At 59.6% G+C, this 53,077-nt stretch carries 63 protein-coding genes (1 of these 63 running past the window's edge); 37 read left to right on the forward strand and 26 right to left on the reverse strand.

Features of this window, described 5'->3' with window-relative positions:
* Positions 1 to 19: 19 nt before the first annotated feature.
* On the reverse strand, positions 20 to 2,128 hold the full coding sequence (locus MRBLMR1_RS17720; RefSeq protein WP_500065423.1) for a S9 family peptidase: 2,109 nt from the start codon (positions 2,126 to 2,128) through the stop codon (positions 20 to 22).
* Positions 2,129 to 2,367: 239 nt separating this feature from the next.
* Between MRBLMR1_RS17720 and MRBLMR1_RS17725 the strand changes: the two genes are divergently transcribed.
* Positions 2,368 to 2,754, forward strand: a complete 387-nt coding sequence (locus MRBLMR1_RS17725; RefSeq protein ID WP_148143945.1) for a DUF930 domain-containing protein — start codon at positions 2,368 to 2,370, stop codon at positions 2,752 to 2,754.
* 46 nt (positions 2,755 to 2,800) lie between these two features.
* Here MRBLMR1_RS17725 and MRBLMR1_RS17730 read toward each other — a convergent pair whose 3' ends face one another.
* Together MRBLMR1_RS17730 and MRBLMR1_RS17735 are read right to left on the reverse strand one after the other, a co-directional pair.
* Positions 2,801 to 3,967, reverse strand: coding sequence for an AI-2E family transporter (locus tag MRBLMR1_RS17730; protein ID WP_148143944.1), 1,167 nt, complete (start codon positions 3,965 to 3,967; stop codon positions 2,801 to 2,803).
* A 117-nt stretch (positions 3,968 to 4,084) separates the two neighbouring features.
* Positions 4,085 to 4,951 (reverse strand): VOC family protein, encoded by an 867-nt coding sequence (locus tag MRBLMR1_RS17735; RefSeq protein ID WP_148143943.1) that lies wholly within the window; start codon positions 4,949 to 4,951, stop codon positions 4,085 to 4,087.
* 205 nt (positions 4,952 to 5,156) lie between these two features.
* On the opposite strand from MRBLMR1_RS17735, the gene MRBLMR1_RS17740 reads away from it, so the two are divergent.
* The 4 genes from MRBLMR1_RS17740 to MRBLMR1_RS17755 all read left to right on the forward strand — a co-directional run bounded on the left by MRBLMR1_RS17740 (position 5,157) and on the right by MRBLMR1_RS17755 (position 7,453).
* The gene (locus tag MRBLMR1_RS17740) at positions 5,157 to 5,567 is read left to right on the forward strand and encodes a universal stress protein (protein ID WP_148143942.1); all 411 of its coding nucleotides are present in this window, start codon (positions 5,157 to 5,159) and stop codon (positions 5,565 to 5,567) included.
* A gap of 137 nt (positions 5,568 to 5,704) precedes the next feature.
* Entirely contained in the window at positions 5,705 to 6,373 is a 669-nt protein-coding gene (gene trhA, locus MRBLMR1_RS17745) for a PAQR family membrane homeostasis protein TrhA (RefSeq protein WP_148143941.1), read from the forward strand.
* Between the two features lie 84 nt (positions 6,374 to 6,457).
* Positions 6,458 to 6,967, forward strand: coding sequence for a GNAT family N-acetyltransferase (locus MRBLMR1_RS17750; RefSeq protein ID WP_148143940.1), 510 nt, complete (start codon positions 6,458 to 6,460; stop codon positions 6,965 to 6,967).
* 75 nt (positions 6,968 to 7,042) lie between these two features.
* Positions 7,043 to 7,453: a (R)-mandelonitrile lyase gene (locus tag MRBLMR1_RS17755; protein WP_148143939.1), complete on the forward strand. Its 411-nt coding sequence runs from the start codon at positions 7,043 to 7,045 to the stop codon at positions 7,451 to 7,453.
* Here the strand turns inward: MRBLMR1_RS17755 and MRBLMR1_RS17760 are convergent.
* On the reverse strand, positions 7,413 to 8,351 hold the full coding sequence (locus tag MRBLMR1_RS17760; RefSeq protein WP_148143938.1) for a LysR family transcriptional regulator: 939 nt from the start codon (positions 8,349 to 8,351) through the stop codon (positions 7,413 to 7,415). The genes MRBLMR1_RS17755 and MRBLMR1_RS17760 overlap by 41 nt on opposite strands.
* A 124-nt stretch (positions 8,352 to 8,475) precedes the next feature.
* Here MRBLMR1_RS17760 and MRBLMR1_RS17765 point away from each other — a divergent pair, with 124 nt between their 5' ends.
* Positions 8,476 to 9,306 carry an SDR family oxidoreductase gene (locus MRBLMR1_RS17765; protein WP_148143937.1) on the forward strand — a complete coding sequence of 277 codons (831 nt, stop codon included), beginning with the start codon at positions 8,476 to 8,478 and terminating at the stop codon, positions 9,304 to 9,306.
* 247 nt (positions 9,307 to 9,553) lie between these two features.
* Here the strand turns inward: MRBLMR1_RS17765 and MRBLMR1_RS17770 are convergent, their stop codons facing one another.
* Entirely contained in the window at positions 9,554 to 10,063 is a 510-nt protein-coding gene (locus MRBLMR1_RS17770) for a hypothetical protein (protein WP_148143936.1), read from the reverse strand.
* Positions 10,064 to 10,230: 167 nt separating this feature from the next.
* The gene (locus MRBLMR1_RS17775) at positions 10,231 to 10,497 is read right to left on the reverse strand and encodes a hypothetical protein (RefSeq protein WP_148143935.1); all 267 of its coding nucleotides are present in this window, start codon (positions 10,495 to 10,497) and stop codon (positions 10,231 to 10,233) included.
* Positions 10,498 to 10,499: 2 nt separating this feature from the next.
* Here MRBLMR1_RS17775 and MRBLMR1_RS17780 point away from each other — a divergent pair, with 2 nt between their 5' ends.
* From MRBLMR1_RS17780 to MRBLMR1_RS17790, 3 genes are all read left to right on the forward strand, one after another.
* Complete coding sequence (locus tag MRBLMR1_RS17780) at positions 10,500 to 10,634, forward strand: pyocin activator PrtN family protein (protein WP_148143934.1); 135 nt, start codon at positions 10,500 to 10,502, stop codon at positions 10,632 to 10,634.
* Between the two features lie 284 nt (positions 10,635 to 10,918).
* Positions 10,919 to 11,788 carry an aldose 1-epimerase family protein gene (locus MRBLMR1_RS17785; RefSeq protein ID WP_148143933.1) on the forward strand — a complete coding sequence of 290 codons (870 nt, stop codon included), beginning with the start codon at positions 10,919 to 10,921 and terminating at the stop codon, positions 11,786 to 11,788.
* A 91-nt stretch (positions 11,789 to 11,879) separates the two neighbouring features.
* Positions 11,880 to 12,563 (forward strand): hypothetical protein, encoded by a 684-nt coding sequence (locus MRBLMR1_RS17790; RefSeq protein WP_148143932.1) that lies wholly within the window; start codon positions 11,880 to 11,882, stop codon positions 12,561 to 12,563.
* Here the strand turns inward: MRBLMR1_RS17790 and MRBLMR1_RS17795 are convergent.
* Both MRBLMR1_RS17795 and msrB read right to left on the reverse strand, forming a co-directional pair.
* Positions 12,560 to 13,582 carry a queuosine salvage family protein gene (locus MRBLMR1_RS17795; RefSeq protein ID WP_183684990.1) on the reverse strand — a complete coding sequence of 341 codons (1,023 nt, stop codon included), beginning with the start codon at positions 13,580 to 13,582 and terminating at the stop codon, positions 12,560 to 12,562. The two genes, MRBLMR1_RS17790 and MRBLMR1_RS17795, sit on opposite strands and share 4 nt — an antisense overlap.
* A gap of 219 nt (positions 13,583 to 13,801) precedes the next feature.
* The gene (gene msrB, locus MRBLMR1_RS17800) at positions 13,802 to 14,212 is read right to left on the reverse strand and encodes a peptide-methionine (R)-S-oxide reductase MsrB (RefSeq protein ID WP_148143930.1); all 411 of its coding nucleotides are present in this window, start codon (positions 14,210 to 14,212) and stop codon (positions 13,802 to 13,804) included.
* 159 nt (positions 14,213 to 14,371) lie between these two features.
* Here msrB and MRBLMR1_RS17805 point away from each other — a divergent pair, with 159 nt between their 5' ends.
* The 10 genes from MRBLMR1_RS17805 to MRBLMR1_RS17850 all read left to right on the forward strand — a co-directional run bounded on the left by MRBLMR1_RS17805 (position 14,372) and on the right by MRBLMR1_RS17850 (position 23,105).
* Positions 14,372 to 16,702, forward strand: a complete 2,331-nt coding sequence (locus MRBLMR1_RS17805; RefSeq protein ID WP_148143929.1) for a putative monovalent cation/H+ antiporter subunit A — start codon at positions 14,372 to 14,374, stop codon at positions 16,700 to 16,702.
* Complete coding sequence (locus tag MRBLMR1_RS17810) at positions 16,699 to 17,145, forward strand: Na+/H+ antiporter subunit B (protein WP_148143928.1); 447 nt, start codon at positions 16,699 to 16,701, stop codon at positions 17,143 to 17,145. Before MRBLMR1_RS17805 ends, MRBLMR1_RS17810 begins: the two co-directional genes overlap by 4 nt.
* Positions 17,145 to 17,522, forward strand: a complete 378-nt coding sequence (locus tag MRBLMR1_RS17815) for a Na+/H+ antiporter subunit C (protein ID WP_148143927.1) — start codon at positions 17,145 to 17,147, stop codon at positions 17,520 to 17,522. The genes MRBLMR1_RS17810 and MRBLMR1_RS17815 overlap by 1 nt, the downstream gene beginning before the upstream one ends.
* A 63-nt stretch (positions 17,523 to 17,585) precedes the next feature.
* On the forward strand, positions 17,586 to 19,157 hold the full coding sequence (locus MRBLMR1_RS17820; RefSeq protein WP_148143926.1) for a Na+/H+ antiporter subunit D: 1,572 nt from the start codon (positions 17,586 to 17,588) through the stop codon (positions 19,155 to 19,157).
* A complete protein-coding gene (locus MRBLMR1_RS17825) occupies positions 19,154 to 19,627 on the forward strand; it encodes a Na+/H+ antiporter subunit E (RefSeq protein ID WP_148143925.1) in 474 nt (157 codons plus the stop codon). The genes MRBLMR1_RS17820 and MRBLMR1_RS17825 overlap by 4 nt, the downstream gene beginning before the upstream one ends.
* Before the next feature lie 11 nt (positions 19,628 to 19,638).
* Complete coding sequence (locus MRBLMR1_RS17830) at positions 19,639 to 20,121, forward strand: cation:proton antiporter (protein WP_148144095.1); 483 nt, start codon at positions 19,639 to 19,641, stop codon at positions 20,119 to 20,121.
* The gene (gene mnhG / locus MRBLMR1_RS17835; RefSeq protein WP_148143924.1) at positions 20,118 to 20,459 is read left to right on the forward strand and encodes a monovalent cation/H(+) antiporter subunit G; all 342 of its coding nucleotides are present in this window, start codon (positions 20,118 to 20,120) and stop codon (positions 20,457 to 20,459) included. Before MRBLMR1_RS17830 ends, mnhG begins: the two co-directional genes overlap by 4 nt.
* A 437-nt stretch (positions 20,460 to 20,896) precedes the next feature.
* Positions 20,897 to 21,328, forward strand: coding sequence for a Ros/MucR family transcriptional regulator (locus tag MRBLMR1_RS17840; RefSeq protein ID WP_148143923.1), 432 nt, complete (start codon positions 20,897 to 20,899; stop codon positions 21,326 to 21,328).
* 429 nt (positions 21,329 to 21,757) lie between these two features.
* A complete protein-coding gene (locus MRBLMR1_RS17845) occupies positions 21,758 to 22,219 on the forward strand; it encodes a helix-turn-helix domain-containing protein (protein WP_500065432.1) in 462 nt (153 codons plus the stop codon).
* A complete protein-coding gene (locus tag MRBLMR1_RS17850) occupies positions 22,212 to 23,105 on the forward strand; it encodes a DUF6456 domain-containing protein (protein ID WP_500065434.1) in 894 nt (297 codons plus the stop codon). Before MRBLMR1_RS17845 ends, MRBLMR1_RS17850 begins: the two co-directional genes overlap by 8 nt.
* A 5-nt stretch (positions 23,106 to 23,110) precedes the next feature.
* Here the strand turns inward: MRBLMR1_RS17850 and MRBLMR1_RS17855 are convergent, their stop codons facing one another.
* From MRBLMR1_RS17855 to MRBLMR1_RS17865, 3 genes are all read right to left on the reverse strand, one after another.
* Entirely contained in the window at positions 23,111 to 23,533 is a 423-nt protein-coding gene (locus tag MRBLMR1_RS17855; RefSeq protein ID WP_148143922.1) for a SufE family protein, read from the reverse strand.
* A 163-nt stretch (positions 23,534 to 23,696) separates the two neighbouring features.
* Positions 23,697 to 24,131, reverse strand: a complete 435-nt coding sequence (locus tag MRBLMR1_RS17860) for an Imm50 family immunity protein (protein ID WP_148143921.1) — start codon at positions 24,129 to 24,131, stop codon at positions 23,697 to 23,699.
* Between the two features lie 259 nt (positions 24,132 to 24,390).
* On the reverse strand, positions 24,391 to 24,822 hold the full coding sequence (locus MRBLMR1_RS17865) for a DUF5330 domain-containing protein (RefSeq protein ID WP_148143920.1): 432 nt from the start codon (positions 24,820 to 24,822) through the stop codon (positions 24,391 to 24,393).
* 506 nt (positions 24,823 to 25,328) lie between these two features.
* Here MRBLMR1_RS17865 and MRBLMR1_RS17870 point away from each other — a divergent pair.
* The 4 genes from MRBLMR1_RS17870 (at position 25,329) to MRBLMR1_RS17885 (ending at position 29,826) form a co-directional block, all read left to right on the forward strand.
* The gene (locus MRBLMR1_RS17870; RefSeq protein ID WP_148143919.1) at positions 25,329 to 26,894 is read left to right on the forward strand and encodes a sensor histidine kinase; all 1,566 of its coding nucleotides are present in this window, start codon (positions 25,329 to 25,331) and stop codon (positions 26,892 to 26,894) included.
* Positions 26,866 to 28,077 carry a peptidoglycan-binding domain-containing protein gene (locus tag MRBLMR1_RS17875; protein WP_148143918.1) on the forward strand — a complete coding sequence of 404 codons (1,212 nt, stop codon included), beginning with the start codon at positions 26,866 to 26,868 and terminating at the stop codon, positions 28,075 to 28,077. Before MRBLMR1_RS17870 ends, MRBLMR1_RS17875 begins: the two co-directional genes overlap by 29 nt.
* Before the next feature lie 147 nt (positions 28,078 to 28,224).
* Positions 28,225 to 29,415, forward strand: a complete 1,191-nt coding sequence (locus tag MRBLMR1_RS17880; RefSeq protein ID WP_500065437.1) for a hypothetical protein — start codon at positions 28,225 to 28,227, stop codon at positions 29,413 to 29,415.
* 63 nt (positions 29,416 to 29,478) lie between these two features.
* Entirely contained in the window at positions 29,479 to 29,826 is a 348-nt protein-coding gene (locus MRBLMR1_RS17885; protein ID WP_500065439.1) for a DUF1491 family protein, read from the forward strand.
* Between the two features lie 3 nt (positions 29,827 to 29,829).
* Here the strand turns inward: MRBLMR1_RS17885 and MRBLMR1_RS17890 are convergent, their stop codons facing one another.
* Together MRBLMR1_RS17890 and MRBLMR1_RS17895 are read right to left on the reverse strand one after the other, a co-directional pair.
* Positions 29,830 to 30,900, reverse strand: a complete 1,071-nt coding sequence (locus tag MRBLMR1_RS17890; protein WP_148143915.1) for a DUF2336 domain-containing protein — start codon at positions 30,898 to 30,900, stop codon at positions 29,830 to 29,832.
* 420 nt (positions 30,901 to 31,320) lie between these two features.
* Entirely contained in the window at positions 31,321 to 31,539 is a 219-nt protein-coding gene (locus MRBLMR1_RS17895; RefSeq protein ID WP_148143914.1) for a hypothetical protein, read from the reverse strand.
* A gap of 29 nt (positions 31,540 to 31,568) precedes the next feature.
* On the opposite strand from MRBLMR1_RS17895, the gene MRBLMR1_RS17900 reads away from it, so the two are divergent.
* On the forward strand, positions 31,569 to 31,757 hold the full coding sequence (locus MRBLMR1_RS17900; protein WP_148143913.1) for a hypothetical protein: 189 nt from the start codon (positions 31,569 to 31,571) through the stop codon (positions 31,755 to 31,757).
* 130 nt (positions 31,758 to 31,887) lie between these two features.
* Here MRBLMR1_RS17900 and MRBLMR1_RS17905 read toward each other — a convergent pair whose 3' ends face one another.
* The 3 genes from MRBLMR1_RS17905 to MRBLMR1_RS17915 all read right to left on the reverse strand — a co-directional run bounded on the left by MRBLMR1_RS17905 (position 31,888) and on the right by MRBLMR1_RS17915 (position 35,435).
* Positions 31,888 to 32,499, reverse strand: coding sequence for a DUF1254 domain-containing protein (locus MRBLMR1_RS17905; protein WP_148143912.1), 612 nt, complete (start codon positions 32,497 to 32,499; stop codon positions 31,888 to 31,890).
* Positions 32,492 to 33,079: a DUF1214 domain-containing protein gene (locus tag MRBLMR1_RS17910; protein ID WP_148143911.1), complete on the reverse strand. Its 588-nt coding sequence runs from the start codon at positions 33,077 to 33,079 to the stop codon at positions 32,492 to 32,494. The genes MRBLMR1_RS17905 and MRBLMR1_RS17910 overlap by 8 nt, the downstream gene beginning before the upstream one ends.
* Before the next feature lie 103 nt (positions 33,080 to 33,182).
* Positions 33,183 to 35,435, reverse strand: a complete 2,253-nt coding sequence (locus MRBLMR1_RS17915) for a transglycosylase domain-containing protein (RefSeq protein WP_148143910.1) — start codon at positions 35,433 to 35,435, stop codon at positions 33,183 to 33,185.
* Positions 35,436 to 35,628: 193 nt separating this feature from the next.
* Between MRBLMR1_RS17915 and MRBLMR1_RS17920 the strand changes: the two genes are divergently transcribed.
* From MRBLMR1_RS17920 to MRBLMR1_RS17960, 9 genes are all read left to right on the forward strand, one after another.
* Positions 35,629 to 36,093, forward strand: a complete 465-nt coding sequence (locus MRBLMR1_RS17920; RefSeq protein ID WP_148143909.1) for a YcgN family cysteine cluster protein — start codon at positions 35,629 to 35,631, stop codon at positions 36,091 to 36,093.
* 168 nt (positions 36,094 to 36,261) lie between these two features.
* Complete coding sequence (locus MRBLMR1_RS17925; RefSeq protein ID WP_112456859.1) at positions 36,262 to 37,368, forward strand: helix-turn-helix domain-containing protein; 1,107 nt, start codon at positions 36,262 to 36,264, stop codon at positions 37,366 to 37,368.
* Between the two features lie 107 nt (positions 37,369 to 37,475).
* A complete protein-coding gene (locus tag MRBLMR1_RS17930; protein WP_148143908.1) occupies positions 37,476 to 39,992 on the forward strand; it encodes a heavy metal translocating P-type ATPase in 2,517 nt (838 codons plus the stop codon).
* Positions 39,989 to 40,405, forward strand: a complete 417-nt coding sequence (gene cueR, locus MRBLMR1_RS17935) for a Cu(I)-responsive transcriptional regulator (RefSeq protein WP_148143907.1) — start codon at positions 39,989 to 39,991, stop codon at positions 40,403 to 40,405. The genes MRBLMR1_RS17930 and cueR overlap by 4 nt, the downstream gene beginning before the upstream one ends.
* Before the next feature lie 54 nt (positions 40,406 to 40,459).
* Positions 40,460 to 40,660, forward strand: coding sequence for a heavy-metal-associated domain-containing protein (locus tag MRBLMR1_RS17940; protein WP_183684993.1), 201 nt, complete (start codon positions 40,460 to 40,462; stop codon positions 40,658 to 40,660).
* Positions 40,661 to 40,685: 25 nt separating this feature from the next.
* On the forward strand, positions 40,686 to 41,117 hold the full coding sequence (gene nudI / locus MRBLMR1_RS17945) for a nucleoside triphosphatase NudI (protein WP_148143905.1): 432 nt from the start codon (positions 40,686 to 40,688) through the stop codon (positions 41,115 to 41,117).
* A gap of 50 nt (positions 41,118 to 41,167) precedes the next feature.
* Positions 41,168 to 41,749, forward strand: a complete 582-nt coding sequence (locus tag MRBLMR1_RS17950; RefSeq protein ID WP_148143904.1) for a DUF3885 domain-containing protein — start codon at positions 41,168 to 41,170, stop codon at positions 41,747 to 41,749.
* 50 nt (positions 41,750 to 41,799) lie between these two features.
* Positions 41,800 to 42,339, forward strand: a complete 540-nt coding sequence (locus MRBLMR1_RS17955; protein ID WP_148143903.1) for a GNAT family N-acetyltransferase — start codon at positions 41,800 to 41,802, stop codon at positions 42,337 to 42,339.
* Between the two features lie 79 nt (positions 42,340 to 42,418).
* Complete coding sequence (locus tag MRBLMR1_RS17960; RefSeq protein WP_148143902.1) at positions 42,419 to 42,772, forward strand: hypothetical protein; 354 nt, start codon at positions 42,419 to 42,421, stop codon at positions 42,770 to 42,772.
* 21 nt (positions 42,773 to 42,793) lie between these two features.
* Here the strand turns inward: MRBLMR1_RS17960 and MRBLMR1_RS17965 are convergent, their stop codons facing one another.
* A complete protein-coding gene (locus tag MRBLMR1_RS17965; RefSeq protein ID WP_500065445.1) occupies positions 42,794 to 43,111 on the reverse strand; it encodes a hypothetical protein in 318 nt (105 codons plus the stop codon).
* Between the two features lie 210 nt (positions 43,112 to 43,321).
* Here MRBLMR1_RS17965 and MRBLMR1_RS17970 point away from each other — a divergent pair, with 210 nt between their 5' ends.
* Together MRBLMR1_RS17970 and MRBLMR1_RS17975 are read left to right on the forward strand one after the other, a co-directional pair.
* Positions 43,322 to 43,795, forward strand: coding sequence for a VOC family protein (locus tag MRBLMR1_RS17970; RefSeq protein ID WP_148143900.1), 474 nt, complete (start codon positions 43,322 to 43,324; stop codon positions 43,793 to 43,795).
* A gap of 203 nt (positions 43,796 to 43,998) precedes the next feature.
* The gene (locus MRBLMR1_RS17975; protein WP_148144092.1) at positions 43,999 to 44,916 is read left to right on the forward strand and encodes a DMT family transporter; all 918 of its coding nucleotides are present in this window, start codon (positions 43,999 to 44,001) and stop codon (positions 44,914 to 44,916) included.
* Between the two features lie 43 nt (positions 44,917 to 44,959).
* Here the strand turns inward: MRBLMR1_RS17975 and MRBLMR1_RS17980 are convergent, their stop codons facing one another.
* From MRBLMR1_RS17980 to soxR, 5 genes are all read right to left on the reverse strand, one after another.
* Entirely contained in the window at positions 44,960 to 45,121 is a 162-nt protein-coding gene (locus tag MRBLMR1_RS17980; protein ID WP_148143899.1) for a YjiS-like domain-containing protein, read from the reverse strand.
* A gap of 80 nt (positions 45,122 to 45,201) precedes the next feature.
* Positions 45,202 to 45,816, reverse strand: a complete 615-nt coding sequence (locus MRBLMR1_RS17985) for a hypothetical protein (protein ID WP_148143898.1) — start codon at positions 45,814 to 45,816, stop codon at positions 45,202 to 45,204.
* Positions 45,817 to 45,846: 30 nt separating this feature from the next.
* Entirely contained in the window at positions 45,847 to 46,416 is a 570-nt protein-coding gene (locus tag MRBLMR1_RS17990) for a GNAT family N-acetyltransferase (RefSeq protein WP_148143897.1), read from the reverse strand.
* 274 nt (positions 46,417 to 46,690) lie between these two features.
* The gene (locus MRBLMR1_RS17995; RefSeq protein ID WP_148143896.1) at positions 46,691 to 47,326 is read right to left on the reverse strand and encodes an outer membrane protein; all 636 of its coding nucleotides are present in this window, start codon (positions 47,324 to 47,326) and stop codon (positions 46,691 to 46,693) included.
* A gap of 170 nt (positions 47,327 to 47,496) precedes the next feature.
* Positions 47,497 to 47,967 carry a redox-sensitive transcriptional activator SoxR gene (soxR, locus tag MRBLMR1_RS18000; protein ID WP_148143895.1) on the reverse strand — a complete coding sequence of 157 codons (471 nt, stop codon included), beginning with the start codon at positions 47,965 to 47,967 and terminating at the stop codon, positions 47,497 to 47,499.
* Positions 47,968 to 48,065: 98 nt separating this feature from the next.
* On the opposite strand from soxR, the gene MRBLMR1_RS18005 reads away from it, so the two are divergent.
* A complete protein-coding gene (locus MRBLMR1_RS18005; protein WP_148143894.1) occupies positions 48,066 to 49,502 on the forward strand; it encodes an MFS transporter in 1,437 nt (478 codons plus the stop codon).
* 3 nt (positions 49,503 to 49,505) lie between these two features.
* Here the strand turns inward: MRBLMR1_RS18005 and MRBLMR1_RS18010 are convergent, their stop codons facing one another.
* Entirely contained in the window at positions 49,506 to 50,894 is a 1,389-nt protein-coding gene (locus MRBLMR1_RS18010) for an aminotransferase-like domain-containing protein (RefSeq protein ID WP_500065450.1), read from the reverse strand.
* 162 nt (positions 50,895 to 51,056) lie between these two features.
* On the opposite strand from MRBLMR1_RS18010, the gene MRBLMR1_RS18015 reads away from it, so the two are divergent.
* Positions 51,057 to 51,932 carry a DMT family transporter gene (locus MRBLMR1_RS18015; protein WP_148143892.1) on the forward strand — a complete coding sequence of 292 codons (876 nt, stop codon included), beginning with the start codon at positions 51,057 to 51,059 and terminating at the stop codon, positions 51,930 to 51,932.
* Between the two features lie 2 nt (positions 51,933 to 51,934).
* Here the strand turns inward: MRBLMR1_RS18015 and MRBLMR1_RS18020 are convergent, their stop codons facing one another.
* The 3 genes from MRBLMR1_RS18020 to MRBLMR1_RS18030 all read right to left on the reverse strand — a co-directional run.
* Positions 51,935 to 52,246 carry a type II toxin-antitoxin system RelE/ParE family toxin gene (locus MRBLMR1_RS18020; RefSeq protein ID WP_148143891.1) on the reverse strand — a complete coding sequence of 104 codons (312 nt, stop codon included), beginning with the start codon at positions 52,244 to 52,246 and terminating at the stop codon, positions 51,935 to 51,937.
* Between the two features lie 3 nt (positions 52,247 to 52,249).
* Complete coding sequence (locus tag MRBLMR1_RS18025) at positions 52,250 to 52,513, reverse strand: type II toxin-antitoxin system ParD family antitoxin (protein ID WP_148143890.1); 264 nt, start codon at positions 52,511 to 52,513, stop codon at positions 52,250 to 52,252.
* Positions 52,514 to 52,635: 122 nt separating this feature from the next.
* Positions 52,636 to 53,077, reverse strand: partial view of a TRAP transporter substrate-binding protein gene (locus MRBLMR1_RS18030; RefSeq protein WP_148143889.1) — the 3' end only. Its footprint extends 566 nt past the window's final position; the window shows 442 of its 1,008 coding nt (coding positions 567–1,008); its start codon lies beyond the right edge, outside the window; its stop codon occupies positions 52,636 to 52,638.

The following is a 53,077-nucleotide window of genomic DNA, read 5'->3' on the forward strand; positions in this document are numbered from 1 at the left end:
GGTGGGTACCCGTATTCGCTTACATCTTGCCCGCCACCTTGATCGCGAATGCATATTCGAACGCGATTTCTTCAAGCCTCTGGAAACGGCCCGACTTGCCGCCATGGCCGGCCGCCATATTCGTTTTGAGCAGGATCGGCGCCGTCCCGGACGTATGTTCGCGCAGCTTGGCCACCCACTTGGTCGGCTCCCAATAGGTTACGCGCGGGTCGGTAAGGCCTGAGATTGCCAGGATCGGCGGATAGGCTCGGGCCGTGACGTTGTCGTAAGGCGAATAGGTCGCGATCCAGCGATATTCCTCCTCGGACTCGATCGGGTTGCCCCATTCCGGCCATTCCGGTGGAGTGAGCGGCAGCGTGTCGTCGAGCATGGTGTTCAACACATCGACGAAGGGCACTGCGGCGATGATGCCGGCGAATTTTTCCGGCGCCATGTTGGCAACCGCGCCCATCAGCATGCCACCGGCGGAGCCGCCCTCGGCAATGATCCGGTCATACGAGGTAAAGCCGGTCGCAACCAGATGGTCGGCCGCCGCGATGAAGTCTTTAAAGGTGTTCTGCTTGTTCTCCATCTTGCCGTTTTCGTACCAGGCGAAGCCCTTGTCCTTGCCGCCGCGGATATGGGCGATGGCATAGACGATGCCGCGGTCTGCAAGCGAAAGCGCATTGGTCGAGAACGACGCCGGGATGGTTATGCCATAGGCGCCATAACCGTAGAGCAGGCAGGGCGACGAACCGTCGAGTGGCGTCCCCTTTTTGTAGAGCAGCGAGACCGGCACCAGTTCGCCGTCATGCGCCCGTGCCATCACCCGGCGGGTGACGTAATCATCCGGGTTATGCCCCGATGGCACTTCCTGGGTCTTCAGCAGCACCCGTTCGCGCGTCACCATGTCGTAGTCATAGAGCTGGGTCGGCGTGGTCATCGACGAATAGGAGAACCGGATCATATCGGAATCGTATTCGGCTGCGCCCGAAAGACCGAGCGAATAGGCTTCCTCATCGAAGGCGATCGCATGTTCTTCGCCCGTCCGCCGGTCACGGATGACGATCTGCGGCAGACCGTCCTTGCGCTGCAGCCAGATCAGATGGCGTGCATAGGCCATGTGCGAGATGATCAGCCGGCCCGGTTCATGCGGCACGACGGGCTTCCAGTTCTCCTTGCCGGGAGCGGAAATCGGCGCCTCGACGATTTTGAAATCCTTGGCGTCGCCATCATTGGTCATGATGTAGAAAACGTCGCCGCCCTCGGTCATCGAATATTCGATGCCCTCTTCGCGCTCCGCCACCAGCTTCGGCTCGGCAGTCAGATCGGAAGTCGGGATCAGCCGGTATTCGGACGTCTCGTGGTCGTGGATGTCGATATAGATGAAGTCGTCGAGCAGCGAGCCTCCGACACCCATGAAGAAGCCTGGATCAGTCTCCTCGAACACCAGCCGATCGGCAGACTGCGGCTCACCGACGATATGGTGGAAGACTTTCGACGGGCGATGGTTCTCGTCCTGCAGCGTGTAGAAGAAGCTCTTGCCATCGGGCGCCCACACGCCGTCGCCAGCAGTGTTCTCGATCACGTCATCGAGGTCCACGCCGGTTTCAAGATTGCGGATGCGCAGGGTGAAATATTCCGACCCCTTGTCGTCATAACCCCAGATGCCGTGGCTATGATCGGTCGAGTGGTCCATGCCGGCCAGCCGGAAATAATCCTTGCCCGCCGCTTCCTTGTCACCGTCGAAAAGCGTCTGCTTGTCGCCGCCGTCACGCGGCGTGCGGAAATAATGCGGCTGCTCGCCGCCGGTCACGAACAGGGAGCCATAGGCGTAAGGTCCGTCCTTCGTCGGCACCGAACTGTCGTCTTCCTTGATGCGGCCGCGCATTTCGGAAAACAGGGTTTTCTGCAGCTCTTCCGTATCGCCGAGTGCTGCTTCCATATAACTGTTTTCGGCTTCCAGATGCTTGCGGATTTCATGGTCGAGGATCGACGGATCCTTGAACATCGCCTGCCAGTTGTCGGCCCGCAGCCAGGCATAATCGTCCGAGCGGGTAATTCCGTGACGCGTGTCGCTGACCGGCTTCTTGGGCGCTACAGGGGCTGCAGGGAGATTGGCGAAAGGCGATTTAGGGGAGGGGGCCAAGGGAGCACTCCGGTATGAAAGGAAGGAGTGCCAGAGATAGGTTGTGGGCGCCTGAGAGGCAAGCAGTGATGACGACGCGCGTTACTTCTTCTTTGCATCCGAAAGCACCTGTTCAGCCATTTTTCTCCGCTCACCGCCTCGTCTGTTCACATCATGGTATTTCGCGCCTTGGTTGGTGGTCAATTGACTGCACGTCTCCTAGTTTCCGCGCCATCCAAGTCGATATGAGTAGGGATCACATGAAGAAACAGCTGTCGGTGATGGCTCTTGTCCTGTTTTCCGCGTCTGCGGCACATGCGCTGGATGCGCGCGTTACCAGGCAATTGAACGCCCTGGACCCTGATGAACGCCGAGAGCAGCGTTGCGACATGGAAGCGATGGACCAGATTCGCAAAACCGGCGAATTCCGCCCCGACAAGGTCATCGCCTACACCTTTTCCGATACGATCGAGGACGGAAACAAACTGAAGGCACCAGGCGCCGTCTTCCGCAGCGCGGGGGATTGGTACCGCCTCAAGTTCAAATGCGAAACCGGTGAGGCCGGCCTGAAGATCATGTCCTTCGACTATACGATCGGCTCCAAGGTCACCCGTGACCTTTGGGACAAATATTACCTCTACGACTGATCCTGTGTCGCCGCAGCATCGATAATGCTGCGGTGCTTCTCCAGCCTCAACCCGGCAGGTTTGGCGTTGCCTTACGCTCGGGAAACAGTTCCGCCAGCACCGTCATGAGGATCAGCGAAAGTGGCAGTGCCAGCATCGCGCCGACAGCTCCCCACATCCAGGTCCAGAACAGGATGGCGAGGAAGACGACGAAGGGATTGATCTCCCACTGACGCCCCATCACCGCCGGAAAGATCAGGTTTTCCATCGCGAGATGCACGGTGAAAAACAGGAAGGCCGGCAGCAGCGCCAGGAGAATGGCGTCATGGGTGAGAATGCCGGCAATCGCCACCGAGATCGTCATCAGCGTGATCCCGAGGAACGGGATGAAGCTTGAGAGAAACGCGAACATGCCCCACAGCACCGGCATGCTCAGTCCGCACAGCCACGCGATTACCGTCATTACGATGCCGAGGCAGAAATACATGACGCTGGCTGTCGCGAAATAATAGCCCAGGACCTCATCGATCGAGTTCAGTATCCTGATTGTGATCAGACGCTGGCGGCGGTTCGGAAACGCCATGATCACGGTTCTGCGAAGCCTCAGACGTCCATAAAGGAACAGCAGCAGCGCAGCAAAGAAGATCATCCCCTGAATGATCGCAGGTGTCAGGCTGGCCGTTACCACGCCCAGAATGTTGGTGGAGTTCTCCAACAGCTTGTCCATCGACATCGTACCGGTCTGGAACGTGGCCGGGGAGATGTTCAGCCAGTGCTGACGTTCCAAAAAAGGCATGAGGCGATCGTAGGAGCGTTCGACGAATGTCGGCCCCTCCCGCATGAGCGTTGCAACCGGTTCCGCCAGCGCATTGGCGATCACGAACAGTACGAGAAACACAAGGGTCGACAGGATTACGGCAATGCCGAAACGCGGCACGCCCGCCCGGCCGAGCTTGTCTGCCACAAGCCCGAGGATCAGTCCCACCACGACTGCAAGTGTGATGGGGATGAGGATCAGCGCCATATAATGAAGGATGGCGAAGAAGATGATCGCAAATATGCCGATCACGGCCCAGGCCATGGCCACATTGAGTGCGTCACGTCCCAGCGGGACATCCTCGGCCGAGCTCAGATCTTCTTCCTCGACGACAGCGAATGCCTCGCGCCGACGCGACGAAAAATCTACGAAATGCTTCTTCGGCTTGCCGCTGCCGCGCGCGCTGGTCGTTGTCATGTGTTTCCTGAGTGCCCCGAGCCTGCGACAAAACGCAAAAACGGCACTCCGGTTCCGGAGCGCCGAGTGTTTATTAGCTTTCTGGTAATCCTGCCAAACAGGTCGATACTGGAGGCCTCAAGCTGCCAACGTCAGGCCGATACCCCACGGGTCTTTCAGCGCATGTCCTTCGGCTGTCTTCGTCGTTGAGATTTCCTGGGTTTCCAGCGCTGCGAGTGCCTTGGAAAGTGCTTCCTTGTCGTTGAAGCGCACCGTGTAATCGGAAAGGCCGGTCATGTTGTCTTGGCGTGGCTGAGCGCCCCGGCTGTTCCAGATATTGGCCGCGATATGATGGTGGTAGCCGCCGGTGGCAAAGAAGCTCGCACCCGGATAGCGCGCCATGATTTTCAACCCCAGCACGTCGCGATAGAATGCGTCCGCTTGCGGAATGTCGCCGACCTGCAGGTGGATATGACCAACGGATGTGCCCGGTGCCATGCCGTTCCAGTCGCTCTTTGGCGCCGAGTCGTAAAGCGCCTGGAGGTTCAGCCGGTCGGTTGCCATCTGCACCGTTCCATCCGGAAAATAGGTCCATTCATCCGGCGTGCGGTCACGATAGATCTCGATACCGTTGCCTTCCGGATCCGACAGATAGAGTGCTTCCGAGACCAGATGGTCCGACGCGCCGTCGAGCTGCACGCCCTTGTGCGCCGCATTCGCCAGCCAGTGGGCAAGTTCCAGACGGTTCGGCATCAGAAATGCGGTGTGAAAAAGACCTGCAGCCTGGCGCGGTGCGCGAGTAACAGTGCTGTCGGTCGTAAGCTGCAACAGAGGCAGGCCATGGGCGCCAAGCAGCACGCCGCTGGCACTCTTTTCCAACACCGACAGGCCGATGATCTCTTGATAGAATTTCGATGTGGTATCGAGATCGGTAACCACCAGATGCGCGCGGTCCACATGAGCCGGGCGTGTCAGGGCGAAAGCTGCTTCAGAAGAATTGCTCATTGATACTCTCCGGGGCGAGTTTGCATCGCCGCAGACGTCTGCGGCGGCAAAGCCGCGATGCCGAAATATCGCCCATTCTCATCGTTCACGAAAGTCGAAAAATGAGAGAAGCTTCGTTCTTAAAAGGTGAACAATGAAGCTTGATGCGAATCAAGGCGGTAGGTGTAAGCTGGGCAAAAATGCTGGACAGTTGAAGGAGATTGAAATGTACAAAACGATCCTTGTAGCAGTCGATATAGCCCAGGCGGAAAAGGCTGAACGTATATTGAAGCAGGCCGCACAGCTGTCTGCTGCAGGTGGCCGCATTCTGATGATCAACGTCGTCGAGGAACTGCCGGCCTATGTCGTGTCGGATCTGTCCATCGACATGCTCGTCGATGCCCGCAAGCGGGCTGAAACAGAACTGACCGAACTTCGCAACACGGCCGGAGTCAAGGCCGATATCGAAATCCGCCAGGGCGCGCCGGCGCGCGAAATACTGGCCGCCGCCGAAGACGCAAAGGCCGATCTCATCATCGTTGCCTCGCATGTTCCCGATCTCAGCAACTACATTATCGGCGCCACTGCCGACCGCGTCGTCCGCCACGCAAAATGCTCGGTGCTGATCGACCGCTGAAATCATGACGTCGCACGGATAGACGGATACTCCGATCTTACGGCTTTAAACCGAATGTGAGGCGGTACTCGCCTCACAAGTCTTGCCTTAACCGGCGACGCCACGCATTCTGTCGTCGGACGGAGACGGCTTTTGGAATGAGTGAACTCTTCAACTTCGGACGGCGTTACGATCTGCACGAGGTCATCGCGGACGGTATTGTCCACGGGATCGGGATAGTTTTTGCCCTCGTTGGTGCCACAGCCCTGATCTTTTATGCCACCGTCTGGTCGAGCTATGGCGAACTCGCCGCAGCCTGGATCTATGGGCTGGGGCTGATCCTCTGCCTGTCGGTCTCTTTCACCTACAATATCTGGCCGCATTCGCGCACCAAATGGATACTGCGCCGGCTTGATCATTCGGCGATCTTCATCCTGATTGCCGCCACCTACACGCCTTTCCTGCAGCGCGGTGCGGCTCACGATCCCTGGATTGCCGCAATGCTGGCGGCCATATGGATCACCGCCATCGTCGGCGTATCGCTGAAATGCCTCTTCCCCGGCCGCTACGACAGGCTCGCCATTCTGCTTTACCTTGCAATGGGCTGGAGCGGTGTGGTGGTGATGGAAGAGGTCTCGCAATATCTGCCGACGGTCACCACCCTTCTGATCGTCATCGGCGGGCTGATCTACTCGCTAGGCGTCATCTTCCATGTCTGGGAAAAGTTGCGTTTCCAGAACGCAATCTGGCACGGCTTTGTCGTTGCCGCCGCCGCGGTCCATTATGGTGCCGTGATGACCTGTTTCAGCCTGACCGGCAGCATCTGAACAGTGAGCCCTGTCGCTGACAGCCCTCGACAGATAGATGCCGTCTGCTAAGGTGGATGAAATTGTAATATAGTGGACAGCGCAATGAGCAGTACCCCGATCATCCGCGACGCAGCTGAGGCCGACCTGCACGGCATCATGGAGATTTATAACGACGCGGTTCTCAACACGACGGCGATCTGGAACGAGACGCTGGTTGATATCGAAAACCGCCGCGCATGGTTCGATGCACGTAAGGCGAAGGGTTTTCCGGTTATCGTCGCGCAGCTCGATGGCGAGGTTGCCGGTTACGCCTCTTATGGCGATTGGCGCGCCTTCGACGGCTACCGCTTCACCGTCGAACATTCGGTCTATGTCCACAAGTCCTTCCGCGGCCACGGTCTTGGCCGCAAGCTGATGGAAGAACTGATCGCCCGCGCCGCCTCGAACGGCGTGCATGTGATGATCGCCGCAATCGAAGCCGAAAACCAGGCCTCGATCGCGCTCCACAAAGCGCTCGGCTTCCGCATCGCCGGCACATTCTCCGAGGTTGGCACGAAATTCGGCCGCTGGCTGGACCTGACCTGCATGGAGCTGAAACTCACTAAGGTCTGAACTGTCCAGCGTATTCTGCGTTTCCATCCAACACCCTACATTGCCGGCGATACTTGGAAGCAAAGGACACCCGAAATGGATATCAGGCGCAGCGGCTCACAGGCCTCGAAGAAACAGCCGGCGGATTATTTTACCGGCACGGTGCGGCTCGACCCGCTGATGGAGGCGCCGGAACCGGCGCGGGTGCGCGCCGCAAGCGTCACCTTCGAACCCGGTGCCCGTACCAACTGGCACACCCATCCGCTCGGCCAGACGCTGATAATCACCGCAGGTTTCGGCCGCGCCCAGACTGAAGGCGGCCCGGTCAGGGAATTGCGTCCGGGCGATGTGGTCTGGTTTTCTCCGGGCGAAAAACACTGGCATGGCGCAGGCGTCGAAACGGCCATGACCCATATCGCCATCCAGGAGGCGCAGGATGGCGTCACCGCCGACTGGCTGGAGCCGGTCAGCGACGGGGATTACTCGCGGCCAGTCGAGAAGGACTGAGTTTTCCGTCCGTCTCCTTCAATATGTCGATGAAGGCGCGCAATCCGGTCGGCACATGCCTGTGCCCCGGATAATAGAGGCAAAGGCCGTCGATCTCCGGACACCAGTCGGAAAGTACGGCAACAAGCCTTCCTTGCCGGATATAGTCTTCCGCCACATGCTGCGGCACATAGGCGATGCCGAGACCCGCCGCGGCAGCCTTTGCCATCAACTCGGTATCGTCGAGCGTCAGTGGACCGGAAACATCCACGACAATCTCTTCGCCGCGCCGTTCGAATTCCCACCTATAGAGCTTGCCGCTCGGCATCCTCAGCCGGATGCAGTCGTGTCGTAAAAGGTCCTGCGGCACGAGTGGTTCGCCGCGGGTGGCGATATAATCCGGCGAGGCCACCGTGATGAAGCGGGCAGGGCCGCCGAACGCGATGGCGATCATGTCCTGCGGCACGCTCTCGCGCAGCCTGATCCCGGCATCGAACCCGTCTGCTACGATATCGACCAGCCGCCCGTCGCTGACCAGATCCAGCGCCACGTCCGGATAACGGGCGAGAAATGCCGGAACCGCATTGTCCAGCAGCCTGCGAATGACGATGCTGCTGGTGTTGATCCTGACCGTGCCGCTCGGCCCGCCGCGAAAATCATCGACCGCTTCCAGTGCCGCATCGAGTTCGCGCAGCGCCGGCCCGAGCCTTGCCACCAGCCGCTCACCTGCCTCGGTAGGCGAGACGCTACGTGTCGTTCGGTTGAGCAGGCGCACGCCCATCCTCGCCTCCAGCCCGCGCATCATGTGACTCAGCGTCGAGGGCGACAGCCCCAATTCCTCTGCCGCCTTGCGAAAACTGCGATGCGCGATAATCGCCGTAAAGGCCGCAAGGTCATTGAGCGTCGGCTTTTCATTCATGGGGAAATTTCACCAGCTTATGCAGGATTGAACTGCTTATGGCATGAATTGGCAAGGGCTATCTTCCCTGCAGAAACTCCGGCTTCGAAAAACTCGGCAAGCCGCAGAACGAAGGAGAAAGATAATGTCCAGAACCTGGTTCATCACCGGCACATCCTCCGGCTTCGGCCGCCTGCTCACCGAAAAGCTTCTCGCCCGAGGCGATCGTGTCGCCGCCACCCTGCGGCGCATCGATGCGCTGGACGATCTGCGCCAAACCTATGGCGACCGGTTGTGGATCGCAAAGCTCGATCTCACCGATCAGGATGCGATACGCGCCACAGTCGACCGCGCATTCGCCGAACTCGGCCCTATCGATGTCGTCGTCAACAATGCCGGCTATGGCCTGTTCGGTGCGGCGGAAGAGTTGAGTGACGAGGAAATCCGCCGCCAGATCGACACCAACCTGATCGGCTCGATTCAGATCATTCGCGCGGCGCTGCCGCATCTTCGCGCCCAGGGCGGCGGGTTGATCCAGCAGGTGGCATCCGAAGGCGGTCAGATCACCTATCCCAGCTTCTCCCTCTACCACGCCACCAAATGGGGTATCGAAGGTTTCGTCGATGCCGTTGCCAAGGAAGTCGCACCCTTTGGCATCAGGTTTACGATCGTCGAACCGGGGCCGACGCGCACCGATTTCGCCAAGGGTCTGTCCATCGCCGCGCCGATGGATATCTACGCCGATACGCCTGCAGGCCAGGTTCGTCACGCCATCTTCAACGGTGGTTTCGATATCAAGGGCGACCCGGACAGGATGGCGGACGCGATGATCGACTATGCCGGCCATGAAAATCCGCCGCTCCGCCTAGCCCTTGGCGGTGCCACCTATCCGTCGATAAAGGCAGCGCTTGAAGGGCGTCTCGCTGAGCTGGAGGCCAATAAGGCGACGACACTTGCCATGGATTTCGAGGACTGAATGGGGTCAGGCATGCAGGATCATCATTGAACCTCAATGCATGTCTAAACAATATGCGGCGGCTTGTTTCTGGTGGATCGCTTCCGCAGATCCGCCGGCTTCTCGACAACATTCTTATGCCGCCGCTGAAGGACGCACCGCGTCAAAATTGGTTCGGTGAAGTGAGAAAATAATCCAAAAAGGGCGGCAATTGGCCGCCCTGGTATCGCTGCGGAGACGGTCCTGAGGTCGAGCCGTCTGGATAAATTTACTCTTTGGATTTGCCTTTGGAAAAACTAGCAGAGCCAGCAGGTCCAATTGTGTAATATGGGCTTGTCTCGCCTACATTTGTGTTCGCTCTGGCAGATCCTGCCGAGCCTCCAGAATAATGGAGGTTCGTGCCCCAGCGGCCATTTGAGGTTGCTGACATGTTGCTGGCAAAAACTGAATTCGCTTCGGATGCGTAGGTGTCGCGAACTGTTGTTTCAACTCGCGCCAACATTGCACTCGTCTCCGCCTTCATCTCGTCGGCAAATTCCTGCTTGGCAGTCGCGACCGCCTTTGAAACAGCTTTAGCCATCTCGTCGGCAAATTCTTGCTTTGCAGTTGCCAGCGCCTCTGAAACGGCTTCCGCAACGATCTGCGCTTGCGCTTCATTTTGGCGTTTAAAGTAAGTCTCGATCCCTAGTTGGGCGGAAACGGATGAAGCTCCCCCAACCAAAAGAAGAGTTATGCTGTATATAATGTAATGCTCTTCAAACTTCTGCTTAATGCTCATGAGATGACCCTCTAGGTTACCCCCGTGCGTCCCCGACATTAATGAGCCATACTCGCATTCTAGAGTCAATCATCTCCGATAAGTGGTGCTCTTTAGTTTAATGCCCGAACGAAATGGCAGGGAGTATGCGATTACTTATATGCAAAGCCTGAAAGTCGCGGGCTAACTCACTTTTCTAGAGCGGGCTTCTTGCTGGTCGCTGCTGCCGATAAAGCGGCCGCTATCGCTTGGCGCATAAATGCCGCACGGCACACGCATAGCGCGCCTTGCTTCTCAGTAGCACTACTGTCGCCGGTCAGCGCGGTTTCAACGGCTTCACGGATAAAGGCGGCGCGGCGGTTCGATCCGGCTACGGCGTCTATCCGCTCAAGCGTTTCTGTAGCGAACCGGACAAGTACCGGCTGCAATTTGTCGTCTTTCTTGGGTCTGCCCATGATTGCCGCTGATCCGCATCGAGAACAGCCAAAAGTCGGCGCGCGGCGTTTCTATCAGCGATCTTTCTTCGCAGTGGATTGATGATCGGGCCGAGGCTGCACGGCGGGAGTGTAACAAGCTTCATAATCGCCGGTAGCTCTCTTCTGAACCGCTACAGCCATAGAAAGTCCGCTATCGTGCGGGCTTTTTGCCTTTCCGGTTTCCACCTCTGCCGGGTAAATCCCAGGAGTGATTCAGGAGTGAATGCCCATTAATGGGAGCGATGCGAGCGATTGATGCCGAGTAAGAAATGTTTCAGTTTGTGCAACATAATCAAATGGATATGTCGGATTTTGAAGGCAAGCTATGGAAAGCGATTGACGGCAAGGCATAACGGGCAAATATGTCGCACCGATTCCAACACCCCGGAGGAACAGCAGCATGCCCGATATCGTCCGTATAACCAGCGATGAACTCGTCGCCGAGATTTCTTCGCTCGGCTCCGAAATGCAGTCGCTGCAGACGACCGATGGCCGGGACTGGTTGTGGAACGGCGATGCTGCCTTCTGGACCGGCCGTTCCCCGATCCTGTTCCCGATCGTCGGCAAGGCGCCCGGCAACCACATTGCCGTCGATGGCGTGCCCTACGAAATGGGTCAGCACGGCTTTGCCCGAAGGGCCGAATGGGTGCTGGCCGACGCCAGCACCTCCACTTGCCGTTTTGAACTTGAAAGCTCACAGGACACCCTGAAAACCTATCCTTTCGCGTTCCTGCTTTCGCTCACCCATTCACTCGAAGGCCACAGCCTGACGGTGACGGCCGAAGTCGAAAACCGCGACAGTCGTCCGATGCCCTTCGGCCTGGGCTATCATCCGGCCTTCCTCTGGCCGCTGCCGGGTGGAGAAGGCAAGCCACATACGATAACGCTCGACAATGGCGCAGAGCCGCTCCTGACCCGGCTTGAAGACGGGCTTGTCACAAGGGACAAGCTGCCGTCACCCTTTTCGAAAGGGCATCTCACCCTTTCCCATGACCTTTTCGAAGCCGATGCGATGATCTTTGCCGAAGGTGCAGGCAAGGGGCTGACCTATGCAGCCGAGGGCGGCCCGAGCCTCAAATTCGCGTTCGACAACCTGCCTAACCTGGCGCTCTGGCAAAAGGTCGGCGCGCCGTTTCTTTGCGTCGAACCCTGGCATGGCACTGCGGCAGAGGCGGGAGGTTCGGCCGAAATGGCAAAACGCCCCTACACCACAATTTTGCCTGCAGGCGAGAAGGTGCGCTTTACCTTTTCGGTTTTGGTAACTGGTTGATCCGGCAGTTGGTTTTCCGGCATCCCAGCCCTTGACGAGTGAGCAACGCAGAGTTGATATCCCCATGTTAAATCAATAATGGGGATAGGAAGTGACGCCCACTTTTTTCGACAGTTGCAATTGGATTTTTCCGTTTTTCTTTTTCTGCAAGCCAGCCGTTTCTGCCCGTTCGGACACAAGTTCCACGAGCTGGTGGAACATGGCTGCGACGATAGCTAGCGTGGTTTCGGCGGTAGCAGCAGCTATTGCCGCAGTCGCCGCCTATTTCACGATCCGCTCCACTAAAAGCGAACGGCGTGTATCGGCACTCGTCACCATCAAGGAGTGGTATAGTCGCAGCCACGAAAAGTTTGGAGATGTGACGAAGGAGCTGGATTACGGCACAATTGTCTACGATCCATTTACGCGAGAAAGCAAGAAGGAAGGGCAGTTGCTAAGCTTCCTCAGCACGCTCAACGAGGTTGCCTTTCTCGTGGAAATTGGTCATGCCACTGCGGAAGATATTCGTAAGACCTCGCTGGGATACTGGTTTACGGCCGCTCTGAGCGACGGCGCAACGGTTGCTGCCCTCGCCAAGCTAATCGTAGCCGACAAGGCGCGTGGGTATGAGTCCAGCGTGTTTCCGTTCCTGACGCAAATAGGCCCGAAGATAACCGGAAATAAAGCGCATGAGTTGGTGGAAGTGCGGGCAAAAGCCATGTCCGAAGACAAGAGCTTCAACGACAAGGTTCTCAGCGTGATCCGGCCCGCGTCTGGCGGCACGGTTGCCCCTTAATAAGCGATCGTCCGGCACATATGCCGTCGCATGGATGGCCTGCGAAACTCCGGCTCGTGGGAAACATCCCAGAGGTAATGGTCGATTTCCAGTATCGTCGACCATTTCCGCTCGGCGGCCAGTGTCTTTTGCAGAATGTTTCCTGCAATCACGGACGCTGCCCTAATTTCGTTTTCGGCGCGCTCTCCCGCCTCCAGGTATTCGCCCGCATCGATACGCGCGGCAAGACGGTCAGAATAGACCAGAACGCCGAGCTGGCGAAGAACATGCGCGACCGCATTGTCGGCAAAAATCGTAAGGCGCTCGAGCCCGGCCGTATCCCACCAGCCGAATTCGCGGCCGACGCGTGCCAGATCCGCGATCAGCAATTGCGCGCGTTTGTAATAGTAGATTTGTTTGTTGTCGTAGAGCGATACGTCCTCGAACCGCTTCATCCGCAGCAATGACTGCAGCATTGTATGCGTCGAGCGCGTATCGTCGATCACGGCGTCCAGATCGTCGTCATACCGGTCGATGAGCCAGTGACCGAGTTCGTTGAGGCTCAGCCTGAACTGCGCCATCAGTTCCGTGGCCCGGGGGTTGTCATTACCCGCCTGGCCGAAAAGCTCCCGCACCTCTTTCATCGTCAGGGCAATCAGCCTCTGCGAAGACACGATCTCCGGATCGAGCGTGACCGCATCCTTCAGCAGGCTTGCAATCGTATAATATGTGGAATTGGGCACAGACCGGATAAGATCGTGCGCATAACCCGATCCGAAGTTGATTGCTCCGATGCAGAGCACATAACGAAGGGTCAGGGATTCTTCGCCGGTATAATGATGTCTTCCGGAAAATTGCCATGCGACTTTTCCGTTGCGCGGCATTGTCCGGGCAAAATGCGAAAGGGCATTGTCGTCGATTGCGACATCCCGGGCATTGTCGACTACGAAGGAACAGCTCGATATGACTTTCGAGAACGGGTCATTCGACCTGTTGTTGTCCGTTTGTCCAACTGGCATCTTCAAGGCTATATCGGTCATGTTGCGCCCGCTAACCATCTCGCTGACGTCACGAGATCAGACTCGTGCACGAAAGCCGACCATAATACCACGTCATCAACAAAAAAGTTGCATTTTCGTAAGCGTCTTGGCCTGTGCCGTCAACCTTTTGCGCGTTTGCTGATATGTACGGGGCGCGTTTTGCCGCCTCCCGGAGAAATTGCACCCGTCAGGAAATGCCCCGCCGGGTGCCTTGGCGGCTTATTCCACCGGCGTAAAATTCATCGCATGGCCGTTGATGCAGTAGCGCAGGCCGGTCGGCGGCGGGCCATCGGGGAACACGTGGCCGAGATGGCCGCCGCAATTGGCGCAGCGCACTTCGGTGCGTACCATGCCATGCGACGTGTCGCGGATTTCGGTAATGACATCCGGCTTCACCGCCTCGAAATAACTCGGCCAGCCGCAGCCGGAATCGAATTTCGTGTCGGAGACGAACAGGTCTTCGCCGCAGCCGGCACAGCTGTAAATGCCCTTTTCCCTGGAATTCCAGTAGGGGCCGGTAAAGGCGCGTTCGGTGCCTGCCTGCCGCAGGATGTAATACTGTTCCGGCGTCAGTTCTTCGCGCCACTCGGCGTCGCTCTTTGAGGTCTTTGGGGTGCTGATCGAGGACATGACCGTTCCTTTCGTTTGCTCCCTAGATAGGCGTCGTGATGCTGTGAATAAAGATGCATGTCACAGCCTTGTGCCCGGTTGAGCTTGAGGCAACTGCCCGTTTCACTTAAGACGATCACACGCGTTCGATGATCGACCGTGTTGGGGGTAGGAGAGATTATGGCCGCAGCCGCGCCGGCATGGACGTTTATTGCGCTCTTCCTGCCGTTCCTTGCCGCCATTCTGGCACCATTCCTCGTTTCGCGCCTCGGCGACAGGGCCGCCTGGATCGTTGCGCTCGCGCCTGCACTGTCCTTTCTGCATTTCTGCGGTTTTCTGTCGGAAATCTCGGCTGGTGAGGTCGCGACCGGCGGATATGCGTGGGCGCCCAGCCTCAACCTGTCGTTCTCCTGGTTCATCGATGGCCTGTCGTTGACCTTCGCGCTGCTGATCACCGGCATCGGCACCCTGATCGTGATCTATTCCGGCGGTTACCTGAAGGGGCACCGGCATCTGGGAAGGTTCTTGTCCTTCATCCTCCTGTTCATGGGTGCGATGCTCGGCCTTGTCGTCTCCGACAGTTTCCTGATGCTCTTCGTCTATTGGGAGCTGACCTCGATCGCCTCCTTCCTGCTGATCGGTTTCGATCATGAGCGGGAGGCCGCAAGGCGTGCCGCGCTGCAGGCGCTGGTCGTCACCGGGGCAGGCGGGCTGTCGCTGCTGGCTGGCCTCGTTTTCCTCTGGAACGTCACCGGTGTGACCCAGCTGTCGCTGCTCGTCCATCTCGGCGATGCGCTGCGGATGAGCCCTTTCTATCTGCCGGCCCTGTTTCTCGTGCTCGGCGGTGCCTTCACCAAATCGGCGCAGTTCCCGTTCCACTTCTGGCTGCCGAACGCCATGGAGGCGCCCACACCCGTCTCCGCCTATCTTCATTCGGCAACCATGGTAAAGGCCGGCGTCTACCTGCTGATGCGGCTCAATCCGGTTCTGGGCGGCACGCCGGCCTGGGAAATCCTGCTTCCCTTTTTCGGTGGCGTGACGCTGGTTGCGGGAGCGCTGATCGGCATTCGCCAGACCGATCTCAAGCTGATGCTCGCCTATACGACCATGGCCTCGCTCGGCCTGCTCACCATGCTCACCGGTTTCGGCTCGCCGCATGCCATCGAGGCGGCGGTACTCTATCTTGTCGCCCATTCGCTCTTCAAGGGCGCCCTGTTCATGGTTGCGGGCGCGGTCGATCACGGGACAGGCACGAGAGAGCTGCCGCTCCTGGGCGGTCTTCGCCGCGCCATGCCGATCACCTTCGTAGCCGCATTTCTGGCGGCCTGCTCGATGGGAGGACTGCCGCTTTTCGCCGGTTTTCTCGCCAAGGAAGAAATCTACGCAGCCCTTGCCACCGGCAATCCGCGCGCCGTCTTCTTCACGGCTGCGGCGCTTGTCGGCAATGCGCTGATGTTTGCCATCGCCCTTGCCGTCGGCCTGAAACCCTTTGTCGGAAAAGGTAATCAAACACCGCTGACGCCGCATGAGGCACCGGTCGCGCTCTGGCTTGGCCCCGTGATATTGGCCGCGCTCGGCCTCGTCTTCGGCATATTTTCGCCGCTGCTTCACGCTTACCTGACATCGCCCATGGCAAGCGCGGTCATCGACGAACCGACGGTGATCACGATCGGCACGATGCCGCATTTGGGCTTGCCATTCGGCCTTTCGCTGCTCACCGTGACGCTCGGCATCCTTGTCTATCGGGAGCTCGACCGGGCTCGCGCTCTGGCTGCGCAGATGCTGGAAGGCCTCGGCCCCGGCCCGGATCGCTGGTTCGATCAGTTTGTCAGCGGCCTTGTCCGTTTTTCCGCGCGCCTCGTCCGCATCATCCAGCCGGGACGGCTGGAAATCTATATCACCGCAACTTTCATCGCCGTGGCGGCAACCCTGCTTGTGCCGCTTTTCCTTTTTGACGAACTCCCCGCCATGCCGTCAGGGCCGGCCGGAGCCCTCGTGCAGGAAATCGCCTTTTTCGTCATTGCAGCACTCGGCATCGTCACCGTCTTGCGCGCCGCCGACCGCCTGACCGCGATCGTTTCACTCGGCATCCAGGGATTTGCGGTCGCGGTGATCTTTCTGCTGTTCGGTGCGCCGGATCTCTCCTTCACACAGTTCATGGTGGAAACGCTGTCGGTCGTCATCCTGACCCTGGTGATGACGCGGCTCAGGCTGTCGGTCACCGATCACCGCCCGCCAGGGCAGATCCTGCTGGACGGGACGATCGCAATTGCCTGCGGCCTCGGTTTTGCCCTGATGCTGCTGAAGGCGGTCGGCACGCCCTTCGATCCGTTCATGACGGATTTCTTCAACACCTATTCCAAGGCGATCGCTCACGGCGCCAATGTGGTCAACGTCATCATCGTCGATTTCCGCGGCACCGACACATTGGGCGAGATCGCCGTGGTGATGGTCACCGGCCTTGCGGTTCTGGCGCTGATCAAGCTGCGGGTCGGGAGGCGCGCCTCATGAATACCCTTATCCTGCGCACGGTCGCGCCCGTCATCACCGCCCTGATGCTGCTTTTTTCCGTCTTCGTCCTGCTGCGCGGCCATAACGAGCCGGGCGGCGGTTTTATCGGCGGGCTGATCGCGGCCTCGGCGCTGGCAATCTTCGGCATCGCGCATGGACCGGGTGCGGTGCAGCGGGCAATCCGGTTTCATCCGATGGCGATCGCCGGTGCCGGCCTGGCCCTCGCGGCCGTCTCCGGCCTCGTTTCGATCGCAGCCGGCGTTCCCTTCATGAGCGGGCTGTGGATCTATCCGGATATTCTCGGCGCAGAAGTGCCACTCTCGACGGTCATGTCCTTCGATATCGGAGTTTATCTCGTCGTGGTCGGTTCAGTCACGGCGATTGCGCTCGCACTGGAGACCGAGCCGGATGGCGGCGCGGGCGAAGGCGAGGGAGGTGGCTGATGGAAATCCTGTTCACCGGGCTCATCGGCCTGTTCTTCGCCGCCGCCGTCTATCTCATGCTGTCGAAATTCACGATCCGCATCCTGCTCGGCATCGTGCTCCTTGGTAACGGCGTCAATCTTCTCCTGTTTACCGCCGGCCGCATCACCCGCGAAGTTCCTCCTATCATCCCCGCAGATGCGTCGACGCTCGGTTCCGTCGCCGCCAACCCTCTGCCGCAGGCGCTGATCCTGACGGCGATCGTCATCTCGTTTTCCTTTTTCGCCTTCCTTCTGGTGCTGACCTGGCGCGCCTTCGAGGAACTTGGCACCGACAGCACCGACGAAATGCTGCTCGCAGAACCACGCGATGAACCGCTTCCGCCGACGGGGTATTGATTTGATGCATGTGCCCCAACCCGCTCCCCGCCGACATTTGCCGACACAGGGAGGCCAGCCCTGATGGCCTCACCATCAACCCCCGTAGATCTTGCCGCCGCCATGGTCACGACGGTCCCGGCGCTCGCCGACTGGCTCGTCATCCTGCCGACCGCGCTGATGATCCTTGCGGGCGCGGCTCTGATGATGATCCGCAAGTCGGTCCGCCTTCATGCGGTTATTGCCATCGCAGCGCTGGTCTTGCTCGTCCTCATTGACGCGCTCCTGCTCTGGCAGGTTTCATCAAGCGGGCCGGTCACCATGACCATGGGCGGCTGGTTGCCGCCTTTCGGCATATCCTTCACCGCCGACATGTTCGGAGCCGTCATGGCGCTCGTTTCGGCGCTCGCGGCTCTGTCGGCGGCGGTCTATTCGCTACGCGATATCGATGCGAGCGGATTGCGCCACGGCTTCTTCGCCTTCTTGCTGCTCCTGATGGCCGGCGTCTCCGGCGCCTTTCTGACCGGCGATATCTTCAACCTCTATGTCTGGTTCGAAGTCCTGCTGATCTCGTCTTTCGGCCTGCTCATTCTGGGCTCCGAGCCGAAGCAGATCGAAGGGGCGCTGAAATATGCCATTCTCAACCTCATCGGCACGACGCTGTTTCTCATTACTGTCGGTTATCTCTATGCGATCTTCGGCACGCTCAATATGGCCGATATCGCCCGAAAGGCTGGCGCGCTGCGTGGCGTGACCGAAAACGCGCCGCCGCTGATGACGCTGACGGCACTGTTCGTGCTCGCCTTCTGCATGAAGGCGGCAGCCTTCCCCGTGAATTTCTGGCTGCCTGCCTCCTACCACACGCCGCGCATTACCGTATCGGCATTGTTCGGCGGCCTGCTCACCAAGGTCGGCATCTACGCGCTGATCCGTGTGACGATCATGCTTGTGCCGGTCGAGCGGGAAGCGATCAGCCTCGTCGTTGCCGCATCCGCCGTTCTCACCATGATCCTCGGTGCGCTCGGAGCGCTTGCCCAGAACGACCTGCGCCGCATGGTCGGTTACGTCGTCATCGTCGGCATCGGCAACATGCTGGCGGGTGTGGCGATCGGTTCGCCGACCTCCGTCAGTGGCGCAATCCTTTATGCACTGCATTCGATCGTCACCATGACCGCGCTTTATCTGGTGGTCGGCGAGGCGGGGCGGCTGGCCGGTACGTTCGAACTGTCGCGCCTTGGCGGCTTGTGGAGCCGCGCGCCCTGGTTCTCCTTTGCATCCCTTACGCTGATGCTCGCCGCGGCCGGCCTGCCGCCGCTTTCCGGCCTCTGGCCCAAGGTCATGCTGTTGAAGGCATCGCTGGATATCGGCGCCTGGTGGCTGGCCATCGCCATTCTCGTGTCTGCCTTCCTCGTCACGCTGGCGCTCGCCCGTGTTTTCCTGCTCGCCTTCTGGCGGCCGGCGCCGGAGGGGATGGATCAATCCCTGCCTGAAACGGACTGGCGTTCGGTTCTGCCGATCGGCCTGCTCTCGGCCCTCGTTCTGGTTTTCGGTGTTTATCCCGAACCGCTTCTGGCGCTCGGCCAGGCCGCCGCCGATGGCCTGGCCGATCCGTCCGCCTATATCCGCTCGGTGTTTCCAACAGGGGCAGCGCCATGATCATCTATGTCCTGTCATTGATGATGGCGATCATCTGGGCCGCGATCACCGGCAGCGCCACGATCCACAATCTGATCTTCGGTTTCCTACTGTCGGCCGCGGCCCTGTGGATCGTTCGCGACGAGATGAGCGCGACCGGTTATCTCCTGCGTCTCGGCCGCATCCTGTCGCTGCTGCTGCTCTTCTTCAAGGAGCTGGCTCTGTCGGCCTGGAAGGTGGCGGTGCTCGTCACGCGGCGGAAGATGCAGGTAAAACCCGGCATCTTCGCCTTTCCCTTGACCGTGGACAGGGATTTCGAGATCACGCTTCTGGCCAATCTCATCACGCTCACCCCCGGCACCATGTCGGTCGACGTGTCGAAGGACAGGAAGTTCCTCTACGTCCATGCCATCGATTGCTCCGATGTCGAAGCGACGAAGCGCGAGATTGCCGAAGGTTTCGAGCGCAAGATCATGGAGGCGTTCCGATGAACATGTCGGGCATGACCTTTGAGCAGGCGATCCTCCATGCCTCGATCTGGATTGCGCTTGCCGTTCTCGCCGTTGCCTTCCTGCTCACGGTCTGGCGGGTGGTCAAAGGTCCGACATTGCCCGATCGTGTCGTGGCGCTCGATATGCTGGTCGGCATCGTCATAGGCTTCATCGCCCTGATCGCCATCCGGACCGGCTTTACACTCTACATTGATATCGCCATAGCACTTGGCCTTGTCGGCTTTCTGGCAACTGTCGCTTTCGCTCGCTTCATTCTCGCTGGTGCGGCAGGGCAGGCCGGCGCCACTTTGACGGACGGGCCTGGAGAAAAGGTCAGCAAACTCGGCGGCAAGGCGCGCAAAGTTTCGACGAAGAAGATCGTCGATAGCGACAGCAAGTCGGCTTCGAAACGCTCCGGCAAGCCCGTAAGGCCAGTAAAGCCGGAAAAATCGGCCCCATCCGTCAAATCGCCCAAGCCGGGAAAGGGGAAGTGATGCAGCTTGTTCTGGCAATACTGACTTCTGCTTTGATCCTTGCCGGTGCGGCATTTGCCCTGGTTGCGGCAATCGGTCTCAACCGGCTGCCCGATATCTACTCAAGGATGCATGCGGCATCCAAGGCCGGAACGGTTGCTTCGGGGCTGCTACTGCTCGCCGTTGGGCTCCAATCAGGCGATATCGCGGTGCTTGCACGGGCACTCGCCGGCTTCTTTTTCTTCGTGCTGACAGCCCCGGTATCTGCGCATTTGCTGGCTATGGCGTCGTTGAAGGCGGGATATTCAATGGCGAATCAGTCTGTCTGCAACGAAATGCCAGTGGTCAACAATGAATAATATTTTTCAGACGGTATTTATAAGCGCGCGATGATTGTAAAATCGCCTTATTGCCAGCAATAAATGTCAGAAATATGCGATATTCGTTGAGAAACCACTCGGCATTACTAGATTTCGCAATTGGACTTTCCTGATTGTAGTGATAATTGAATAGAAGTAGAGCAATGATGCTGTTGTAGACTAACGTTTTACCGCGTATTTATCTGAATTAGATCGGCCTTGATAAGGCCGCTTCGGATAAACTGGACGAATATGCGGTTTACGGAGGCTACATGCAGCATCTGGTGACGATCCGTTTTTCTCGCAGGAAGCTTAGGGGTAGGCTTCTGTCCTTGGACGCTGTGCGAAGGTTGGGTTCTCGTCGCCATCGCTCGACTACGGAAGAAGCCGCGGAGGTCGCGGCTGGCTCCGTATATAAGTCGAACAGGAGACCGGAAATGACAGATATGGCACTGGGCAAGGGTCCCGAGCTGCTGGTGGAACTCACCGCAGATATCGTGGCTGCCTATGTGAGTAACCACGTAGTTCCCGTCGGCGATCTCTCCAACCTGATTGCAGACGTACATACCGCATTGAGCGGCACATCTTCCCCGACCCCGGTCGTCGCAGCGGTTGAAAAGCCGAAGCCGCCGGTGCCGATCAAGAAGTCGATCGAGGACGATTATCTGATCTGCCTCGAGGATGGTCAGAAGTTCAAGTCGCTGAAGCGCCACCTGATGACCCATTACAACATGACGCCGGATGAATACCGCGAGAAGTGGGGCCTGCCGGCCGATTATCCGATGGTTGCTCCGGCCTACGCCGAAGCTCGTTCGCGTCTGGCGAAGGAAATGGGCCTCGGTCAGCGCCGCAAGCGCACCCGTAACTGATCTGTAGAGACTGGCCGGGCTTCGTCCGGCCAAAAGCAAATCCAGTCAGAAGCCACTTCGGGCGAGAGCCGCCTTGTGGTGAGCCAATGCCGCGCGCTTCTGCATATGGAATTGGGTCGGAAACCAAAGCTTGAGCAATGGCTGTGATCTCTCGTAGCCAGTCTGCTTTGGTAAAATGCGCGCCCTGAGGCGCCACGAAAAGCCGGGCTGTCGCTCGGCTTTTGCGCATCCGGCCCATGTCCGAATGCTGGTCCTGATCTGCTTTTTGACAGAAAACGGGGATGGATTGAGGAAATAAATCCTACTTCCGCACGGCGAAATTAAAAAAACATAAGCATTATCAATGTTTCTGTAAGAAGCGGCTCTTGCCTATATTCCCCGTTGGCGCTCAAGGTGTATGAATTAATTCCTATTCAAGAAGGAGTTGTCATGCCTTTTGAGACTTCGACCAAACAAGGGGGGCCGACGAACGGGAGACGCTCCGATACGCTTGCTTGCAATATAGGTGCGGTTCCTCTGGTTGCCGACGCGAAACCCGTCTACCCGGCAAGCCTTCCTGCGCGTATCGTTTGCCGTATCGTCAGCCAGATCACGGCGGAGACGATCTCGCTTCTGAGCGACCGGGTGATGGTGCGCAACGAGCGGCGCCGGCCTTCCTGCCATGTGCGGCAGATTTCCATGTATGTCTGCCATGTGGCGCTGCGAATGTCGTTCAGCGATATCGGCGCGGCTTTCGGCAGGGACCGCACCACTGTCGGCCATGCCTGCCATGTCGTCGAAGACCGGCGAGACGATCTGGCCTTTGACGAATTCGTCTCGGCGATCGAACGTATGGCGACGGCAGTCTTCCAGTCCTCGGACCTTTTCGGACGCGAGGGTGGTCATGACTGAAGGATCGAGGCGTGACCGTTCAGTGCACCCGGGGTCGTCCACAACATCGGTGCAGGCCGTCTCCGTCAAAGGTCTCACGCGCCTGGTGCGTCACGCCGTCAGTGCCGGAAAGGCCGGGCTGGTGATCGCGAACGGCTCTGCCGGTACCGTTCACCTTGGCGAGGAGCGTCGTTGTTATCCCGAGACGGTGCTGAGACAAGCCGTTTCGCTCGGCCTTGTCACTCGCGCAGCCGGCCTCGTGCAGGCATCAGCCGAAGCCCGCAACTTCCTGCGCCGCGCGCTTGCTTCAGCGGGGATGGAAGGTGAGGATGGATTTGCCGGGCAGCATGGCGAGATCGTCAGGACCGCGGTGGAAATCGACGGTGCGCGCCAAAATGTCAGTCGAAATCTCGATGATACGCCGCTTTCCAGCCTGGCGCGCCTGAAGGACAAGGCCGGCACCCCTTTCTTTCCCTCCGAGGCGCTTGGCGCCGGCGAAAAGCTGCTGGATGATTTCACTCGCGGTCAGTTGCAGCCGCGTATCACCTCTTCCTGGGAGCCGCGCCTGTCTTCGCGCGGCAAAGGCGAGGCGGGCGGCCTTGCCGATATCGCTGCAAGCGCGCTGGAAGCGCGCCGGCGTTTCGGCCGCGCGATGGAGGCGATGGGACCGGAGCTTTCGGGTGTAGCAGCCGATGTCTGCTGTTTCGGCAAGGGGCTGGAACTGGTTGAGCGGGAACGGCAATGGCCCGTGCGCTCCGCCAAGCTTATGTTGAGGACGGCGCTTCTTGTCCTTGCCCGCCATTATGCCCCGCCGCCGCGTCATACCCAGAGGCCCCACAGCCATCATTGGGGCACGCAGGATTTTCGCCCCGCCGCCGACTCTTACGGCAGCAGCGGGTCATCGTAGATCTATCAGGCTGCAGCTTTCAAACGCGCCTCTTCGCGGATGCGCTTGACCATCGAGCGCAGTCCGTTGGCCCGTTGCGAGGAAAGATGTTCAACAAGCCCGATCTGGTTGAAGATATCGATCGCATCGGTCGCCACTATTTCCGAGGCGTGCTTTCCAGAATAGGTGGCCAGTACGATGGCGACGAGCCCGCGCACGATATGGGCATCGGAATCACCTTCGAATGTCATCACCGGATCGGCGCTTGCATCCTTCACATGGCTTACCAGCCACACCTGGCTGGCGCAGCCCTGCACCTTGTTTTCAGCCGATTTCTGCGCCTCCGGCAGGTCGGGCAAAGCCTTGCCGAGTTCAATCACATACCGGTAGCGATCTTCCCACTCGTCCAGGAAGGCGAAGTCGTCGATGATCTGGGAAAGCTCTGCCATGGTCTCGTCCGGTGTTTTTCTGTTTTCTCCATATAGGTATTTTGCGCGCCGATAACAGAAAAAACTGAATAGATGCAGGCAAGAGGTGCGGTGGCGTCCCGCATCATTGCGAATTGGCTGAACGGCTGGCGTGCAAGCTTTCGCAACCGAAACCCTCAAGGCGTCAAACCCGTTTCTCTTGTTCGTATGGAACGAGGGATATCGCCACAGTCTTTGCCCGGATGAAGCCGTCCAGGCCGTAGCAGGGCAAAAGTTCGATCTCGATATCAAGCTCATCCTGAGGCAGTGCGTAATAATCGGATCGGCCTCGATCGGTCGCGCGCTGGAGCAAAAGCCCGCCGATTACATTTTGACCGCTGAAGCCATCCAGTTGCAGGTCCATGATGCCTTCCAGAGTGAAGGTCACGATGGCATGTTTGTCGAGTTTGATGAACCCGTCAGGATCGACTGCATCGGTCATGATCCAGCCATGTATCTTCAGCTCGCTGGCTCCGCTTCTGTTGAGGGACAGACTGATAATCTCGGCATCGTGGAATGTTGGCAGTTCTCCAAACCATGCCAGCAATTCCTTTCCGCCCGCAACATCTTCGTAAATCATCGATCATCCCGCGCCCAACCCGGTCGTGCATCACAATAGCCGGCCGCGGAAGCCTTGCAATGTGCCCGGTCAACCCATCGGTCGATTGCCGCGCAGGGTGGCGGTGTCCTGAAAGCCGGGATCCCTTGCAAAAAAATCGCCGCAAGGAGTTTCTTCCTTGCGGCGTCAGCAGTTGCTGAATTCAGGGCGGGCAGTCAGGCGCCGGGAACCGTTGGCTGTGGGGCCAGGCGCAAGTCGTAAAATGCAAGGAATGGTCCGTTTATTGCGCGGGGCGTTTCAGCGGCAGCGGCACGGAACCGGTATGGACCGGGGCGGAAGGGGCGATCGACTGAGTCTTGACCGCATCTCCCGGGAAAGGCGTCGGCTCGGGATCCTGTTTCAGCGCCACATCGGCGGGATTGGCGGCAGGCTTGTTGTTGAAATGGCTGTCGAGTAGTTCAAAGGCGACATGCGCGCCTTCGGCAGCGCGCACGCCGAGAACGGAAAGCGTCTCCGCGCCTTTTGCGCAGACATCCGGCTTTTCGGCGCATAGACCAGAAATATAGCTGTAGGCACCTGTCGCAGCCGAGATTGCGTCGCCCATCTGTACGGCGCCGGCACCCTCGCTGACCTCAAGCGGCCTGTTGCTGAAGTATGAAAGCACCACCAGCACGGCTGCGAAGAAGATACTTCCCTTGATCAGAAACCACATTGCCCTATTCCGTCCGACCTGGCCTGTCCCACCCTCGGGTCCGGCTTCGCCACTTGTTTTTCCACAGCAGAGTATTTCTGCCGGGCGTCGGTCTGTGCCGCTCTTGAACACCACCGTACCGGGGGGAAGCAAATACCCCTTTGACGCGACCGCTCGGATTTATCTAAAATTTGATCTAAATCGACACACGCCCCGCATTTTCGCCGTCCAGCGCGGCATTTGTCTCAAACTTTAGCGAATTCCGTTAAGCATAAATGGGGCGGCGGTTCGAAAGGCAAGGCGTTTTGCCCGGCCCGTTCTGCCACAATCATTAACAGCACGCGAAAAATCGAGATAAATCCATCGCTTACCTGTCGTTAACTACGATTGCAGATGGGTGTCCGATTATGTGCCAAAGCCGGAAGACCCGGCTTCTGACAGAGTGTCGAATCGCGCATCCTTAGCCTTTCTTTAAGTCGCGGAAGCCTAATGTGACCGCGTAAAACGAGTTCGTGTCAGGGTATTGAGTGCGCGTATTGGGTAACATTGCCGGGAAGGCTGTTGAGGTAGTCGACAAGACCGCCGAACGCTGGCTGGCGCGCCTTGGTGGCGAAGTGGTTCGGGGAACCGACATCACGCTGCTGCGCCGTATGGTGCTGACCGCCGCCGTATCGCTCGTCGCGATCCCGATGGCTTTGACCGCTCTGCTGCGTCCGGTTCTGGCGCTGCCTGTCGGTGTTGCAATCGCCGCCTCGGCTTTCCTTGTCGCCGCTGCGATCGCCTTTTCGCGTCCCCGCCCGCTGCCGCAGCCGGCAGCCAGTGAAGATCTTTCTTTCGATGCATGCCCCGGCCTGATGTTGTCGCTGGATGCCCAGGGACATGTGCACAGGGTCGGCGGCCGTGATGCCCATTCGTTTCCCGCAACGATCCGTGATTGCGCGGGCGTAACGCTCGCCGAGCGCGTTCATGTTTCGGATCAGATCGCGCTACTCCAGGCTTTCGACATGCTGCGCCAGGGCGCATCGCGGGCCGAGACAGACGTTCGGGTGCAGAAGACGTTTTCGGTTGCCGATGGACGCCAGTTCGTTCTCGTCCGTTTCGATTTTACCGCCATCCGCGACGGCGAGGGTAGCCTTGTTCAGGTAATAGCCCAGGCGCGCGATGTCTCCGAATACGATGCGCTGAAGCGCGAGGCCGAGCGTCGCCAGGAAGAGGCCCGTTCCGCCCACGAGACGAAGTCGCGCTTCCTAGCGGCCGTCAGCCATGAGCTGCGCACGCCCCTTAATGCCATTCTTGGTTTTTCCGACGTGCTGGCCGGTGAATATTTCGGCAAACTGGCAAACGACCGCCAGCGCGAATATGTCGGGCTTATCCGCCAGTCGGGCGGTCATCTTCTTTCCGTCGTCAATACCATGCTCGACATGTCGAAGATCGAGGCCGGCCGCTACGAACTGCTGATCGAGCCCTTCGCGGCATCGGAAGCGATCGAGGCCTGCCGCGCCATGCTGGACCTGCAGGCCCGCGACAAGGGTATCACTCTGACGGCGCGCGTCTCCCGCGCCCTGCCGGAAGTGCAGGCCGATCGACGCGCTCTGCAGCAGATCCTCATCAATCTCGCCGGCAACGCCATCAAGTTCACCGAGCGCGGCGGCGTGGTGTCGATGGATGCTGCGGTCCGTGGTCGCGATCTCGTCGTCACAGTCAGCGATACCGGCATCGGCATCGCGCCGGAGAAGCTCGGCACGCTCGGCCAGCCTTTCACCCAGGTGGAAAATGGCTATAGCCGCAATTACGAAGGCACCGGCCTCGGCCTGGCGTTGACAAAGGGACTGGTTGCGCTTCATCGCGGCACGTTCGCGATTGCCAGCAAGCCGGGCGAGGGCACCGTCGTGACGATCACCTTGCCGATGGGCGGCCCCGATACGGCCGATGCCGACGAGCCGATGGCGGAAACGGTGGAGTTCCCGCCGCGGCTGAGGACCGTGCAGTTGAAGAATTCGGATGAAAAGGCCATGATGGAAGGGTCCGCGATGGAGCGGTCCGAAATTCAGCTGGGATGTGTAAATGACCACGCGGAAGCGAAAAGCGCCTAAGGGGCGACGGACAGCGAAGGAGCAAAGCCTTCCGTCCCGCATCCTTGCGGGCACGGGCTCCGCTGTGCTTTACGGCGCGACCGGTTCCGCACGCGGTATCGGCGGCGCCATCGTCCGCAATCCCAAGGCCACTCTTTACGCCACGACCTTCATCGTTGCTTTCTCCTTCGTTGCAGCCAATGCGCTCTGGTATCAGCCGGGTGGCCATCCGGCCCCGTTCCTTGCCACGCGTGATGCTCACGATCCGAACGCGATTGCCGGTTATCGCCAGTTTCGCCAGGCCGATCCCGCGGACGTGACCACTTTCCGGATCGAGCGCGCGCCGGCAGGCGGGCAGACTGCGCCTGAAAGATCCGCCGCCCGCCCGCCTGCTTCCCTACAGACGGTGGCCTCACCCGCGACACAGCCCGTGACGACGGCACCCGTGGAAGCACCCGCTGACGACATCCGTTCGATCATCGCAGGCCAGACGCCGGCGGCGCAGTCCGCGCCCGGCACGACGACGGATGCGGTGCTGGTTGCAGGCATCCAGCGCGAGCTTGCGCGCCGTGGTATCTATCAGGGCACCGATGACGGCCTGATGGGTCCGCGCACCGAAAGCGCCATTCTCTTCTTCGAGGAAGCCTCCGGCCTTCCGCAGCGCGGCAAAGCCACGCCGGAACTTCTGGTCGTTCTTCAATCGCAGTCCGGAAGTCGGAGCCAAGCACAGGCCACGGCCGCGCCGCTGCCGATCCCGCGCCAGGCTCCAAGAGCGGATGCATCCAGAGCCGAGGCGCCGAAGGCTGAGGCGCAAAGAACTGCGGCTCGACCCGCGACCCAGCCTGTCGTCCAGCAGATAAAGGCTCCGGCCCGCAACGAAGATCCGGTCACGGCTGCAATCCGCTCCTCCGAGCGTCAGCCGGGCATGATGCCGCCGGCCGAAATTCCGGGCGCGCGCCGGGCCGCTGCTGCGCCCGTACAGACCGCCGCCAGACGATCCGATCCACTGCCCGCCTCGCAGATGGTGCTGCAGATCCAGAAGGGCCTGTCGAACATTGCCTATACCGATGTCGAGATCGACGGCGTCGCCGGCACTCAGACCAAGGCTGCCATCCGCCGTTTCCAGAAACACTACCGCCTGCCAGAAACCGGCGAGCCCGACGAGGTCGTGCTGCAGAAGCTGAAGGCGATCGGCGCGCTGTAGGGGAGGGGAAATCGAAATCGGCAAAGATCTTTTTGTCGTGCCCACGCCGCAGCGAAAGCCCGCCCAGGATCGTATAATACAAATTACCGCGGCGGATCAGTCGCACAGGAGCTTTGAAGAAAATAGGATAGAAGAGGGATTGTAGCCATGGCGCTGCACGATCCGCTATCGATACGCACTGGATGGCATGAGCATTTTCATTTGGCGCGGACATTGTTGAATGAAACTGAAGCCGAAATCCTTAGATCAAGATCCATGAGCAATTTGAATACATCGGTGTTACAGACCGAAAAACGTTGCATTTTCTGCGGCAACAAGCCCAACGATAAGAACCGGGAACATGTCATTCCGCGCTGGCTGATTTCTCTCACGGGAGACCCGAAGCGTGAATGGCATCTGGGCTTCAGAATGGATCGGCCGGACAAACCCGAACGCCGATATGCGGCTGACCAATATGTTTTCCCCGCCTGCGAAAGCTGTAATTCCCGTTACTCCGCCCTCGAAGACCGGGCGAAGAGCCACGTCGAAAAGCTCCTGAATGATCAGCTTCTCACCGCGCAGGAATGGGATGACTTGATGGACTGGTTCGACAAAGTCCGGATCGGCCTGTGGATCGGCAATATGACCCTCAACAAGGATTGGCATATTCCCAATCCGAATTTCTACATCGATCAGCGCATTGCCAAAAGAGATCGCTGCCTGCTGGTATATCAACATCCGGATCCAGAGAACATCGGATTGAATTTCATCGGCACAATGGATCCTGTATTCTACTATCTTCCATCTGTATTCATGCTGGTTACCAACAGCCTGATTTTCATAAACGTGTCCTACGAATTCATGCTCTCGGAGCAAATGGGCTTTCCATACCCGAGAAAGACGGGGTTCGGCGAAGGCGAACATGCTCGACAGAAATATGTCGAAGATTTCGCAGCGACCTACAATGCGTGTGCGCCATTCCTGCGGTTCAACCTTTTTCCGCCGAAGATGGCCGCTTATCAAGCCATGCTGCTCGAAGCCGGCTTCGATGACGAAGTGTATGCCTCGTTGGTTGCGAATGACTACATTAAAAGCAAACGGCTCCCTGGCGAACCGATAAAGTCGCAGATTTGCACCTTATATGACGGTAAGCCGCAATTTTTGCAGCCCGATGAAGTTCTGGGTTCAGCCAATGGACAAGCGCCCGCTTATGTTGAGCTTTTGAAGCACTGCGTCCGGCTCTTGGAATTTCGACACAGCCTTCTCGACCATCTGCTGGGCGCACAGCTCGGTGATCGAAATCTCTTCAAGACGTTGAAGAGATATAACAACGAAGCAATCAGGAAGGTGCAGCAGTAAGTCGGCTACAGAGGAAAACCTTGCCCCTCATTTGCCTCCGCCCCCAATCCATCCTATTCACCCATGCGTCTCCGTTCCGATATCTATGTCTCCGCTCTCATCCGCCGCGTCTTCGGTCTCGGCGGTTTTGCGGCTGTCGAGCACAAGGGGGCGGACGCGGCGGGGGCGATTTTTATCCGGCAGCGGTTTCGCGACGGGCTGGAGAGCCTCTATGCTCCGGCACCGCAGAACTTCTTTTCAAGTGAGGATGACGGCAGCCGTAAGTTCGAGATGCGGCTTGAGCGTGGCGAGCCGGATCTCATGCGCGAGGCGCTCGACAGGGAACTGCGCTTCGATCCCGATCTGTGGCTGGTCGAGCTGGAGATCGACGACATCGGCGATCTCTTCCCGGTGGTAAAGCCGGATCCCTGATCCTCAGCGGATACTGAAACCGGAGGCGCTTCTGCGCAGCGTGGCCGAGGTCCGCACAGACCTCTCCTCGATAAAGGCGTCGGCTTGCGTTGTGTCGGTATCTGCGCCGGAAAACAGTCTGGAAGCAGCCTGGTCCGCACCATAGGTGTAACGATCGGCCCTGCGCCAGGCTTCCACACGCGCATTGCACTCTTCTTCGTCCAGTGACTGCCACAGGCTTTCTGCCTCCGACAGGCCATCCGTCGCTTCCGCCAGATGGCCGTAGAGGCGGGTAAGGATATAGGTCGCGTCCGCCGATTGCATGCCGAGGCTCTTCAGCACGGTGGCAAGCTGGCGGCCGGAGAGATCGAGCAGGACACGTTCGGCCAGCCAGCGGCTGGTCGTCAGGATGTCCGAAAGCGCGGTGACGAGAAAGGTCGCTTCACGGTTGCGAGCAAACCGCACCAGAAGCGCTTCCTGCACTTCCGAAAGGCTGCGCAGGCCGAGACGATCGCCTTCGACCCGTTCCACATGGCCGGCAAGCAGCTTGATCCGGCGGCGCAGATCTTCTTCACGCGCACGTTTGTCGGTATCGATGGACGTGTCGACTTCCGCCCTCGGCATCTCCACGGGCGCCGAACCGGGATAGGGCTCGGCTGTGGCGCTTCTGGCCTGCCGGGAAATATCGGGACGCAGGCCTACCAGTGCATCGATGACTGTCGGAGAGAGCGCGGCACGGCTCACGATAGCGCGCGCATGCTCGGTGCCCTGGCAGCGGGCGATGGTGACCAGCGCCTCGTCGGAGAGGCAGGTCGATGTCATCAGGAACGGGGCTGCGACGGCGATCGGCTGGCTGCCGAGAAAGAAGGCGACGGCGGCAGGGACGTTGGGAGATTGCGCAAGGGCGGCGACCGCCTGCCGGCGCGCCTCGTCGGATGAAGCGGAAAAGATCGGCATGAAGAGTTCGGCGAACTGCCGCAGCTCCGAACGCGTCGGATGGGACAGCGCTTCAAAGCTCGTCACCGTTGCCATTAGCACGACGTCCTTCCTGCGCAGCGCCTGCGGTCTCTCAAGGTCTCGAAACTCACTCGTCACGGGCAAACTCTTCGAACGCAATACAAACAGAGGTGCCGACAAACGCGTTTGGCCGCCGCAGGGCAGCCGACACGTCATCTACCTTACCTTGGAAACTCCCGGTGGGCGGGCAGTATCAGCCGGCGTTTCCGCCGGTTTCGTCACCCGCTCAAGGTCGATTTGATGCTAGGCTCAATAGGGTTAATGTCTGGTGAAGACGGCTCGTTTTGGGACATCCTGTCCACAGCCGATATGCTGGCCAGCGACAGGTCCGCATCCCGCCAGCTGGCCTCGGTCGCTGCGCCGTTCGCGGATAAATAGAGAAATCTGAATTCTGTGGCCCTGATAATGAACCAAATCTGCAACACCGCGTTAATGATCCGATCTTGAAAGCGGATTTCCAGCGGGCGCTACTTTAGCGTTAATATCTCGTTAACCGTCTTATGGCTGAATTTCAGCAATGACCGGCAATAAAGCCGGAAAGGGCAGTAGACTTGATTGTTGCTGCAGCTGCTGGTTCAGGCGGAACGGGCAGGTGAAATGTCGCAGCGTCTGGCAAAAAGACGCTTTGACGAGAAAGACGCGGATGTCCGTGAACCCTTCGGGGCAGGCACGGGCGCGTCGGCCCAGTTGGGCAGGATGAAATAGAGCCGCCTTCATCCCTCTCGATCCCTTGATTGGAGACGAGCATGGCAGAGATAGTGGTAATGAATCTATGGCGTGATCGGAAAGGCCGAAAGGTTTCGAGCCCGACGGATGCTTCCAACCTTGCTCTTGCGGGTGAGATCGTGATGTTCACCGGCGTGCGTTACGAACGCTTTGACGATCGCATGGACCGCAAGGCCGAAAATCACGCTGTCCGTATCGAACAGAAGTGAATTCAAAAACCTGATCTTGTGAGATGCTGAGGAATGCTGCGCAAAGACGCACGGCGGCATTGGTTTCAAGGCACGCGAGGAATACGGTGACCCCAGACGTCGCGAGCGGATCCGGGCGATCGAGACGCGCTTAGAACTGGACCCTGGTTCTCCACTGGAATGGAGCACAGGTCGCCTGATCGAGAAATTTCGATATGACCGGAACGACGCTTTTATGCGTCACGAAACTTCTCAAGACCGCATAGCCCTCCGTCTGCTGCGCCTCGACCAGCACGGTCTGTGAAAAGCCTCTCGGCAGGCTCTTTCGAAGAGCGGCAAGTTGTGCCGGCGTTCCCACGACTACATCCAGAACATGATCTGCCGATGTGCGGTCGTTGATCGAGAATATCTCGTCGGACGAAGCATCGAACACGCCGAGCGACCAGAACGGAACACCGCTGTTCGGCGCCGTCAGTCTCACCGGTGTTTCGCTTATGTCGAATGAACAGACCGACATCTCAATCATCGGGTCTTCTTTGGAAAGCCCGGCGCGGTCCGGCTGCTCGCCGAGACGATAGAAGCGGTGGCTCTCTCCCTCGGCGATGATGCGCGTATAGGCGTCCCGCTGGGAAAACTGTGGCAGCGAAAAGACGATGATCAGGTGCAGCAGGGCTGCACCCACAAGCCCGGTGAAGATCGCAAACAGAATCTTCAGCCACAGGAAGTCGCGTCGCAGCGAAAGGAAACTGAACAGCCTAGACATTGCCGCATCCGATCCTGCGGATGGCCGGCATGGAAAGGTCGATCAGGCCGGAGCTTCCAGCCGCCGGCGTATCGAGCAGGGTCAGTGTCAGGCGAAACTGGCCTTGCTGAGGGCTTGCCAGCCAGTTGCCGGGGCGGGCGCGCGAGGCGATCGTGATGTCGAGAGAACCATCCGGTTGTCGCCCCACCATGCGGGAATTGAGCGAAGAGGGCAGGTCCGCATCCGCAGCCGGTGGACGGCCGTCCGGTCCTGTTGCAAACAGCGTCCAGAAGCGCGCGGTCGGCGTCTGTCCGGTCAACTGATAGGTGCAGCTTCCGGAAAGTCTTGCGCCGCTGTCATCGGTCGTTGCCGTGAAGCTCAATCCTTCCGCCGTGGCATAAAGAAGCTTGCCTGCATTGGCGCGGTGAGACTTGGCATAAGGATCCGCATCCGCCGTCTGCGCCTCCGGGAAGGCTTCCCAGGAGCCGAGCTTGATCGCGCCGAAACCGATCGTGGCATCGAGCGCCAGCCGGGTCGACCAGATCCCGCCTCCGAAGGCGATGGCAAGCGCGATTGCGACGAGAAAGGGAACACGGAACACGAGCAGTCTGGGTCCTCGGCAGAACGGTGCAGGGAGGATTAGCATTGATTCTTTTGTGGGGAAATGCCGAGATGCCATTCCGTTGTGGGGAGCGTAAGTCCTCTCACGGTATCGAATTCGTCACCACCGGGCTTACGGTCGCCGTACCCTTGCGCAGATCGCTGGCGGAACCCTGTCGCAGTCCTGCTGCGGGTCTCGTGGCTTCGGCAACCTTTTCGACACCCGCGACCAGCGGCGGTGCGGCCTTCAGCGCCTGTGCCAGTTGCTTCAGAACGCGGGTCGATTCACCCGAGAGCGAACGCGGGCGCGTCAACGCCATCAGTGCCGGATCCTCTTGGCGTTGCTCGGCCGGCGTATCGCCCTTTTTGTGGTTCCCCGTCGGAAGCGGATTTTCGATGCCGGGAATGGGTCTGAGTTCAATGCCCTGATGCGCATAGTCCATCAGCTTCTTGAACGTCATCGCCGGCAGTGCGCCGCCGGTCATGTTGTTCATCGAGGTGAAGTCGTCATTGCCGAACCAGACGGCAGTCGTGTAATTCCCGGTAAAGCCGATGAACCAGGCGTCGCGATAGCTCTGCGACGTACCGGTCTTGCCGCCGGTGACAATGCCGCCGTCAAGCGCTGCACGCCGCGCCGTGCCGATCACCGGGATCTGCGTCAGGATGCGGTTCATCGACGACATTGCCTTTTCCGAAAGCACGCGGTTGGCAGGCATCTCGTCACGGTTGAAGTCGTAGAGAACCTCACCGCCATAACCCAGAACCTGTTCGATCCCGTGGCGACGCGATTGCATGCCGCCTGCCGGCATCACGGCATAGGCGGTCGCCTGGTCGAGCACGGTCACTTCCGAGGTGCCGAGCGGAATGGTCTTGTCCATGCGCAGCGGCGTCTCGACGCCCATTGCCTTTGCCGTTTCGACGATCACCTTGGTGCCGAGCACATCCTTGGCAAGCCGCACGGGCACGGTGTTGAGCGATTGCGACATGGCGGTCAAAAGCGATACGCGGCCCTTGTAGGAGCGGGCATAATTCTGCGGTGACCAGCCGCGCCAGGTGATCGGCGCGTCGGAAATCATCGTTTCCGGCGTCATGCCGTGTTCCATCGCGGCCGAATAGGTGAACAGCTTGAACGACGAACCTGGCTGGCGCAGTGCCTTGGTGGCACGGTTGAACTGGCTCTCGCCATAATCCCGACCGCCGACCATGGCGCGAACGGCACCGCCATTCTCGATCATCGCCATGGCGCCCTGCTTGACCTTGTAGCCCTCGCCGAACTCGCGCAGGCTGGATTCCATTGCCGCGTCGGCTGCCTGCTGCAGGCCCATATCGACAGTGGTGCGAACCACGACCGAATGTTCCTTGATCTTGCCTTCCTTGGCCAGCCGCTGCACCTCATCGAAGGCCCAGTCGAGGAAATAGTCGGGAGATTTCACGTCGGCGCGGTCGATAGCGGTTGCCGGGTTGCGCCGCGCGCCGATCACCTGGCCTTCCGACATAAGCCCGCTCTGCACCAGATTGGACAACACGTCGTTGGCGCGGGCGCGCGCTGCCGGCAGGTTGACATGCGGCGCGTATTTCGCCGGCGCCTTGAACAGACCGGCCAGCATTGCGCTTTCCGCCAGGCTGACATCGGTGATCTTCTTGCCGAAATAGAATTGCGAAGCCGCCGCCGCCCCGAACGTGCCGCCGCCCATATAGGCGCGGTCGAGATAAAGCGAGAGAATCTCCTTCTTCGACAGGTTGGCCTCCAGCCATACCGCCAGAAAGGCTTCCTTGATCTTGCGCTCGATCGAACGCTCGTTGGTCAGGAACAGGTTTTTCGCCAGCTGCTGGGTCAGCGTCGAGCCGCCCTGCACGACGCCGCCCGCCTTGGCATTTTCCGTCAGTGCCCGGCCAAGCCCGATGAAGTCGATGCCGTAATGGTCGAAGAAACGTCGGTCTTCGGTTGCCAGAACCGCCTTGATCAGGTGATCCGGCAATTCGTCGATCGGCACCGAGTCTTCATGGATAATGCCGCGATGGCCAACCACATTGCCGTAACGATCAAGAAAGGTGACGGCAAAATCGCCGCGGTTCTTCCAGTCTTCCTTGGTCTCTTCGAAGGCGGGAAGTGCCAGCGCCAGAAGCACGACGAAGCCTGCCGTGCCAAGCGTCATGGCCTCGCCGGCCACCTCGAAGGCGAGCTTTTTCCAGCCGCGCACGCGAAAACGACGGAAGAATATGGTGATCTCTTCCCAGGCCTCGGCGAGTTTGAAGCCGAGGTTCCAGACGGTGGAATCGATCCAACTGTCGACACGCAGCAGGATGTGGCGCTTCTTGCGCGGCCGGCCCTCGGGTGCTTTGGGTTCGTCCTGCAATCTTTCCTCCCGTCCGCAATGCCATTATTTTAGCTTTTGCGTTTGGCTTGACGTAGCCCCTGACAACGATCAAGAGCATAAGCTGGCCACGGTTAATCAGCATTAGCTGACAATTGGTTGATGCGCGATTGTAAAATCGCAACGTGAAAAGGGCGGCCGACACGAATTGTATCCGACTGCCGCAAAAGTGATGATGAACGACGTACCTTTCTGGAAACTGAAGTCCCTCGACGAGCTGACGCCGGGCGAATGGGAAAGCCTGTGCGATGGCTGCGGCCTCTGTTGTCTCAACAAGCTGGAGGATTGGGACACCGGTGATGTGGTCTTCACCTCGGTCGCCTGTCGCCTGCTGGACGGCACGACCTGTCGCTGCAGCGACTATCCCAACCGCCAGAAAACCGTACCCGACTGCATCCAGCTGACACCGCAGGAAGTGCGCGAGATCCACTGGCTGCCGCCGACCTGCGGTTATCGCCTGGTTCGCGATGGCGAGGATCTGTACTGGTGGCATCCGCTTGTCTCGGGCGATCCGGAGACCGTACATCAGGCGGGAATTTCGGCGCGCGGACGCACGGTCAGCGAGGTCGAAGTCGACGTGGACGATTTCGAAGACTATGTCGTCAGCTGGCCGCTGCATGTGGGAGGTGAGCGTGGGTGATAAGCGTTAAACCGAGATAAAGCGCAGGTTTCGGTCGCTGGCGTACGATACCGTACCAAGCATTTTGACTGTTTAGGCCGATCTTCTTCTATGTTGTTCGACGCATATATAGTCTATGGATGGGCTGATATATATCGTTGCAACTGTCGAAAATCGTGATTTCACTTGATGAATGCGCAAAGCACCCTGGCAGATCGCCTTTACGAGGCAGCCCTTGTCCCCGAACTCTGGACGGAGACTTGCGAGCAGCTTGCGCTTGAGGCGGGGTCGTCCACCGCGGCCATCTTCACCTTCGATGCCGAGGGCACTCACCGCTACGTCGCCACGCCCAATATTGTCGATGTCTATGAGCGCTTTTCCAGGAGCGAGCTTCGTTTCCAGAACATACGGCCCAAAAGGGCGATGGAAAAATTCCCGTTCTCCTTCTGCCGCGATATCGATGTCTTCACCGCGGAAGAGCTGGAGCAGGATGTCATCCTGAAGGAATTCATCCAGCCGGCCGGCATGCAGTGGGAGGCCGGCTACGGCTTTCAGGAGCCGACCGGGCACACGATCATCATCGCGCTGATGAAGGCCACCGGTCACGATAATTTCTCTAATGAGGACATAGCCCGGCTGAATGCGCTGAAGCCGGATCTGGCGCGCGCCGCCTACATGTCGTCGCGGCTTGCCTTCACCGAAGCGCGATCGATGACCGACACCCTCTCCATGCTTGGCCTCCCCGCAGCCGTGATCGGCGATGGTGGCCAGGTGATCCTGATGAATGAAGAACTTGAGGCGCTGGCTCCGCGCATCCGCTCCGGTGCAGGCGACAGGCTGGTCCTAGAAGGGGCGGGCGCCCGTGCTCTTCTCGATGAGGCGATCGAGCGCTACAAGGCGCAGGCCGTCCCGGCGGTACAGTCGGTGCCGATGATCTCTCGTGATGAACTGCCGCCGCTGATCCTGCATCTGTTGCCGATCCGCCGCGCCGCACGCGACATCTTTTCGCGCTCCATGGCCGTGCTGGCCGTGACCCAGGTGGGGCAGGTGGGACCGCCGGACATGCGGGTTCTCTGCGGCCTCTTCGATCTGACGCCCGCCGAAGCCAAGGTGGCGCGCGGCATCGCCATGGCCCAGACACCGGAAATGGTCGCAGCCTCGCTCAATATCTCGTTGGAGACGGCGCGCTCGCACCTGAAGCGGATCATGCAGAAAACCGGCACGACCCGACAGGCCGAACTCGTGCTTCTTCTCTCCGGCCTCAACGCACCGGGCATGGGGCAGGGCGGGCGGTAGGGCGCGATCCTGCCCATGCGTTTTTGTCGCGGCAGAATTATTTCGTCCTGTCCTTGACCTTCCCATGATGGGAAGCCTTACATGCGGATGCGAAAGGATCGCATCTCATGAACCAGCACGTTGGACACCACACTTCCGGCCCCCTCGAGCCGCTGACCATTCCCGTCGAAGGCATGACCTGCGCCTCCTGCGTGCGCCGCGTCGAAACCGGCGCTGCCAAGCTGCCGGGCGTGAAGACGAGCGCGGTCAATTTCGCGACGAAGAAACTCACCGTCGAGACCGGCGAGGGGTTCGATCCGCAGGCGCTGGAAAAGGCGATCCACAAGCTCGGATATGAGGTGCCCGCCGGCGCGATGGAACATGCGCTGCGCGAGGCGGGATGGCTGGTGGATGCTGATGTGCCTGAGGTTGCCCCTCACCCTAACCCTCTCCCCGCAGGCGGGGAGAGGGGACGTGGCTCACAAAAGGTTGCGATGGGCGAAAAGGGCGCGGCATATCCCTTCTCCCCGTCAGAACGGGGAGAAGGTGGCGGTAGCCGGATGAGGGGCAGCGCCGACACCAGCGAGCATGCTCATCATCATGCATCCCACTCAGTCTCCCACGATCACCCCCACACCCACCACGGCGAAGAGACGGCCCTGAAGCGCGATCTGGCGATCGCCTTCATCTTCACCCTGCCGCTGTTCATCCTGGAAATGACCGGCCATGCCTACGCGCCGTTCCACCACTGGCTGATGGGCGCCGTCGACACCCGGAATCTCCATTATCTGTACTTCGTGCTGGCCACTGCGGTGATCTTCTGGCCCGGCCTGCGCTTCTTCAAAAAAGGCCTGCCTGCGCTTTTCCGGGGTCACCCGGAAATGAATTCGTTGGTCGCGGTCGGCGTGGCCGCCGCTTACGGCTATTCGCTGGTCACCACATTCGCACCCGGTCTGCTGCCCGAAACTGCCCGCTACGTCTATTACGAAGCCGCAACCGTCATCGTCACGCTGATCCTGTTCGGCCGTCTGATGGAGGCCCGCGCCACCGGCCGCACCGGTGCCGCGATCGAAAAGCTCGCAGGTCTGCAGGCTAAAACCGCTCGCGTCGAACGCGACGGCCACGAGATCGATATGCCCACGGCAGAAGTCGTTCCGGGCGATATCGTCGTCATCCGACCGGGCGAACGTATCCCCGTCGATGGCACGGTGCTCGACGGCCAGTCCAATATCGATGAATCGATGATTTCCGGCGAGCCGATCCCGGTGTCGAAATCCGTGGGCGCCACCGTCATCGGCGGCACGGTCAACACGACGGGTACATTGCGCTTCACCGCCGAAAAGGTCGGTCGCGACACGATGCTCGCCGGCATCATCCGCATGGTGGAACAGGCGCAAGGTGCAAAACTGCCGATCCAGGCGCTGGTCGACCGGGTGACCGCCTGGTTCGTACCGGCCGTTCTCGTTCTTGCCCTCATCACCTTCGCCCTCTGGTACATCCTCGGGCCGGAGCCGAAGATCACCCATGCGCTGATTGCGGCGGTCGCCGTGCTCATCATTGCCTGCCCCTGCGCCATGGGGCTTGCCGTGCCGGTCTCGATCGTCGTTGGCGGCGGCCGGGCCGCCGAGCTTGGCGTTCTCTTTCGCAAGGGCGATGCGCTGCAGGGTCTGCAGGATGTATCGGCCGTCGTCGTCGACAAGACCGGCACCATCACCAGGGGCCGGCCGGAACTCACCGATTTCATCGTCGCCGAAGGTTTCGATGAAGCCGAGGTTCTGGCGCTGGTCGCCGCCGTCGAGGCCCGCTCCGAACACCCGATTGCCGATGCCATCGTCAAGGCCGCAAAGACGAGGGGGCTTGAAGCTGCAAGCGCCGAAGAATTTTCGTCCGTCACCTCCTACGGCATCCGCGCCAAGGTCGGCGGCCGCGAGGTCGCAGTCGGCGCCGACCGCTACATGCAAAAACTCGGCGCTTCGGTTGAAATCTTTGCCGATGCTGCGAAACGTCTTGGCGACGAGGGCAAGACCCCGCTTTATGCCGCCGTCGATGCAAAGCTCGCCGCCATCATCGCCGTCGCCGACCCGCTGAAGCCGTCGAGCGTCGACGCCATCCGCGCCCTGAAGGCAATGGGCATCGAGGTCGTCATGGTCACCGGCGACAACCGACGCACGGCGGAAGCCATCGCCCGGCAGGTCGGAATCGGCAGGGTGGTCGCCGAGGTGCTGCCCGAGGGCAAGGTCGAGGCGGTGCATGCGCTGCGGGCCGACGGGCGAAAACTCGCCTTTGTCGGCGACGGCATCAATGACGCACCCGCACTGGCCGAGGCCGATATCGGCATTGCCATCGGCACCGGCACGGATGTGGCGATCGAAAGCGCCGATGTCGTTCTGGTCGGCGGTGAACTTACCGGCGTCGTCTCGGCAATCGCCGTCAGCCGCGCGACGATGAAAAACATCCGCCAGAACCTGTTCTGGGCCTTCGGCTACAATGTGGCGCTCATCCCTGTTGCCGCAGGCGCGCTCTATCCGGCCTTCGGCTTGACATTGTCGCCGATGATCGGTGCCGGCGCCATGGCGCTGTCTAGTGTTTTCGTGCTCGGCAATGCGCTGCGGCTGAAAACCTTCAGGGCGGAGGATGCCGCATGAATATCGGTGAAGCATCGAGCGCATCCGGCGTCTCGGCCAAGATGATCCGTTATTACGAGCAGATCGGCCTGATCGCACCGAAGGGGCGCACGGAAAGCAATTACCGGGTCTATGGCGCCGAAGAGGTGCATGTGCTGCGCTTCATCAAGCGGGCGCGCTCGCTCGGTTTTTCGCTGGAAGAGACCGAGACGCTTCTAAAGCTCTGGCAGGACAAGAGCCGCACGAGCGCCAGCGTCAAGGAAGTCGCCACGACCCATATCAACGACCTCGAACGCCGTATCGCCGAAATGCAAGGCATGGTGAAGACGCTGAAACATCTTTCCCATTGCTGCGGCGGCGACCACCGGCCGGATTGCCCGATCCTCGATGATCTAGCGGGCGAGAGCCCTGCCAAGGGCGAAAGCGTCGCATAGCCAAACACCATATCGAACACGCATAACCAAACCAGCTACCAAGGAGTTTTTCAGATGACCGCCATATTCACCGTAGCCGACATGACCTGCGGCCATTGCGAAAAGACTGTCCGCGCTGCTCTTTCCGAAGCCCTGCCGGGCGCTGCCGTCACCATCGACCTGCCGTCCCACAAGGTCACGGTAGAGGGCGACCGGGCAAAGGCCGAAGAAGCAATTCGCGAGGCTGGCTACACGCCGGAAACCGCAGCCGCCTGAGCGGCTCGAAATTGGGGACGGGACCATGAGGCAACGGATCATCGTATGTCCGTTGATCGAAAATGACGGCGCCTATCTGCTCTGCAAGATGCCCTCCGACCGGGGTGTGTTTCCGGGCCAATGGGCGCTTTCCGGCGGTGGAATGGAAGCCGGAGAAAAGATCGAGGAGGCGCTGCGGCGTGAGATCCGCGAGGAATTGGGGGAGGGACTGACGATTGCGGAAGTCACACCCTGGACTTTTCGCGATGACGTCAGGACCAAGACCTATCCGGACGGATCGACGGAGGAGATCTACATGATCTATCTCATCTTCGACTGCCGCGCAGAAAATCGCGACATCACCATCAATGACGAGTTCGAAGACTACGCCTGGGTGCAGCCCGGCAAGTTCGAAGCCTATGACCTGAACGCGGCGACGCGGGTGACGTTAAGGGCGAAGGGTTTGCTGTCGGATTGATATGTGTTTTGGCCGGTCCATGTGCACTTTGTTTGCGAATGAATAGCTGATTGGCCGGTCTGCCCGCTGCCGTCCACAATCACGGGATCCAAGAGATGTTGAGGTTCAAAGCCGAGTGGGAACGTTTTCATGGTAACACGCCCCCTATAGCCTTTATGCTGAGGGACGTTGCAGGAAAGCCATGGGTTCGTTTTCACGCATTGCCCGGCTCCGTCCGATACGCCAAAACCAGGCAAGAGCAGGACGAGATCCGGCGAAGAGCGGCTGTATTGGCAAACGAAACGCTCGAGGAGGGCTGCGATTGCTGGCTGGTTCAGTCTTGGCGTGAAGAGGATTCTAAACCCTCAAACAGCGTTTCCGATTGCGAAATCCGGTACCGTGAAGATGGCGACGAATTTCAATGGGTAAGCTCGGCATCCCGCGTCCGATGGCACGAAGACGCATTTGGCGATCTTCTGGGAGACATTGCGGAAGATCGCACCGGGCCAACGCTCTGGTTTGATGGCAAGACAGGAAGGGTCTTTGCACCTTACGATGGCGGGTTCGATCTTTTTCTGACTTCGGTGGAAGAGGTCCGCGAGTTTGAGAAGCGACATGAGGGGTGGCTATCTTCCCATCCGTCCGGCCTCTAAGAATACCTCGTCGTCGTTATTCCCACTCATCCCCAAAGAGCCTCGCCATCATGCTCACCTACCGCCCGGCGGTCCCGTCCGACGCTCAGATGATCATCGACCTGCACGTGTCGATGAGCCAGAGCGTCTACGCGCATATCCTGCCGCAAGCCTATCTGAAGGAGGTTCTTCCGGCTGAAAAGCAGGAGCTTTGGCAAACGCGATGCGCCGAGCTGCCATCTCCCGATCACCTCGTCATCATTGCCTGCAACCGGGCGGAAATCGCGGGTTTCTGCTGCTTCGTCTTCAATGAGGAAACCGAATTCGGCACCTATCTGCACAATCTCTACGTATCGCCGTTTTTCCAGGGAAAGGGCGTAGCGAAAACGATTCTCCGCGAGGCACTCTCCAGCTTCGAGAATTCGCGAAAAGACCTGCCGGTCCATCTTGTCGCCTTCGCGAAAAATATCCCGGCGACAGCCGTCTATGACCGGCTTGGCGGTTTGGTGATCGAAAGGCGGGAGGTCACACGGGCGGGCAATCCGGGCGTGGAACTGGTGCGCTATCAATGGCCCACAGCGCACGACCTTCTGGAAAAGCTTGCGGCTTGAATGATGTCGTCGGCCCATAACCGACGCATTCCGGTGCCAGACAGCCCGCCACCGAAATCCATGCAGGGAGAACCATCCGATGAACGATAGCTGTCCCGTCCTGACCCCGGTAGAGAGGCAATATATGGAGATCGACGAGAAGGCCCGGCATGCCATGATGGCCAGGATTTACAAGGCGATCGAGGATGCGACAGCGCAGGCGGCCGAAGAACTGAAATCGACCGAATGGACGGACGCGCCGCCGGCCTACGAATATTTCGTCTCGGTCGCCCACCAGAAGCTCTTCGTCCACCTCTGCGGCGGTGATCCCGAAACCTTTCAGGGCGGCGATCCCGAACTGGCCGCCCATATCCTGAAGAACGGCCAGAACATCGTCGATCATTATTTTATCGGCGCAAAAGCGGACCCCGGTGCAGATAAATCTCCGGCCTGAAGAAGCGGCCGCAGGTGGATATCAACGCCCCTGCATCACCCTTATCATGTTGGGAGTGGGCGTGCTCCAGACAGACTTCACATCTTCATAGGTGATGCGGCCGCTCGCCAATCCGCCGTGCAACCTGTTGCAGAATGTCGATTTCGCCTGCTTTTCCCGCACGTTCATCAGCTTGGCCAGGTTTTCGGTTTTTTCCGAAGACCAGTGTTTCGTCGTGCAATCGGCGATGACCTGCGCACGCACCTTGGGGCTGCCTTCAAGTGTCGTCTGCAGCGCATCATATTGAGCGCGTGTTGGCGCACAGGCACTTAAGGCAGCAACCAGCGATATTGTTGTCAAGATATTGATAAATCTCATTATATCCCTCGATTCTATAGATCGTGCGATAATCCTTCAAGCGAACGGCCGCAACATCGCCGATCACTATTTTATCGGAAAAAATCAAACCTGCTGTCGGATCGGCGATCAGCCCTACGTCTTCAATGCGAGATGGACCTGCGATCCGCCCGAAGAGGAAGAGCCGGACGCAACAGCAACGGGAGGCCTGCCATGAACAAGAACACAATCTGCCTTTGGTACAACAAGGATGCCGAGGACGCGGCGCGGTTCTACGCCGAGACGTTTCCCGACAGCGAAGTCGGCGCGGTGATCCGCGCTCCCGGTGACTATCCGGATGGCGTCGAGGGCGATGTTCTGGTCGTCGAATTCACCGTCGCCGGTGTCGCCTGTGTGGGCTTAAATGGCGGCCCCCACTTCAAGCACAATGAATCCTTCTCCTTCCAGATTTCCACCGAGAACCAGGAAGAGACCGACCGCTACTGGAACGCCATCGTCGGAAATGGCGGCGAGGAAAGCGAATGCGGTTGGTGCCGGGATCGCTGGGGCATTTCCTGGCAGATCACGCCGCGCACGTTGATGGAGGCGCTTAAAGTTGGCGGCGCAGAGGCCAAACGTGCTTTCGACGTGATGATGACGATGAAAAAGATCGACGTTGCCGCAATCGATGCTGCGCGCCGGGGTTGAGGCAGGTCTCTGTCGGCTCTGGCCCTGATTGCCGCAGGACAATATGACGTCCTGCTTTAATATCCCTTGCAATCAGGTTGGCCCGAGGAGTATGGAGCGCCCATTCCAACAGGTATCGAGACGATCCCGGTATGGCTCGGGGTCTTTTTCCCGGCTTGTTCCCGGTCGCCATCGAAAATGGCGTCGCGGAGCGCCGAAAGATCATGAAAGCAACAACGGCTTATGCCGTCGGCGGCAACGCCATTCTGGCCGGCATTCTTCTGATGTTGCTCGGCGACCTGATGTTCGCCCTGAACGATGCCATGGGCAAATGGCTTGTCGCCAGTTTTTCCGTCGGCCAGGTCCTGCTGCTACGTTCGCTCGGTGCCTTTCTGGTTCTGGGGCCGCTTTTGGCCCGCAGTTCGACAACCTCGCTTTTCAAGGTCGAAAAACCGGGCCTGCAGTTTGCCCGTGTGGTGATGGCAACTGCCGATACCGGCCTGTTCTACGCCGCCGTGGTCTATCTGCCGCTCGCCGACGTGATGACCTTCTACATGGCCGGACCGATCTATGTGGCGGCGATCTCGCATTTCTTCCTCGGAGAACGGATCGGCTGGCGGCGCTGGCTGGCGGTCCTGATCGGATTTATCGGCGTCATCATCGCGCTTCGCCCGTCGGAGGCGATGCTCTCCTGGCCATCGGTCTTCGCCCTGGTCGGTAGCCTCTCCTTCGCCCTGTCGCTTGTGCTTGGGCGCGTGCTGCGCTCGACGCCCGACGTGACGCTGGTGACCTGGCAGACACTCGGCGCCCTTGTTGCAGGCATCTTCTTCAGCGTCGGCAACTGGAGCCCGTTTACCGGCCAAGAGCTTTTCGCACTTCTGTTGCTCGGCGTCGTTTCCTGCTCGGCGCATCTGCTGATCACCCGCTCGCTCAAGCTTGCACCGGCCTCGGTTCTCGCACCGCTGCAATATACGCTGCTTTTATGGGCGATCGTTTTCGGCTGGGCCTTCTTCGGCGATTTCCCCGATGCGCAGACGCTTGTCGGTGCCGCCATCATCGTCATCGCCGGCATGTTCATCTTCCACCGCGCCAAGGTGAAAAAGGTCGAGCCCGTCGTGCCGAACAATTCCAGCCACGGGTGAGGGGTGGTAGCGGTTGCGCGAGATCGGAACATCTCGGCAGTCGCTATTGCCAGAACGGCTTTTTGCCTTCCCGTAAGGCCTCGGATCGGCTGATCCCCAGATCCCGAAGCTGTGTTTCCTCCATCTGGCGCAGCGCGCAACGCTGACGATGGCGGTCCGGCCATGTCCACCAAATGAGCCGGATCATTCTCGCGAGGCATGACATGTGTTCACGCTCCCGATAACAGGATGAAGATGCTATCAAGCGGTGTCATGAAGCAATTCGGCCGGTTGGCAGTTATGCGACTATAGGGCACCATCCAGCGATGCGATAAATGCATCGAATGCGCCGATATCGTAGCGGAGCGAGTTGGTGGTGATGGAGCCAAGCGGAAGTCCGGTTTCCGGCAGTCCCCAGCGCACACGACCCGCCAGTATTTCGCCCATCCGCGTGTACCAGCGCAGAAGCGATGGCTGCAGCTGTACATTGAGATCGAACCGGTCCCGCGATTTTGACCTGTCGCCGTCACGCTGCTGCCGGGCGATGGCGGGATCGATGGCCTTGACGAAATAGGCATCGGCGAAGCCGAGCCGCTTTTCGGCAAATGCCGCGCGGCTCGTCTCGAGTTGCAGCAGCCATTGTGATTCCGGCAGAACGCCGAGCTGAAACATGCCCCAGTTGTAGTGCAGCTTATGCGGGTCGGTGTCGCAGATGGCATGGCCGGTTGCCTCTTCCATGGCAAGCGCATCGCCCCACCGCTTGGCATTCCAGTTCGTCCAGTAACGTGCCGTCGCCAGTCCCGTCTCGGGCTGTTCCCTGCGATCGGCGGGATAACTCTCGCGGATCAGATGGGACTGTGCATGCTCCCGGCACCAGGTGGTTTTTCCCGCGGCGCTGATGCCCTCTATGACGATGATCACTGTGCCCTCCCTTGTGCTTTTCCGGTTCAGCTATCCTTCAGGCGAACCCGCTCGGTCATCTGCGTCATTGATCCGCGCCGTCAGCACATGGTCGCGCCATGCTCCGTTGATCTTGAGATAGTCCCGGGCGAGCCCTTCCACCTCGAAGCCGAGGCGCTTGAGCAGCGCGCCGCTTCTTTCATTCTCGGGAATGTAATTCGCCATCACCCGGTGCAGTCCATAGGTGTTGAACACATGCGAGATCAGCCTGTCTAGCACCTCGAACATCAGGTTCCGGCCCTGCATGTCGCGGTCGATCGAATAACCGAGATGGCAGGCCAGAAATACGCCCCGAATGACGGTGGTGAAATTCGCCACCGCGATAATCTTGCCGCCTGTCTCCAGCCTCACGACATATCGATAGGCAAAACCCTTGAGCGCCTCGGCGGCACAATCCCTTGCCCGGTCCTTCCATGCGTCGGCCGAGTGATAGCCCTCCTCGCGCAACGGTTCCCAAGGGCCGAGATGCTCGGCATTGCGCAGGTAATAGGCGGACAGATCATCCGCATCGTCGGCGCGGACGAGGGTGATGAGCGTTCGTCCCGTTCTTATCTGTTGCATCTTGCTGTCCGCAATTTTGACGCTCCGGATGGCTGGCCTGCGATCTGTGGCGTGTCGTCGCTATCGTGCCTCGCATCCGCCAAGTCAACCTTTCCCCGCGCGGCCGGCGTCTAACGCTCGCTTGGCTGGGGCAATGCACAGGATATCGGCAGCGCCGATATCCGTCTGACCAAGCACCGTAATAGAAGCGCCGCATAGGCTCCGGTGCGCACAAAAAAGCCGCCCGCACAAATCGTGCGGACGGCTTCTCCTCGTGCCTTGACAGGCGGTATTCCTAGAACTTTACACCCACGCCGACCTGGAAGACATGCTGGTTGAAATCGACATCCAGCCCGCCGATATCGCCGTTGCCGTAATCGTTGTAACGGTATTCCAGCCGGCCGAAGATGTTGTCGGTAAAGGCGTGGTCGACGCCCGCGCCGATCGTCCAGCCATGCAGGGTGTCGTCGTCGTTGAAGCCGGCAGGTCCGTTGACCTCGACATTTGTCGCAGTCCAGCCGCCAGCCGCATAAACCAGCGTGCGGTCGAAGGCGTAACCGACACGGCCGCGAACGGAACCGGAGAAGCCGCTCTCGGCATCGAAGCCGGCGCCGATGTCTTCGTTGTTCCAGTCGTAGTTCACGTCACCTTCGATACCGGCAACGAAACCGTTGGAGAACTGCCAATTATAGCCGGTAAACGCGCCGAGACGCCAGCCGTCGAAATTGTCCGAGCCGACGCCTTCGAGATCGCCATCACCCCAGCCGTAACCGGTATGAGCGCCAAGATAGAAGCCTTCCCAGGTAAACGACGGCGCCATTTCAACGGCGACCGGCGCGGTCGGGATCTGCTCAACGGCGTCTGCTGCATAGGCTGCGGTCGATGCGCTGAAAGCGGCGACGGAAGCGGCGAGAATGAAAAGACCCTTCATGGATTTTCCCTCCATAAGCATTGCGTTCTGACATGGCATGTAGGAGCGATTGCTAAAAAGGCAGTAGTAAAAATGTCACACGCTGAAAAATCGATCATTGCGTGATTATTGCTTGGTCGTTTTGCCTTTGATTTATGCGCTGGAACATTGGTCGAAATCGTAAGCGCGAATCATATTTCGCTTGGGCTGGAAAACAGAAGCGGGCCGCTCCCGCCGGCTGCCAGTGCATCACCGGGATTGCGCAAGGGGCAGGCTTTCAGCGACAGGCAACCGCAACCGATACAGCCGCTCAACTCGTCGCGCAGTCGCGTCAGCGTTTCGATCCTGGCATCGAGTTCGCCCCTCCAGCCCGCCGAAAGCCGCGCCCAGTCCTTTGCATTCGGCGTGCGCTTCTGTGGCAGGGTTTTCAGCGCTTCGGCAATCTCTTTGAGCGGCACTCCAGCCCTTTGCGCCACCCGGATGACCGCGATACGACGAAGAACATCGCGACTGTAGCGCCGGTGATTGCCGCCATTGCGCCAGCTTTCGATCAGCCCTTCCGCCTCGTAGAAATGCAGTGTCGAGATCGCCACGCCGGAGCGTTCCGCGACTTCTCCCACACTAAAACCCTGAAGCGCTTTGATCTTTTCCGATTTCGTCATTTTTGCCGTTGACCTCAACCAAGGTTGAGCTTTTACGGTGCCGATCCTGAAGAGGAAAGGCCTGTTGAAGCAGGCGCGCATGAAAAGGTACGAATGCGATGACGGAATTGATCGGGGAGCCGGATGGCCCAATGGGGGATGGAGTGACGGCTGAGTCCGAAGCCTCGGACTATGCAAGCCTGTTGCGCGGAGAAAGCGGCCGCATGCTGGCGCTGATATCGAGCGGCATCGGCCTGCATGCCTTCAACCAGTTTGCCATCGTCGCCGCCATGCCGCTTGCGGCAGCCGAACTCGGCGGGCGAGAATGGTACAGCTGGGTCTACAGCCTCTATTTCATCGGCTCGATCGCCGGCGGCACGGCGGCGGCTTCCATCCGCGACCTGCTCGGCGTGCGCAGGGCTCTCGCCCTCTCGTCTCTCTTCTTTGCCCTCGGTGGGTTGAACGCCTTTGTCGCCCCAGATTTCGGCTGGATCGTCTTCGGGCGTTTTCTGCAGGGCGTCTCCGATGGCCTGATCGTGGCGATCTGCTACAGCCTTATTCCGGCGAATTTTTCATCCTCTCTGATCGCCCGTGTCTTTGCCGTCGAAGCGACCGTCTGGGCGGTAACGGCACTGCTCGGGCCGCTGATCGGTGGGCTGATGACCGAGACGATCTCCTGGCGCTCCTCCTTCCTCGCGGTCACGCCTTTTCTCCTGACGCTGGTGTTGTTCACTTTTCTGACCGAGCCGAAGACCGGTGAGGGCAGGGCGGCAAGCTTTGCGCCGGTCTCGGTTGGGCTCTGCGTCGTCACCGCGCTGATCTTCGCGCTGTCTTCGACCAGTGGAGAGCCGATCTGGCAGGCCGCGCTTCTGGTCTTCGGCGCACTCGCGCTGCTCTCGGTCGTCACCCTTGATGGCCGTTTCGGTTCGCCGCTCTTCCCGGTCGGCACCTTCCGCTCCGGCTCGGTGCTCGGCCGCGCCTTCGTGATGCTGTTTCTGATGTCGGCCGGGCATTCTGCGGGCAGCACCTATCTGGCGCTTCTCGTCAGCGAAGTATTCCACCTTGGCCCTGCGGTTGTCGGTTATATCGTCGTCACCATGGCGCTGGTCTGGAGCGTCGTCGCCATGTTCGCCAGCCGTTACGAGGCCTTCGCATGGCGGCATGCGACCATGTGGGTCGGGCCGCTATTTCATCTGTTCGGCTTTGTCGCGCTGGCAATCGCCATCGGCCTGCAATGGCTGCCGCTGGTGATCTTCGGTCAGGTTCTGATCGGCATCGGTTTCGGCCTTGCCTGGGCCAATGTCAACGAAGCGGCGATGAGCGCTGCCGAAGGAGCGGAGCGTGATCGCGCCAGCGCGCTTCTGCCCACCATGTCGACGGCAGGATACGCGGTCGGTGCCGCCCTTTCTGGCACGATCGCCACCGCAACCGGCCTGACGGCAAGCCTTGCAACGGGAACGGCCGGCGATACTGCGGCCTGGCTTTATGGTACGGCCGCGCTGGGCGCGCTGGTCAGTTTCGTTCTCGGCTTCGGCGTGAAGCTCAAGAAAACCTGATCGTCAGGCCTTCAATGCGCCCTTCAGCGTCTCGAAAATACGCGGATCGAGCGTCTGCGAGACGTTGAAACGCATGCAGTTTCTGGCCGATTGCGACAGGCTGAAGGCATTGCCGGGCGCAAGCACGATCTGCTTCTGCAGGCAGGCGCGCGCCACCTCGGCGGCATCGGTCTCACCGGGGAGCCGGCACCATAAAAACATGCCGGATTGCGGATGCAGCACCGGCTCGATGCCGATTGCCGCGAGCTTCTTGGTCACCTCCGCCATCGCCTTGGAAAGCCGTGCCCTCAGCGTATCGAGATGCTTGCGATACCCGCCGTCCGAAAGGGCGGCATGAACCACTTCCTCGGTCATCCGTCCGCCCGCAAAGGATGTCGCGATCTTCAGGTCCGTCAGCCCTTCGATCCAGTCCGGCCGTGCCGCGATGAAACCGCAGCGCGCCGCAGCCGACAGCGTTTTCGAAAAGCTGCCGATATGGATCACCCGCTCCAGCCCGTCGAAGGCCGCAAGCCTCGGTGCCGCAACCGTCTCGAAATCGGCAAAGATATCGTCCTCCACGATCGTCAGGTCGAACTCCTCGGCGATCTTCAAAACCCGATGCGCCGTGACCGGCGAAAGCACTGCCCCGGTCGGATTGTGGATCGCCGAATTGGTGATGTAGAGCCGCGGCCGATGCTCGGAGACGGTCGCGGCAAAGGCTGCAAGATCCGGCCCGTTTGCCGTATAGGGCACGCCGATTATCTTTGCCCGATGCGCCCGCAGCAGTGCATGGAAATTGAAATAGCAGGGATCGTCGACCAGTACGGTATCGCCCGGCTCGATCAGGAAGCGGCAGAGAAGATCGATCGCCTGCGTGCCGGATTCCGTCAGCATGATCTCATCCGGCGAAGCCTCGATGCCGCGATCTCCCATCCGCCGCGAAATCAGCCTTCGCAGCGGATAAAGGCCGAGCGGCGTGCCGTAGTCAGCAAGTGATGAAGGTTCCGCGCGTGACAAGGTCCTGAGCGCCTTGCGCATCGCCTCTTCCGGAAGCCATGACGGCGGCAGCCAGCCGCAGCCGGGTTTCAAACTGTCTTCGCTGCTTTCCAGCGATTGCCGCGAGATCCAGAACGGATCGACCGCCCGGTCGAGTTTCGGCCCGGCCTCTGCCGGTGAAAAGGGCGCCGCCTGGTTGGCCACGTAAAACCCCGATCCCGGCCGCGAGACGATCGCGCCTTCCGCGACCAGCCGCTCATAGGCATCGACGACCGTCGAGGTGGAAACCGAAAGCGTAGCCGAAAGCGAACGCACCGAAGGCAGCTTCGCCCCCGGCGTCAATGTCCGCCCGGTGATCCGCTGCCGGATCACGCCCATCACCATCTCCGCCTTGGACGAGGTTGCCGACAAATCCATTTTCCAAACCTCCTGACTGTACTGCTTTATGAAGCATAACAGTTTGTCGAAATCGTATCAGACCGTTTCTGGCGTGGCCATGCTGAAAAGAGCATAACGCCGCCATTGGAATGCCTGAAACAGCGCCCACGGATTGCCCCTGTGCGGCGAGGGGAGAATGACATGGATCGCAGTCTGTCGGGTTGGCTCAACGGGTTTATCGGGGTGCTGATCTTTTCCGGTTCGCTGCCGGCCACGAGGCTGGCGGTGATCGGCTTCGACCCGCTGTTCCTGACCGTCGCCCGCGGCACGATTGCCGGTCTTTTGTCACTTCTGCTGCTCCTGGCTTTCCGGCAAAAACGGCCGCAAAGCAGCGAGATCTTTTCTCTCGTCATCGTCGCACTTGGCTGCGTCGTCGGTTTCCCGCTGCTGACGGCACTGGCGCTGCAACATATCTCGTCGGCCCATTCGGTCGTCTTCATCGGGCTTCTGCCGCTCGCCACCGCCATCTTCGGCGTCATTCGCGGCGGTGAACGCCCCAAGCTCGCTTTCTGGGTCTTCGCTGTTCTCGGCAGCCTGCTCGTCACCGGTTTTGCGCTGGCGCAGGGCGGAACAGTTGCTTCGATCGGCCTGTCATTCGGTGACTGGCTGATGCTGGCGGCAATCATCGTCTGCGGCCTCGGTTATGCGGAAGGTGCGGCATTGTCGAAGCGGCTGGGCGGCTGGCAGGTTATCTGCTGGGCGCTGGTCATCTCGCTGCCGGTCATGTTGGTCGGCGCGCTGGCGCTGATGCCGGTGACATTTGCAGGCGTCGGCGGCGCTGCCTATGCGGGCCTCGCCTATGTCTCGCTCTTTTCGATGCTGATCGGCTTCATCTTCTGGTATCGCGGCCTCGCCCAGGGCGGCACGGCGACAGTCGGCCAACTGCAGCTCATCCAGCCGTTTTTCGGCTTGGCGCTGGCGGCGCTCCTGCTCGGCGAGCAGGTAACGTCCTCGATGTTCATCGTCACCCTCGGCGTCATCCTCTGCGTCGCCGCGGCCAAGAGGTTTGCTCGGTAGGGTTACAGGCGTCCCGCAAGGATTTCGTCGCTGATATTTTGGCCTCGACGGAATACACCGACGATCACGACGCTATCGCCCCTTACGACAAATGCGAGGCTGATGCTGTGCCGATAGCCGATGATTCTTAATCCTGGAATTCGGCCACTGCGTACCGTCCCTCTTTCGGGAAAGGTCTCCAGTGCTCGAATAAAGGCGATCAAGCCGGCAAAGAAACGGTCGGCAATTGGCAAGCCTGCCGCAGCAGCTATCTCAGCATAAATTCTATTGAGATCGAGTGTCGCATCGGAAAGATAGACGATGCGATGCCCCATTGTTTATTCGGCCTTTTTGGCGTTGCTTATCCGCATGGCCTCGAAACGGGCATGTACTTCTTCTGCGGGAATGGCCCGAGAAGGATCCTTCAGATATGCCTCATAGCGAGCGGGAAGCTCTTCCTCGATCCAGCGCTCCAAGACACTTTCATCCTCAAGCAGCCTCAGCCCGGCGCGCACCACGTCGGCGGCATCCGCATAGTGTCCCGTTTCCAGCTGTTTGCGGACGAGTTCTTCGTCGTCTTTTCCGAGCGCAACGTTGAGCATGGCTCCACCCTTTCGTTCCCGCCAATATGGGCCAGCTTTAAGGAGACAGCAAGAAAAACGGCGCGCCCCACCCGGAGACGCGCCGCATAAAAGCCCTTATCAGGCTTCCTCGAAATTGAGCCTTAAAGCGTCGCGCCCAGCTTGCGCAGGTCGGCGAGGATCGGGGCCTTGGGCAGCCAGATCTTGTCGTATTCGGCAATCACCTTGCCGGCGTCTGCCACCTGAACATCCTTGACTGCGATGACCTTGCCGAACTCGTCGAGCAGCTTGGCTTCGTTGGCGACGGTCGCATCGATCTGGGCGTCGAGCGCTTCCTTGGTCAGCTTGGTGATCAGTTCGCGGTCGGCGGCCGGCACGTCTTTCCAGACGCGGCCGGAAGCGAGCGCCACGCAGGGCATGAAGATCGCGTTCATCTTCAGCATCGTCTTCGAAACCTTGTCGAAGCGCTGGTTCCAAGAGAAGTCGAGATCGGCCTCGAGCCCGTCTACCTGGCCGTTCGACATCGCATCGAACACCTGCGGCGTCGGGATCGGGGTCGGCGCGGTGCCGAGCAGCTGGTAGAAA

Origin of the sequence: Neorhizobium sp. LMR1-1-1.1, assembly GCF_040675795.1 — a bacterium.
GTDB classification, from domain to species: domain Bacteria; phylum Pseudomonadota; class Alphaproteobacteria; order Rhizobiales; family Rhizobiaceae; genus Neorhizobium; species Neorhizobium cellulosilyticum.

What these genes read in the sequence shown, in the direction of transcription:
- MRBLMR1_RS17855 (WP_148143922.1), bottom strand. Translation starts at nt 23,533, where the DNA reads ATGGCAGAGCTTTCCCAGATCATCGACGACTTCGCCTTCCTGGACGAG.
- MRBLMR1_RS17875 (WP_148143918.1), top strand. Translation starts at nt 26,866, where the DNA reads ATGACCACGCGGAAGCGAAAAGCGCCTAAGGGGCGACGGACAGCGAAG.
- MRBLMR1_RS17865 (WP_148143920.1), bottom strand. Translation starts at nt 24,822, where the DNA reads ATGTGGTTTCTGATCAAGGGAAGTATCTTCTTCGCAGCCGTGCTGGTG.
- msrB (WP_148143930.1), bottom strand. Translation starts at nt 14,212, where the DNA reads ATGTCCTCGATCAGCACCCCAAAGACCTCAAAGAGCGACGCCGAGTGG.
- MRBLMR1_RS17820 (WP_148143926.1), top strand. Translation starts at nt 17,586, where the DNA reads ATGGCCTCACCATCAACCCCCGTAGATCTTGCCGCCGCCATGGTCACG.
- MRBLMR1_RS17755 (WP_148143939.1), top strand. Translation starts at nt 7,043, where the DNA reads ATGGATATCAGGCGCAGCGGCTCACAGGCCTCGAAGAAACAGCCGGCG.
- MRBLMR1_RS17810 (WP_148143928.1), top strand. Translation starts at nt 16,699, where the DNA reads ATGAATACCCTTATCCTGCGCACGGTCGCGCCCGTCATCACCGCCCTG.
- MRBLMR1_RS17845 (WP_500065432.1), top strand. Translation starts at nt 21,758, where the DNA reads ATGCCTTTTGAGACTTCGACCAAACAAGGGGGGCCGACGAACGGGAGA.
- MRBLMR1_RS17765 (WP_148143937.1), top strand. Translation starts at nt 8,476, where the DNA reads ATGTCCAGAACCTGGTTCATCACCGGCACATCCTCCGGCTTCGGCCGC.
- MRBLMR1_RS17750 (WP_148143940.1), top strand. Translation starts at nt 6,458, where the DNA reads ATGAGCAGTACCCCGATCATCCGCGACGCAGCTGAGGCCGACCTGCAC.
- MRBLMR1_RS17730 (WP_148143944.1), bottom strand. Translation starts at nt 3,967, where the DNA reads ATGACAACGACCAGCGCGCGCGGCAGCGGCAAGCCGAAGAAGCATTTC.
- MRBLMR1_RS17805 (WP_148143929.1), top strand. Translation starts at nt 14,372, where the DNA reads ATGGCCGCAGCCGCGCCGGCATGGACGTTTATTGCGCTCTTCCTGCCG.
- MRBLMR1_RS18025 (WP_148143890.1), bottom strand. Translation starts at nt 52,513, where the DNA reads ATGCTCAACGTTGCGCTCGGAAAAGACGACGAAGAACTCGTCCGCAAA.
- MRBLMR1_RS18015 (WP_148143892.1), top strand. Translation starts at nt 51,057, where the DNA reads ATGGATCGCAGTCTGTCGGGTTGGCTCAACGGGTTTATCGGGGTGCTG.
- MRBLMR1_RS17885 (WP_500065439.1), top strand. Translation starts at nt 29,479, where the DNA reads ATGCGTCTCCGTTCCGATATCTATGTCTCCGCTCTCATCCGCCGCGTC.
- MRBLMR1_RS17760 (WP_148143938.1), bottom strand. Translation starts at nt 8,351, where the DNA reads ATGAATGAAAAGCCGACGCTCAATGACCTTGCGGCCTTTACGGCGATT.
- MRBLMR1_RS17970 (WP_148143900.1), top strand. Translation starts at nt 43,322, where the DNA reads ATGAACAAGAACACAATCTGCCTTTGGTACAACAAGGATGCCGAGGAC.
- MRBLMR1_RS17830 (WP_148144095.1), top strand. Translation starts at nt 19,639, where the DNA reads ATGACCTTTGAGCAGGCGATCCTCCATGCCTCGATCTGGATTGCGCTT.
- soxR (WP_148143895.1), bottom strand. Translation starts at nt 47,967, where the DNA reads ATGACGAAATCGGAAAAGATCAAAGCGCTTCAGGGTTTTAGTGTGGGA.
- MRBLMR1_RS17895 (WP_148143914.1), bottom strand. Translation starts at nt 31,539, where the DNA reads ATGAAGGCGGCTCTATTTCATCCTGCCCAACTGGGCCGACGCGCCCGT.
- MRBLMR1_RS17775 (WP_148143935.1), bottom strand. Translation starts at nt 10,497, where the DNA reads ATGGGCAGACCCAAGAAAGACGACAAATTGCAGCCGGTACTTGTCCGG.
- MRBLMR1_RS17955 (WP_148143903.1), top strand. Translation starts at nt 41,800, where the DNA reads ATGCTCACCTACCGCCCGGCGGTCCCGTCCGACGCTCAGATGATCATC.
- MRBLMR1_RS17940 (WP_183684993.1), top strand. Translation starts at nt 40,460, where the DNA reads ATGACCGCCATATTCACCGTAGCCGACATGACCTGCGGCCATTGCGAA.
- MRBLMR1_RS17925 (WP_112456859.1), top strand. Translation starts at nt 36,262, where the DNA reads ATGAATGCGCAAAGCACCCTGGCAGATCGCCTTTACGAGGCAGCCCTT.
- MRBLMR1_RS17880 (WP_500065437.1), top strand. Translation starts at nt 28,225, where the DNA reads ATGGCGCTGCACGATCCGCTATCGATACGCACTGGATGGCATGAGCAT.
- MRBLMR1_RS17995 (WP_148143896.1), bottom strand. Translation starts at nt 47,326, where the DNA reads ATGAAGGGTCTTTTCATTCTCGCCGCTTCCGTCGCCGCTTTCAGCGCA.
- trhA (WP_148143941.1), top strand. Translation starts at nt 5,705, where the DNA reads ATGAGTGAACTCTTCAACTTCGGACGGCGTTACGATCTGCACGAGGTC.
- MRBLMR1_RS17920 (WP_148143909.1), top strand. Translation starts at nt 35,629, where the DNA reads ATGAACGACGTACCTTTCTGGAAACTGAAGTCCCTCGACGAGCTGACG.
- MRBLMR1_RS17900 (WP_148143913.1), top strand. Translation starts at nt 31,569, where the DNA reads ATGGCAGAGATAGTGGTAATGAATCTATGGCGTGATCGGAAAGGCCGA.
- MRBLMR1_RS17860 (WP_148143921.1), bottom strand. Translation starts at nt 24,131, where the DNA reads ATGATTTACGAAGATGTTGCGGGCGGAAAGGAATTGCTGGCATGGTTT.
- MRBLMR1_RS17725 (WP_148143945.1), top strand. Translation starts at nt 2,368, where the DNA reads ATGAAGAAACAGCTGTCGGTGATGGCTCTTGTCCTGTTTTCCGCGTCT.
- MRBLMR1_RS17785 (WP_148143933.1), top strand. Translation starts at nt 10,919, where the DNA reads ATGCCCGATATCGTCCGTATAACCAGCGATGAACTCGTCGCCGAGATT.
- MRBLMR1_RS18005 (WP_148143894.1), top strand. Translation starts at nt 48,066, where the DNA reads ATGACGGAATTGATCGGGGAGCCGGATGGCCCAATGGGGGATGGAGTG.
- nudI (WP_148143905.1), top strand. Translation starts at nt 40,686, where the DNA reads ATGAGGCAACGGATCATCGTATGTCCGTTGATCGAAAATGACGGCGCC.
- MRBLMR1_RS18010 (WP_500065450.1), bottom strand. Translation starts at nt 50,894, where the DNA reads ATGGATTTGTCGGCAACCTCGTCCAAGGCGGAGATGGTGATGGGCGTG.
- MRBLMR1_RS17975 (WP_148144092.1), top strand. Translation starts at nt 43,999, where the DNA reads ATGAAAGCAACAACGGCTTATGCCGTCGGCGGCAACGCCATTCTGGCC.
- cueR (WP_148143907.1), top strand. Translation starts at nt 39,989, where the DNA reads ATGAATATCGGTGAAGCATCGAGCGCATCCGGCGTCTCGGCCAAGATG.
- MRBLMR1_RS17840 (WP_148143923.1), top strand. Translation starts at nt 20,897, where the DNA reads ATGACAGATATGGCACTGGGCAAGGGTCCCGAGCTGCTGGTGGAACTC.
- MRBLMR1_RS17960 (WP_148143902.1), top strand. Translation starts at nt 42,419, where the DNA reads ATGAACGATAGCTGTCCCGTCCTGACCCCGGTAGAGAGGCAATATATG.
- MRBLMR1_RS17980 (WP_148143899.1), bottom strand. Translation starts at nt 45,121, where the DNA reads ATGTCATGCCTCGCGAGAATGATCCGGCTCATTTGGTGGACATGGCCG.
- MRBLMR1_RS17815 (WP_148143927.1), top strand. Translation starts at nt 17,145, where the DNA reads ATGGAAATCCTGTTCACCGGGCTCATCGGCCTGTTCTTCGCCGCCGCC.
- MRBLMR1_RS17770 (WP_148143936.1), bottom strand. Translation starts at nt 10,063, where the DNA reads ATGAGCATTAAGCAGAAGTTTGAAGAGCATTACATTATATACAGCATA.
- MRBLMR1_RS17735 (WP_148143943.1), bottom strand. Translation starts at nt 4,951, where the DNA reads ATGAGCAATTCTTCTGAAGCAGCTTTCGCCCTGACACGCCCGGCTCAT.
- MRBLMR1_RS17825 (WP_148143925.1), top strand. Translation starts at nt 19,154, where the DNA reads ATGATCATCTATGTCCTGTCATTGATGATGGCGATCATCTGGGCCGCG.
- MRBLMR1_RS17850 (WP_500065434.1), top strand. Translation starts at nt 22,212, where the DNA reads ATGACTGAAGGATCGAGGCGTGACCGTTCAGTGCACCCGGGGTCGTCC.
- MRBLMR1_RS17740 (WP_148143942.1), top strand. Translation starts at nt 5,157, where the DNA reads ATGTACAAAACGATCCTTGTAGCAGTCGATATAGCCCAGGCGGAAAAG.
- MRBLMR1_RS18020 (WP_148143891.1), bottom strand. Translation starts at nt 52,246, where the DNA reads ATGGGGCATCGCATCGTCTATCTTTCCGATGCGACACTCGATCTCAAT.
- MRBLMR1_RS17905 (WP_148143912.1), bottom strand. Translation starts at nt 32,499, where the DNA reads ATGTCTAGGCTGTTCAGTTTCCTTTCGCTGCGACGCGACTTCCTGTGG.
- MRBLMR1_RS17990 (WP_148143897.1), bottom strand. Translation starts at nt 46,416, where the DNA reads ATGCAACAGATAAGAACGGGACGAACGCTCATCACCCTCGTCCGCGCC.
- MRBLMR1_RS17930 (WP_148143908.1), top strand. Translation starts at nt 37,476, where the DNA reads ATGAACCAGCACGTTGGACACCACACTTCCGGCCCCCTCGAGCCGCTG.
- MRBLMR1_RS17795 (WP_183684990.1), bottom strand. Translation starts at nt 13,582, where the DNA reads ATGACCGATATAGCCTTGAAGATGCCAGTTGGACAAACGGACAACAAC.